This is a genomic window from Anaerolineae bacterium (assembly GCA_016931895.1).
Classification (GTDB): domain Bacteria; phylum Chloroflexota; class Anaerolineae; order 4572-78; family J111; genus JAFGNV01.
In genome coordinates, this window is the sequence record JAFGDY010000065.1 from 1 (window position 1) to 57,671 (window position 57,671).

Here is a 57,671-nt window from a genome sequence, read left to right on the forward strand (position 1 = left end):
TCAAGCCTCCTATGGTCAATTTGAACCATAGGTTATCACAAAATGCTTAGCTTTGGAAGACCCTTTTTTAGCATTGAACAGCCCTGGCATGTCAGGGGGAGTAGACAACTTAGGGGCAACCTATATCGCTGGGGCCGGTCTGGGCGCTTCAACTGCCGCCGGTTTTAGTTTGGTGATGCAGCAAGGGCCACAGCCCGGCCAAATTTTTCCTCTGGTCGGCGGTACCCAAACCATTGGTCGCGCTCCCGACAATCAAATTCACATTGCGGATGTCACCATTTCCAAACAGCACGCCGGTCTAACGGTGCAGCCGAATGGAGTTTTTATCAAAGATATGGGGTCTTCCAACGGCACTTTTGTCAACGGGCAGCAGATTACCAACGTAACACCGCTCAAATCCGGGGATACGCTCCAAATAGGCACAAATGTGACTCTGGGCGTGCAAGGGCCAGGCGGGGCAATGCCGGTTCAATCCGCAGCAGGTGATCGGAGGAGCGGCGGCCTGGGGATGATAGTGGCCGTGGTTATTCTGTTGGCCGCTATCGGCTTTGGGGGAGCGATCTGGTTTATGTGGCCGTTGTCCCAATTTAGCAGTAGCCAGGCAGAGGCAACGATTCCACTTCCCCTTGAAACTACCCTCCCCCCTGCTCCTACGCCTACAGTCACACCTACATCTGTACCCCAGGCCACAATCACATTCAACCTAGATAAAGATACGGTGCAGTTGGGGCAATGCGCCACCTTGCGCTGGAAGGTGACGCATGCCAAAGAAGTTCGTCTGGATGGCGAAAAAGTATCGGCTGAAGGTAGTCATAAAGTTTGCCCTCAAGAAGACACCACCATCTATCGTCTAACTGCCCTCTCACTTGAGGGGGAAACCGAGGAACAAGCTATCACCTTGAATGTGCCGCCCACCCCTTTACCACCACCGGGCGTTGAAATTGAATTTACCGCCCATCAGAGTACGGTTGAATTTGGTGACTGTACCACCTTGCACTGGCAGGTCAAAAACGCCAACGAAGTGCGTCGAGAAACCAAAAAAGTAGGGCTGACCGGTAGCGAACAAGTTTGCCCCCAGGAACCGAACAGTACTTACACTTTGTTGGTACAAACGCTTGAAGGTGAAAATATTGAGCGCGTGGTGACCATCAACGTACCCCCAACCCCTGTGCCCACAGCTCTCCCCACCAGCACGCCTAAACCCCAAAATCCGGTAATTGATAAGTTTATGGCCGATCAGAATGCGCTGAACCAGGGCAGTTGCACCACCTTACGTTGGCAAGTGCGTAACGCCCAAACCGTGCGACTGGACGGCAATGCAGTGGCCAATCAAGGCAGTCAACAGGTGTGCCCTACGGCCTCTGCCAACACCTACAATTTGGTAGCTACCGGGGGTGGAGGCAGCGTACAATCATCTTTAACCCTGGTTATCAATACCCCCACGCCTACGCCGGTTATCGTCTATGTCCAACCAACCCCCGCGCCGCAGCCGGTATCGGTGAGCGCGTGTGTTGTGGTTGATAATGACGGCTGTTACGTTTATCACTGGAATATCCAAGGGGTGCAAACATTACATTTTAACGGGCAGGGAATAACCTCGCCGGGCCAGAGTGGTCAACATTGCACATTTTTCCCGGAGGCCGTTTTACGTATTACGCACCGCGATGGCCGCGTTGAAGAAATTAGAAACTGGTCTCCCTGCTATTAAGAGGAGGAAAACGAATGATTTTACCCGAAGGCGCCATCTTAGAAAACCGTTACCGCATAGACCAGATGTTGGCCCAGGGGGGGATGGGGGCCATTTACCAGGGCTATGATCAGAATCTTAAAATCATGGTAGCCATCAAAGAGAACTTCTTTCAAACCCCCCAATCTCGACGCCAGTTTGAACAAGAAGCCCTGATTTTGGCCCGGTTGAATCATCCTGGTCTGCCGCGGGTGATTGATCATTTCAGCGCGGCCAATTTGCAATACCTGGTGATGGATTTTGTGGCCGGACAAGATTTGTGGCAAATGGTCAAACAGCAGGGACACCCATTCCCCGAAGCGCAAGCTGTCCGCTATATCAGCCAGGTGTGTGAAGCAGTGGCCTATTTGCACCGGCAAAACCCGCCCGTAATTCACCGCGACATCAAACCCCAAAATATCAAAGTGACGCCTAAAGATCAGGCCATACTGGTTGATTTTGGCATTGCCAAAATTGTTGAGGCGGACAGCCGCACTCGTACCGGAGCACGAGGCATTACACCGGGATTTTCGCCGCCGGAACAGTACACCGGTCAAGGCACCACTCACGCTTCCGATATATACGCCCTCGGCGCAACGCTCTACGCCCTGCTTACCGGGAAAAAACCGCCAGATAGCATTGGTCTGATGACCGGCAAAGTTCGGTTTGAATTGCCTAATACAATCAACCCCAATCTAAGCCGGCAAGTATCAGAAGCGATCAGGCATGCTATGCAAATTGAGCAGGCCCAAAGGCCGCAGTCGGTGGTTGCCTGGCAACAGGAGCTGGAATCGCGTTTACCCCCTTCCAATGAACCTATTGCGATTGAGAACATGCCTGTGGCTATGTGGTTGATTGGCCCAAACGGGCAAAATTACCAACTCCAACCGGGCAGCGTCATTTTGGGGCGGAGCAAAGATAACGATATTCCGCTTAGTGACCCGGCGGCCTCGCGCCGGCATGCTATGTTAGAGTTTGATGGACAACATTGCTTTGTTTACGATGAAGGCAGCGCCAACGGCACATTTATTAACGATCGGCGCGTCAACGATGAAGGCCATCCTTTCCATCCGGGTGATAACCTACGTATCGGCCAGACTACGTTTACCCTCAGCACCACCCCTACTGGCCCCGGAGAGCCGGTGGCTGGTCCGCCTCTAATTGTTGATGACCGGGCTGAAACGGCCCACATTGGGGTTAAAGTTGTGGATGCTGATCCTACTACTTCAGCCGCCGGTCGTCAGCCCGTAGCCAAACTCACTAACCAAGCCCAAGCCACAATGGCTCCACCACCGGAGGCTACCTTCGCTCAAACCGGGCCAACGCGCTCCAAACAAGGTATATCGTTGCTGGTCATCGGCCTTATTGTGGTGGGGGTGGTGGTTATCGGTGGTGTTGTTTCCTTTTTGATAACAAGCCGTATGACGGAATCAAAGCAGAAAAATGTGACGATTGCAGAAGAGACCCTCACCAAAATTGAAGCTACGCCTACCTCTCAACCATCCCCCGCCAGTAATATTGAGGCCACCACCACGGCCACCTGGCTGGATGAGGATGATGACCGTGACGGTTTGCTCAACCGCGAAGAAGTGGAATTTGGCACACAGCCCAACGCCAAAGATAGCGACCAAGATGGCCTAAATGATGCCGATGAAATCAGGATTCACCAGACCAACCCCCTTAACCCCGATACCGATGGCGACAGCCTGAAAGATGGGATTGAAGTAAACCAGGGCTTAAATCCTATGGACGGGGATACGGACGGCGACGGCCTCTTTGATGCCAGCGACCCGAACCCGGCGCAAGCGCCTACGGCCACTGTTTTGCCCACCAACACCCCCTCTCCTACGTTACTCCCCTCTGCCACCTTGCCTCCTGCCAATTTGCCCACCGCCACCCCCCAACCGGTAACACAAACCTCTGGCGCCGCACCGCCCGGCATTTTTCAAGATTTTGAGAGTCAAAACACATGGGAACGCGGCGACCAGCCCTACGGCGAATTTTATCGTTCCTCAACTCAAACTCACAGCGGTAATTTTGCCGGGCAATTGGATTACAACTTTCCCTCCTCAACAGATAACGACTTTGTAGTCTTTTCGCAACGTTGGACCTTATCCGGCAATCCCAATGCCATCTCGGCCTGGGTGTATGGCGATGGGGCTGGTCATTTTCTTAATGCCTGGATTAAAGATGCCGCCGGTCAAATTTGGGGGATGAGTTTTGGCCAGGTAAAACACACCGGCTGGCAAGAGATGATTGCCTACCTGGATTCCAATCAGCCCTGGCCCAGCGGTCACATCAGCGGGCCGGATAACGGCGTAATTGATTACCCCATCAGCTTTCAAGCCCTGGTTCTGGATGACGGCGTTGACACCTTTAGCGGTAGCGGTACGCTTTACATAGACAACCTGGCCAGCGTGTCCGATGCCACCGCCCCCACGCCCACTCCAGCCCCGGTCGTATCCGGCGGCGCTCAAGGCTCCGGCCCGGCAATAGTTTCCAACAATGATTATACCCTAAAAATAGGCAACAAAGAGTTCAACTATGTTGAACCCTGGGGATCGCCCGTTAGCGGCGATGTTTGCCACGCCCTCAAGTATAACGAATGGGATGACACCCAAGGAATCTACAGCCGCCTCCAACTGGAACTCATTTTAATTAACAATACCCAGCAAGCAGTAGCCGATGACTGGGGTGGCATTGAATTCATAACCGATTCCGGATATCAAGATTTTTTTTGCCGTTATGAATATGCCGGTTCCGGCCCGCCGCCGGGCGAGTCTCGTTCTATAACCCTTTTTGGGCTGATGCCCATTAACGACCGGGTGCAATATATTCGCCTTAACAATCTACCTGGCCAAGCGATTGAGCTTTGTATTACCCACAACGGAAAAGGCTGTTAAGGCCAGTCAATTTAGAGAAAATCTATCGAGGTCACAAAATGACATTATCCACAGGCGCAACTCTAATCAATCGGTATCGTATCGATCGGCTGCTTTCTCAAGGAGGGATGGGGGCGGTTTACCTGGGTTTTGATACCAAACTCAAAATACCAATAGCCATCAAAGAAAACTTCTTTCAAACTCCCCAGGCTATTCGTCAATTTGAGCAAGAGGCCCTCATCCTGGCCCGCTTGCATCACCCTGGCTTGCCGCGGGTGATACACCATTTTAGCGAAAATAACCAACAATACCTGGTGATGGATTACATTGAAGGGCAAGACCTTTGGCAGATGATCAAAAAGCAAGGTCGCCCTCTCTCCGAAACGCAGGCGGTGGGGTATATTCTGCAAGTTTGCCAGGCGGTCAGCTACCTGCATCACCAGAGTCCACCCATTATCCACCGGGATGTCAAACCCCAAAATATTAAAGTAACGCCTGATGGGCAAGCCATTTTGGTTGATTTTGGGATTGCCAAAATTGCCACAGGTGATGCCCGCACCCAAACCGGAGCGCGGGTGGCCACACAGGGATTCTCGCCACCGGAGCAATTTACAGAATTGGGCACCACCCCTGTTTCCGATATTTATTCTTTGGGGGCTACTCTGTATGCCGCACTCACCGGCCAGGAACCGCCGGATAGCATTAGCCTGTTGGTTAACCGGTCCCAATTTCTTTCCTTGGAAAAGCTCAATGTTAATTTTAGCGCCCCGGTTTCTAGGGCCATTATGCACGCAATGGAGCCAGAACCGGAAAAACGCCCCTCCTCGGTGTTGGTCTGGCAGCAGGAGTTAGAAGCCATTGGCGAAGCCCCCACCACTCTGGCTAAGGCAGACGATGTATCAATTGAGCCAGGTTGGCTGGTTGGCCCCGGCGGGCAAAGTTATCCCCTCAAAACGGGTCGTCTGATTATGGGCCGCGCCAAAAACTGTGACATCCCGGTCAACGACCCGGCAGCCTCACGCCAGCATGCCTCTCTGGAGTTCAACGGTCAACATTGCCTGGTTTACGACAACAATAGCGCCAACGGCACCTACATCAATAACCAGCGCGTTGACAGCCGGGGACACCCTTTTGAACCGGGCGACCGGTTACGTATTGGACAAACCACCTTTACCTTGAATACCACCGAACCAACACCGCCTCCCCCCGGCCAAATTATTGCCCAACCGCTGATAGACGAACAAGCTGAAACCGACTATGTGGCTACCGTACCCGCGCCTGCCCCGGAATCGAATCAACTGGCCCAAACTCAACTATCTCAATCCCCCCCGTCGGTACTCCCCGCGGCTAATGTTGGTAATTTGGTGGGCAAAACCTTGGGCAAATATCGTATTGTGGCCCGGTTAGGCAGCGGAGGTATGGCCGAAGTTTACAAAGCCTACCAACCTGGTCTGGATCGTTATGTGGCCGTTAAAGTGATGCACCAGCATCTCAGTACGGATAAAGACTTTATTGGCCGTTTTCAACGCGAAGCCCTGGCTACGGGCAAATTAACCCACCCAAACATTGTGCAAGCCCTTGATTTTGATCAAGATTCAAACATCTACTTTATGGTGATGCAATTTGTTGACGGCCCCACCCTTAAAGACGAAATCCGGGCGCGTTGGGGGCAAGGACGTGGTTTTTCTATGCCGGAAATTGCCCGTATCTATCTGGCTCTGGGAGATGCCATTGATTACGCCCACAGCAATGGGATGATCCATCGTGATATAAAACCGGCCAATATAATGATCAACTCAGAGGGTCAGGTATTACTGACCGATTTTGGCATTGCCCGGCTGCTGGGCGGCGCTCAATACACAATGACCGGTGCAATGACCGGTACGTCCGCTTATATGTCGCCCGAACAGGGTGAGGGTATGCACGTTGATGAACGCAGCGACATTTATACAATGGGTATTATTTTGTATGAAATGGCGGTAGGTAAAGTTCCTTTTAAGGGAGAAACGCACATTGCCACAATTATGCAGCACATCAAAGGACCCTTGCCACTACCCGGTCAGGTTAATCCAAACATCACTCCGGCTGTAGAGCAGGTCATCATTAAAGCGTTGCATAAAAATCCTGATGATCGCTACCAGACATCCGGCAATTTAGCCCTCGCCCTGCGTGATGCCGTTGGTTTGCCCCCGGATGACTCACTCAGAAAAAACCCTCTACAGCTAACCGCGCCACTTCCCAAAATTGATGATGAACTCGACCCGACAACAGGTACATTCACTCCGGTTTCGGGGCAAGGTGCGGCCTCAACCGACGCAACCCGGGTCAGGATGGACGGAGAAGCAACAACAACTGACACCTCACCGCGCAAAAGCGGCTTAACCCTGGCGCTGGTAGGGGGGATGACGATAGTTATTTTGGCTGCGCTGGGTGGTATCATCGCTTTTTTGAGCCTCAGTGGTTCAGACTCAAATACAGATTCCCCCACCGTAGCAGTCAATCTAACTGCTACGGCCGGCGTTGAAACCACCCAAACTGCCGAGGCTGTGGCTATAGCTCAATTGGATGAAACCAATGCTACGGCTACCGCTTCCTGGTTGATTGATGATGAGGACCGGGATGGGTTGACCAATGCTGAAGAATTAGAATTGAACACCCTGCCCGATAAACGAGATACGGATCAAGATAATATTGACGATCTGGAAGAGATCAACATTTACGATACCAATCCCCTCAAATCCGACACAGATGGCGATGGCTTAAAAGACGGGTTTGAAGTTAGCCAGGGGTTAGACCCAAACAATCAAGATACAGATGGCGATAGTTTACCTGACGCCCAAGACCCCGACCCGGCCCATACCCCCACGCCCACGCCTACCGAAACTCCCGTACCCACCCCCACGCCCCTCCCTACCGATACGCCCACAGCGCCGCCATCTCCTACTGGCGCGCCCTCTCCAACATCAACACCCACAACACCTCCGCCTACCCCTACGCCGCTAAACGAAACGGAGCGTCTGGTAGCTGAACTTATTTCCCAGACACCTCCCTTTGGGGGAGACAAAACCGGCCTCATTGTGGTCAATTGTCATCCTACTGATTCCCTGGACTGGCATGTGGAAGCGCCCAGAAACGAACACCGGTTGGTAGGTAAGGTTCCCGCTTATCACGACGGCCATTGTGGAATCAGCCATGTGGAAGGATTTTACGTTACCCAAAACTATGATTTTGGCTTTAATGCTCATTGGATGGATTCAACCCGGCATTATCTCTTTTCAAATTTTCCACCCTCCCAGATAGGGGTTATTTACTTTGATGAAAAAGGTGAGGCCGAACTGCGAAAGCTTGACGCGCATTTTGAATTTTGCTCATGGTGCGGCTAATGAGAAACCACTACGGGTATATTCCAAATGTATAAACGACATTCAGAAAGTTATGTAACCCTTGTAATGAATGAGCCTAACTTGTTAACATAATTCATCCGATTGCCCTGTTTGTTTGTCAACTTCCCCAAATATTGCCCGCCGCCACATTTGTGGTATAATACGAACATCAGTTCGCTTGAAATTGCTTCCGGCTGAAATAAAAGATGCTCATTTACCCCACCGACCGCATCCTGGTCGCTATAATGAACAACAAAACAGATTGGCAGCAGGTGCTGGACGAAGGCTGGTACCGCATTCCGGTGAAAAACGCGCCGGAAGGAACGCCCCGTTTTGACTGGCTGGCGTTTTATTTCACCAAAACCTTTGCTGCCGATAAATGGGCCATTCACTACTACGCCCGGATCGAGGGCCACGAACTGATGACGCGCCAAGACCTCATCCCTGCCCAACCCAATCACAAACGGGCCAACAACTGGTATTACAAACTCCAGCTTGGCCCGCTGCAACATAAAATACCGCCAATTGTGTCAAGCAACTGGCGGCGGATTACGTTTATTGCCACCACCGGCGACCGCTTTGAGGCCGCCGAGGAGATCAACGATTTATTTGAAAACGAGTCACCTGCCGGATGGTTGTATGTGACCTTGAAAGAAATGGGCATCCACGCCGAGCGGAATTTCCCCCTCAAAGAGGGAGGCGTGAATTATGTGGCCGACCTGGCCGTGCCCGCCGGTAACAAACAATGGCTGCCCGTTATCTTCACTTCACTCAAAGACATAACCCCCGATGCGGATGTGCTTTATCTCCCCCCCGATAACCCCCTTGAAGAAAATCTCAAAATCGTCCGGCAAGCGCGGCTGGCGCTAAAAAAGCCCTCCGGCCAAACTCAGTCGGGTAGTTCAAAATACACCGCGGGATAACCTCCGCCAACTCGTCCGACTGCCCCTCAACGTTGGCCACCTGCACCGTGATCATCAGCATACATTTTCCCTCAAAGGGCGGGGCGTTATTTTCATTTTGCGCCTTAACCAAGGCCCAGGCATCTTTGTTTACAGGCACCACCGAAGTTCGCAGGCCATTCCAGGTGAGATTTTGGGATAGCGGCAAGCCTCCAGAGACATTGCCCCACCACAAGGCCGCCTCGGTAGCTTTAACGAAACTCCCGTTGCCTGCGCCGATACTGCCCCTGCTGTCGCCGTCAAATCCGGCGGGCCAAATCTATAGGCCATGATAGGGCCTAAGGAAAACATCAAACCGGTACACACCAGGGCTGCCCCAATGATGAGGGCAAAGGCTATTTTTTGTTTGTGGTTAGACATCCCACCCTCCTTTCCCATAAGCCAGGCCATAGGCTTGCGCCAGCAGTTCCACCGGATGGATCATTTTAACCCCGGTCGCGTGGGCAATCTGCCAGCGGCACGTCTCGCTATCGCAAATCGCCACGGCCGAACCTGACTGTTTGATCTGGTCAAACAAGGGCCGGCCTACATCCATGGCAATCTGGTATTTCTCCTTTTTGTAGCCATACGTCCCGGCAATGCCGCAGCAATCAGCCTGCACGTGTTTGATAATGACCCCGGGAATCAACTCCATCAGGTCAATGGCGGGCAAACCCATATTGTGCGCCCGAAGCTGGCAGGGAAGGTGATAAGGCAGGCTGACCGGCAACGGCTGAAAATCGGTTTTCAGTTGACCGGCCTCGGCCAGTTCCAGCAGAAATTCGGAAATGTCGTAGGTTTGGTGGGCCACCAGCCGGGCGTCTTCGGTATCAATGTCCAAGATATGGCGGTAGTCTGATTTGAGGCTAAGGGTGCAACTGGTAGAGGCGCCCACAATCTTATACCCTTGCCGGGCGTACTTCACCAGCGATTTGATATTTTTACAGGCATTTTTCCGGGCTGCGTCAAACTCGGCATTGGAGAGCATGGGCAGGCCGCAGCAAACCTGTTTGGGCACAATCACCTCAAAGCCGTTGTGTTCCAGCACGGCCACGGCGGCTTTACCCACATGCGGCTCGTAATAGTTGGCGCTGCAACCGTGAAAAAATACCACTTTTTTATCAGACACCAGTCGCCGGCCCGATTTTTGATGAACGCCCCGGTACCACCCCCGAAACGTTTCCCAAGAAAAAAGCGGCATGGGGGCATGCCGGTGAATGCCCATCACTTGCTCGGTCAGCCAGCGAATGAAGGGATTGGTAAACATGAAGTTGGCCAGGGGGGCAAACGGACTGCCTAACATCCCTAACAATTCCGAACGCCCCAGCAGCCGGTTGCGCCAGGGAATGGATTTGCGCCGATACAGTTTGGCTCGGGCCTTGGCGTTCATCTCCATCACCTTCACCCCGTGCGGGCAAACCATAGTGCAAACGCCGCAGCCGCTACAATAATCCAAACTCTCATCCACCGAAATTTCGTGCGGGCTGCGAAATCGCTGCGCCTGCGGCCCCACAAACTTAGGGCCGGGAAAAAGATCGGTCACGCGATGCACCGGGCAGTGAGAGGTGCAAATATTGCACTTGATACATAAATCGGCGGTATATTGCGCCTGCTCCCAGATAGAGAGGTTGAAATCATCCTGGATATTTTCAATGCTCATAAAGAAGGCTCACTGTAACTCAAAATTTGTTTCACCACGGCGGCTGCCGTAGCCAGGGCCACCCCGCCGCCGGTGCGGCCGGCTATCCAATTTGCGCCGGCCAGCAACGCGCCCGCCACAAATAAATTCTCGGCCAAAGGCGCACCGTCTTCAGCAACCGGATTGAGCCGTCGGTTGGCCCGCACCCCGTAATCAAAAACCGGCTGGCCCTGCGGCGACAGGAACTGCGGCGCAAACCATTGGTGGCGGTCCGGGTTGGCCCGCACCGGCAGGCCAAAAATCGGCTCCCACATCCGGCCTTGATCGTCGGTTTGCAGGCCGCCGCCAAAGATGCCGCCCGTGGCCAACACATAGTTTTCGGCCGCAAGTGGTTTCAAACGGCTGGCCGTTTCCAGCCGGATTTGCCTGACCCGCCCGTTTTCAATTATTCCATCAACCACTTTACCGCCAATGAGCAACCGCCCCCCGGCCTCCAGGAAAACTTTTTGCAAAGCTTCAAATAAACGGCGGCCCGGCGCCGATGGCGGCAAGGTGCTGATTTCAAAAACAGGTTTGCCCAGGCGCTGCTGCAAATCGGCCAGCACATCGGCGTGTTGGGCTAACCCCAAAACCGCCGGAAAACCAATCCGGCCATAACCCCGGCCTTTATTTTTGACAGCCCTGACCACCTGCTGCCGGAACTGGGGCTGCTCAAAAGCGGCGGCCAACTCAAGGGGGGTGACGTTCATTTTGCCCGCCACGGGAGCGGGCGCGTCAAGGGTTAGCGCCGCCGCCTGCACTCCCAATTTTTGCTCGTTCAGGTTTTGAGTCATCAACGCCGGATAAAAATCGCGCAACTCTTTGAAGCCCACAATGAGCATCCGGCCCCTGACATTCAGGTCGCCATTGGCCATCGAGGCCGGAGCCAGGCAGGTGGGATGCACGGCCCCGACCGCGCCGGGCAACAGCCAATTCCGGTCAACAACGCCCCGGTAATCCAGCTTCCCCCGGACCAACTCCAAAAACGCAGTTAGCCCGGCCCGAATATTATCCGGGCCGGCCAGATGGTAAGGGTGTTCCGGCTTTTCGGCCAAAAAGTCGCTCAATTTAGCCAAAGGGTTATCCACCGGCGCCGGCGAATCCGCCGGTTGAAAGCCTAACACGTCCATTGCGCCGGAAGATAACAACAACGCTCCCATGCCCTGGGCCACCAAAAGCACTTTTTTATTGGCCCGGGCCAATTGGCAGGCCGCGGTCAGGCCGGTCAGGCCCGCGCCAATCACAATTGTTTCGTACTTGCTCATATCCTTTGGCCTTTCTGTTAGCAACGAACAACAAAGGGCACACGACGAAACCGCGCCCCGCGTCAGGGCAGTTCAAAATAGCCTTCGGTCTCTATCTCGCCCACGCGACCTTCAGCCCACCGCCTCAAATTTAGGGGCAATTTATCCAAACCCAGCAACCCCTGATAAATGCCCTGGTCTAACTGCGCCTGGCGCAAATTTTGGCCCCACAACACGGGCAACATTCCCTTCCACCGTTCCTGCAAAAAATCAAGCAGGGCCTGGTTGACCTGTTGCGCCGGAAGGTTTTTTTGCTCCTGCAAAATACCCGCCGCCCGGTAAGCGCAGAAACCGCCCTGACACGGGCCCATCCCCACCCGCAAATCGCGGCGCAGGTCATTGATAATGTTTTGCTCATGGCGGGCCAGGCCGGCCTCAATTTGGGGCCGGGTGACCAACTCACATTCGCAAATAAGTTGCTCTTCTATTCCGGCTTTTTCCACCTTTTCCAAACGGCTTCCCAGCCGGTGGAACGCGCGCCTGCCCGGGGGAGAAAGAATGGTGTCGGCGGTGCGGCCGGCACGTTTGGTGTTGAGTTTTTGGCACACCAGGTCAACCGTTTCCGCGGCCATCAAACGATAGGTGGTCCATTTACCGCCGGTAATGGTGACAAAATTATCCACCCCATCGCGGGGGGCATGGTCTAACAGGGCGTGGCCGCGCGTGAGCGAGCGCATATCTTGGCCCACATTTTGTTCCTGGTACAGGGGGCGCACCCCGGCCCAGGCCCGCAGGGGGCGGAACCGTTTGAGAGAGGGGATCAAGGCCGCGCCGTTATCCAGCATCTTCCGCACTTCCCAATCCTCAATGGCGTAACAATCCGGGTTGGGCACGCTCACCGAGGTGGTGCCAATAACGGCCACCGTGCCAACGGGCACCAAAATATCGCCGTCTCCGACGGGCCGGCAGCGATGAATAATGGTGTTCACCAGCCGGTAGTTCATGGCCACCAACGTGCCCTTGCTGGAATGCACCGTCACCCGGCAACCGGCCAGGGCCGCCACCCGGCCGGCCCATGGGCCGGCGGCGTTCACCAGCAGATCGCACGCCACCCTCATTTCTTCGCCGGTAACAGTGTTTTTGACCGTCGCCCCGGTCGCCCGGTCCTGTTCAACCGTAACCCCCACTACTTCGTGGTACAGCAAAATTTCCGCGCCGTATGCCGCCGCCGCCTCAACCAGGGTTTGACAGGTTTCCCAGGTTTCCACGCTGGCATCGGGCGTTAAAAAACTCCGCCTAATTTGAGGATTAAGCAGCGGCTCCCGGCGCAGGGCCTCGGCCACAGAAATTTCCTCGATGGGAATGCCGACTTCCTGGCATGTTTGATAGAGCGCCTCGGCGTAATCCGGCGGGTCTTCCGGCGTGACCACAAAAATATGGCCGCAATCCTCGATACAGTGGGGCAGGATTTTGCGTAAAATAAAATTTTCCCGAATGCACTCCCGGGCCGTTGCGGCGTCTTTGACCGCATACCTGGCCCCACTGTGCAGCAGGCCGTGGAACCGGCCAGAGGTGCCATTAGATAATCCGCCCCGTTCTAACAAAATACACTTGAAGCCCCGTTGAGCCAGGTCAAAGAGAACGCCGCAGCCGGTCACGCCGCCGCCAATAACCAGCACTTCTGTTGATTTTTTCATCAGCAAACCCCAATTCTTTCGCCAAAAAAAGAAAAGCCATTACGGGCCACAGTGGCTCATTTTACACCCAAGGTGAATTTTTTCCTACTTTATCGCTCACCCCCAGGAGACGACAAATTGACGTTAGTAAAACGGCCATCCGGCGCAATCAAAACAACGCCCAATAAGGACGACGCCATAGGTTCAACAGCAGAATCATAGTTGACCCCCACCTGCAAATCGTACAAGCCAGGAGGCAGATTGGCCCTGGCCAGGGGACAACGGCTTTGGACAATGGCTTTGGGTGTGTCCACTTCAGCGACAAAACCAGGAGCCAGAGTACAAGTCAACCACTGCCGTTTTCCGCCAACGGCGGTTGCGCCCGGCGGATAAACGCCCCGGGTAGGCGCCAGGCCCACCAACAATTGAGGCGCTGGCGAGGCCAAATTCTGCCAGAAGAGGGTCAGGTTGCCGCTGAGGCCAGGTTGTAGCCAAAGGTGGTAAAAACGTCGGGCCGGCTGTTGGCCTGGCGGTCAACGCGATGTTCAATGGGGTTACGATAAACCAACACGTAATCCAACCCTTGTAACCTCAGACGATACGCGGGTATTTGGTGCCGGTAAAAATATCGCCACTGCTCCGGCCATTGCAAATTTCGCTGCACCAGGTTGTAATAATAAACAAAATAATCGGCCTGCATAATGCCGCCCACAGAACTATTCAGGCAGAAAACCCGGCTCACCGAAAAAGGGCGGAACATGCTGCAAAATCGCTCCACCACCACCCGCGCCGATCCCGCCTCCGGTTGTTGGTTCAGGTAAGCGGCGGCCTCGTTGAGGCCCTCGCCCCAGCCAATAATGGTCATCAAACGCGCCGCGCCGGGCATGCCGCCAAACAACGGGTTGTAATAGGTGAGGTAGTAGGGGTAGTGGGCCAGCGCCCACCAGCCCTGGACGAGCACAATGAGGCCGCTCAACAGCCAAACATTCCAGGAACGGGCCAAACGTTGGGCAAGCAACGCTCTTAATTGCTCCAGCAGCCGGAGCAGGCCCAGCGCGGCAAACACGTCAAGCATCACAAAACCCGGCAAAAAGTAGCGCACCATTTTTTTGTTGGAGAGGGTCACCAACAACCATAAAAAAGCCACAAACAACAACAAAGCCAGTTCCACCCGGCGCGTTTTCACCAAATAACGCCAAGCGCGCCTTCGCCAAAAGGCGCAGCCAAACACCGCCAGCCCGCCCGCCAGGCCCGCTACTTCAAACGGCGTGGCCCGCAACAGCCATCCCACCGGATAAAATAAAAGGCCGGGGTCTTTGGAAACTGCGCCCAAAAAATAGTGGGTGTGGCCCTCTTCGGCCAGCGTTGTGCTGGCGTCAAAGATAACTTTGACCACCTGGACGGGGATCACCCACATAGCCGGGAAAAAGGCCATAAAGGTTAAACCGGCTCCCAGCCCCCAACAAACCGTTTCAACCGACAGCCGCCGGATGTTCCTGACGGACCCTTTTTGTTCCAACCAACGGTAATACCAGGTAAACCCGGCCAGGATAAGCACGTAAGGCGGCAGCAGCCAACTGACCTGTTTGCTCAGTAAAGCCAATCCCCCCAACCCCGCCGACAGCCCCAACCAGGGCCAGGGCCAATTTTTTAACCAGTAACCCGTGAGCGCAAGCACGGAAAGGGCCATGAACGCCGCCGTCAGGGCATCATGGTGCAGTACGCGGGAAAGAGCGATGTGGAAAGGGTGCAACGCCACCAACAGCGCGGCGACCACGGCAACGCCATCATTGAACAATCGCTGCAAGAATATGTAAAAAAAGAACACAAAGAGCGTCCCGGCCACCGCCAGGGGGAAGCGGATGGAGGGAATGAGGGCCGGGTCTAAGGGATAGGTGGGCAGTTCTTGCAGAAATGCGCTTAAATCCAGCAGTGTGTTCGCCTGCCGGTAATGGAGCAGCAAGCCCAGGCTGCCGGCCCACATGGTGGTGACGCCGGGATAACCAATTTGCAGGGTACAGCCCAGGCCGCTGGTGGCAAATTCGCGGCCCCATTCTACCGCCGGACATTCCTGCCCCGGAAACAATAACCCCAGCAAAAACCAGCGCGAGCGATCAAGCCAGCGGGGTTCGTCAAAAGTGATAAAGCCGTCCAGGGCCGGCAGGCGGGCCGATAAGGCTAAGGCAAAAAGAGTAAGAGAGACGGCCCCCTGTTTTAAAAAAGCAGTTTTTTGGAAATTCATTATCTTGCCAAGAGCCTAAAGGTTTTGAAAATCTTTAGGCTCTGGATAAACTCTTGTCGTCCAAAACACCATCGCCAGGTGAATAATCCAGAGCCAGCATAGATTGGGGCGGTAATAAAAGATAGCAGAGGTCAAAATCAAAATAATGATGGTCAACAAAAATGGCGGGGTTTGCGCCAACCGTTTTTTTTGCCGCCGGGCCAGCAGCGCCATCTCCAGGATAGCCCACGCTGCGCCCAGCACAAGGCCCAGGTAACGGTCGCCGGTGATCAGGCCAAACAGCGCCCAATAAAAAGCCCAATGGAGGGTGCAGTAGACGGTGTCAAGCGCAGAGGTTTGAACCGGCTGCGGCCTGATCCCATAATGAGCCAATGCCCAGGTAAGGCCACCCCAAATAAACAGGGCCATCAGGCCGGCCCCCAACACCGGCCCGCCATCAGCCAGGTTGTCCAGCAGCATCAAGGCAACGGCTTTGGGCAAACCGGCCACCGGCGAGCTTTGGTTGGCCCGCGAGGCAAAATTTTCAAAACCTTGCAAGCCCAACATCCTGGCCGGAAACAGGCCAAAAACCAGGGCCAAATAGGGCAATCCGACAAAATAAAAAAATTCAGCGGTGCGAGCAGGCCACCGCTGCGCCAACTTTGGCCAGGTTTGAGGCTTTGGTTGTTTATTTTTGAGCCACCACCAGCCGGTCGGCAAGGCCAGTGATAGTAAAGCCAAGCCGCCCGCCCACCATTGTTGGGGCATCAACCGGTGCGCTCCGCAGCCTGCTCAAAAGGAATTTGCACTCTAACGGCAGTGCCTCGTCCCGGAGCGGATTCCAGCGAGCAACGTCCCCCCACGGCCTGGGACCGTTCCTCAATGTTGATCAAACCCAAACTGGTGCGTTGATCGTAAGTGGACTTGGTGGCGTCCACGTCAAAGCCAACGCCGTTATCCCTTATCTCCACAAACAAGGAGCCGCGTTGGGCAAACAGATTAATATTGACCTTGGTGGCCTGGGAGTGTTTTTTAGCATTGCCAATCGCTTCTTCAATGATGGCAAAAACAACTCCCTCAGCTTCCGAACCCAATTGCCCGTTATAGCCCTGGTTGGTCAGGGTAACGTCAAAGATTTCGTTGGTGCGCAGTCGCTCCACATATTGCTCCAGCGCGGCCAACAAACCCTGGGTTTCCAAAATAACCGGGCGCATGGTAAAGAGCATGGTTCTGATCTCGTGGGTGGTGCTTTGGGCAATTTCTTCAACTTTAACAATTTCCTCGTAAGCTTTGTCTACATCTTTGTTTTGCAGCACCATTTTAATAAAGTTGAGACGCATGGCCATGGCGGCAATGGACTGGGTAGGGCCGTCGTGCAGGTCCCGGGCCAACTTGCGGCGGGCTTCGGCCTCTTTTTCCAAAATGCGCTGCTGCTCAAGTTGCAGGTCCTCAAAAAGCTGGGCGTTTTGCAGGGCAATAATGGCCTGGCTGCAAAAAGTAGCCAGGAGCGCGGCATGGTCTTCGGTGTAAAAATCGGGTTTGGTGGTGCAAAAAAGGACCACGCCATAAGTGGTAAAACCCGCCCGCAACGGCGCGCAAATGGCCGAGCGGATGCCGGGGGTTGAAGCAAACGAAGTCAACCCTTTATCCTGATTTGCCCGGTGGGTAATCTTGACCTCGGCGGTGTGAATGGCCCGGCCAATCAAACCTTCCTCGCCGCTTACCTTCCGCCCTTCATCCCGGCGGGCGATGTTGTGTCCCGCTACCAGGGTCAACTGATTGCCATCCCCCTCTCCTTCAAAGAGCAGCACCATGCCTACCGTGGTTTCGTCTTCCACCCCTGTTTCGGCCATCGCCGAAAAGGCCAGGTCAATCATGGCCCGCAACACCTGGCGGTAGTTGAGGGTGGAGCTTAAGGTTAAAGCCATCTCGGAAACCAACCGGCCTCGCTCATTGCTAAGACGCAGGCGTTCCAATTCCGCTTCATTACTGCGTTCTATCGCTTCCACCCGCCGCCGGACAAACAGGCCGGGTATAGCGCCGGCCGTAAACAGAACCAGGGCCGCGATACCAATGGTGGATACGGCTTCAATCAATTCTGCCCGTTTAACCTCGCCGCCGGTCAAAATAGGGGCCAGGGTGATGCCATAACTTAACACAATAGGAAAGGCGCTCAAAAGACCGGCCTCGGTATCCCAACGCACCCCGGCCATAATCACGGGGAGCAGCATGAGGGGCAACAAAAGGGGCGCCAGCGCGTGTAACATCACCAACAGGGCAATGGCAATGGCCACGTCTAAAATAGCCGCCCCTATCGCCAGCCAATTTGGATAATAATTGGCCCACAACAGGCCCACGTAAATGCCGTTCAGGGCAAAACCGACGGCAACCAGGATGAGCAATTGCAGAAAATAAGGCGACGGCTCGGCGGTAAACAATGCTTCCACCAGCACAAACGCAGCCACCAAAAACAGCCACAGCCACCTGAGATTAGACACCAACCAATCCAGGGCCAGGGGATTTAACGGTTTGCTTTCAGTTGACTCGACGATGATGGGCCTCCTGTATCTTTGCCATCATTATATTACAAATTGCTTTTCTCTGCAACGAATTTTCCAACAAGTTCACGCTTTTTGTGCTCACCCGGGATTTGTGGCATGATGCTGCCATTATGTTTGCGCCACCACTCTTCCTGGAGGTATGGAATGAAAATTGCTAAAGCCGTTATTACAGCGGCAGGCCCCAAGCAACGCACCCTGCCCCTGCAAACCCTCATTGACCGCGACGGCGCCGAAAAGTCGGTGCTGGGCATTATTATTGAAGAAGCGCTCAGGGCAGGCGTCGAAGAAATCTGTATTGTGGTCCAGCCCGGCGATGAAACATCCTATCTTAAAGTGGCCGGGGACCATGCCGGGCGGCTGTATTTTGTGCCTCAACCGAACCCCCTGGGCTACGGCCACGCCGTTTACTGCGCCAAAGACTTTGTGGGCGCGGACCCTTTTTTGCACCTGGTTGGCGATCACCTGTATGTCAGCCGCGCCAACGAAGGCTGCGCCCAACACCTGGTGAAAGTGGCCGAAGCCGAAACATGCGCCGTATCGGCCGTGCATGCCACCCGAGAGAGTCTCCTGCCCTATTATGGCGCCGTTGGCGGGCGGCGTGTGCCGGGCCGGGCCGACCTTTACCAGGTTGAAACCGTTATCGAAAAAGCCACGCCCACCATCGCCGAGCAGCGCTTGATTGTGCCCGGGCTGCGGGCCGGCCATTACCTGTGCTTTTTTGGCATGCACGTTTTGACCCCCACCATTTTTGATCTCCTGCAAATGCAAATTGGCGCGGCGGGAAAACAAGGCCCGGTTACGCTCTCCGACGCCCTGGCCGAATTACCCCGGCGCGAACAATACCTGGCCCTGGAAAAACACGACTGGCGCTACGACGTGGGCGTAAAATATGGCCTGTTGACCGCCCAATTGGCCCTGGCCTTGAGCGGCCGGGACCGAGACGAAGTGCTGGCCAAGTTACTGGAACTACTGGCCTTGCGCGAACTTGGCGCTGCCAAAGATGAATAAAAATCTCAACGCAAAGGACGCCAAGAAGATGAGGAATTTGCTGAACTTGTCCCTTTTTTTAGCCAAACCGCCAAGTCGAGGATGACTCATGAGTGAACTCATCAACATTATCACGGCCACAGACCCGGAAACCCGCAACCGCTCCCTGGATACCTTTTGCCGGGCCGCCTCCCTGAACGAACTCCTGGACGAATGTGCGGTATTGGAACATTTCCGGTGCGGCAGCGACAACCTTTACCAGCAGGTGCGCGCCCTCTTTTTTCTCTACGCCATCCATCGTTTTCACCTTCCCTTAAAAGCGGGGCTGTCAAGCAAGGGTTTAGTGCCTTTTGATGGCTATACGAATCTTTTGAAACGCCGTTTTGAAGAAGCCATTGAAATATTTTTGGCCACCCAAGCCGCTGACGGGCCAAACGACGGCATCTCCAGCGCCCTGGCCGCCTCTTATCATGGCCTGGGCTTCCAAACCCTGGCCAACCAGGTGCGCCGCAGCGTGCGCTCGGTGTGGGGCAACCAGTGGATGTTCCGCCTGGGCCATCCCGCCGACCAACCCCTACGGGTCCGGCCCGAACTTTTCCAACGCTCTGTCGCTACGCCGTTGTTTCCCCTGCTCAAAGAAACTACCCCCGTGCGCATGGACCTGACCCACAGCGGCTGGAGCGACATCTTCTTTCTGGGCATGGATTTTCCCGAAGGGGCGCGGGTGCTGAATGTGTCTATTGACCTGTGCGTCCGGGATGCTAACGGGACCAACGTCCCGCAGCCACCGGTGGAAGCCTATTTTCGCGTTATTGACCAGCCCATTCTGCGCCTTGTCAGCGTTGACCTGGGAGCCACTGCCGAAATCACCACCCTGGCCGAAGTGTTTGATTTTGCCCGGGATTACCTGGGCCTGCTAAAAGCAGCGGTGATTGCCGCCGGCATTGTACCGCCGGGCATGGAGGGCGCGGAGCAGCCCCTGGCCGATCTGCTGGCCCGGCTGGTCAGGCCCGGCTATGGTCTGGAGCTGGTCAGCCGGGTCAACGATATTCCCAAGGGGTCGCGGCTGGCGGTCTCTACCAGCCTGTTGGCCTGCCTGATTAGCGTTTGCATGCGGGCCACGGGCCAAACCCAATCCCTCACCGGGCCGTTGGCCGAAGCGGAACGTCGCCTGGTGGCGGCGCGGGCCATCCTGGGCGAGTGGCTGGGCGGTTCGGGTGGCGGCTGGCAGGACTCCGGCGGGGTTTGGCCCGGCATGAAACTGATCTACGGCGTAAACGCAGCCGAAGGCGACCCCGAATTTGGCATTAGCCGGGGGCGGCTTTTGCCCGATCATAAAATTTTCACCCTGGACGAAATTTCGGCGGAGACGCGCCAGAAACTGCAAGACAGCCTGGTGTTGGTGCACGGCGGTATGGCCCAGGATGTCGGCCCTATCCTGGAAATGGTCACCGAAAAATATTTGCTGCGCTCGGAAGCGGAGTGGCAGGGCCGCCAGGAAGCCATTCGCATTCTGGATGAGGTGGTGGCGCTGCTACAGCAGGGCCGGGTGCAAAAAATTGGAGCCGCCACCCAGCACAACTTTTTTGGCCCCATCCAAACCATCATCCCCTGGGCCAGCAATTTGTATACCGAAACCCTGGTGGAGCGGGTCAAGGCCGAGTTTGGCGATGATTTTTGGGGATTTTGGATGTTGGGCGGCATGTCCGGCGGGGGAATGGGCTTTATTTTCAACCCCAAAAAGAAGCTGCTGGCCCAAGAACAACTGCCCAACATTATGCATAACACCAAACGCCAGCTTGAAATGGCCGTGCCCTTTGGCATGGCCCCTGTAGTTTACAATTTTGCCATCAATGAGCGCGGCACTTTTGCCCATTTACTGACCAACGAGGCCGCTCTCATGCCGCCGGGTTATTACACGCTGACCGTGCCCGGCCTGTTGCGTCTGGAACCGCGCCAGTTGTCTAATTTCCGGCGGGCCGAGTTAGACCGCTTTGGCCGGGCCTGCCGCACCGAACCCAGCCACGCGGGCATGGTGCAGCACCTCTTCGACCGCCTGCTACCCCACGCCGGTCAAGAGGAAGCCCGCGAGCAGAGCCTGGCGGCGTTGCTGGACAAATACGGTTTTGACCGGGTGCAGCACGAGCAAATCCGGGCCGATTTGCGCAGCGGGCGCATTGGCCTGGCCCAAAACCGGCTGCCCGTGAGCAGCAAAATTGAAGATGCCCGCCCCGAGGATGTGTACGACGCCACCCCGGGTTTGCCCAACTCGTTTCGCAGTATCGGCCTGGACGCCCTGGCCGAAGGCGCGCTGGCCGTGGTCTCCCTGGCCGGCGGCGCGGGCAGCCGCTGGACCAAGGGCGCGGGCGTGGTAAAGGCGCTCAACCCGTTTTGCAAATTGGGGGGGCGGCACCGCACCTTCATCGAAGTTCACCTGGCCAAAAGTCGCCGCGCCGGCCGCCTGTGCGGCGCGCCGCTGCCGCACGTCGTCACGACCAGCTATCTGACGCACGACCCGATTGCGGCCTACCTGCAAGCCGAAAATAATTACGGCTACCCCGGCCCGCTGCTGCTTTCGCCCGGCCGCATCATCGGGCTGCGCCTGGTGCCAATGGCCCGCGACCTGCGCTTTGCCTGGGAAGAGATGCCCCAACAACTGCTGGACGAGCAGGCCCAAAAAGTGCTGGACAGCCTGCATACGGCGCTCATTGGTTGGGCGCAGCAAATGGGCGAAGGCAGCGATTACACCGACAACCTGCCGCTGCAATGCCTGCACCCGGTTGGGCACTGGTACGAGGTGCCCAATCTTTTCCGCAACGGGGTGCTGGCCCGGCTGCTGGATGAACGGCCCCAGTTGAAATACCTGCTGGTACACAATATTGACACCCTGGGCGCAGACGTTGACCCGGCCCTGCTGGGCTATCACATCGAGCAAGGGGCGACCCTGACCACGGAAGTGATCACCCGCCGCATCGAGGACCGGGGCGGGGGGCTGGCTCGACTTGACGGCCATTTGCGCCTGATTGAGGGCCTGGCTCTGCCCCGCGAGGAGATTGAGTTTGAGCTGTCTTACTACAATTCCAGCACCACCTGGGTTGACCTGGACCGGCTGCTGGCGGTATTTGGCTTGGCCAGAACCGACCTGACCCACGCCGACAAGGTGGCCGCAGCTGTGCGTAAACTGGCCGCCCGCATGCCGACCTACATCACCCTGAAGGACGTAAAAAAACGTTGGGGCAAGGGCCAGGAAGACATTTATCCCGTTACCCAATTTGAAAAATTGTGGGGCGATATGACCGCTTTGCCGGAATTGGGCCATCGTTTTGTGGTCGTCCCCCGCCGACGGGGCCAACAACTCAAAGAAGTGGCCCAACTCGACGGCTGGCTGCGAGACGGCTCGGCAGCGTATTTAGAATCATTGTGTGAGTGGGGGTAAAGCGAGATTTCCAACCAACGGATTTAGTAGGTCTTCTGAAAAATCACTTCCCAAGAATAATGCCCGCCGCAGTAATAAGAGTCATTCTCTCGCTTCCAAACACATTCCAACTCATTGGCGCAATATCCGGCCTGGATCATCTGCTCGTTGGGAATGGTGGTCATAAATGAACTAAAAGGAAAGCTAATCTCGCTGGTGTAGATGGCTCCCTGGGTATCACCCTTGACCATCATTTGCATGGTATTTGACCAGAGGTCTATTTCGGCTTTGCCTACTCCTTTGGTTCCCGTCACCGTTTCCACATTATTCCAGGAATCGCCAACAATAATGTTGTTGAGCGGGTTTCCGGCTGCGTCCAACACCGTGATAAAAATGGTGTGCATCCCCTTGGCGCAACCACTATTCAAGGCCAGCGGCCACAGCCGCCACGAAACGATGCGGAAATCAACGGTGGGGCTGGGCGCAACGGTGGGTCCGGGCGTAGCGGTAGGATTGGATGGAGTCGGGCTGGGGGTAGGCGTGGCCGGAAGAGGGGAGGGGGCAACGGTGGGTCCGGGCGTGGCCGTAGCGGTAGGGAAAGGTGTGGAGGTAGGGCTGGGTGTTCCGGTGGTGGGGGTCAGGATGCTGGTAGGGGTATTGGTGAGGGTTGCGGTATGGGTGGGCACCGGACTGGGAGTCTTGGTGGGGGTGGGGATCAAAGTGGGGGTGGGCGTGGCCAAAAACAAGGCTATTTGGTTACAGCCTGCCAGCAGGCTGCTGAGAATCAGGAGGATGAGCCAGTGCTTAAAGGATTTCATCTCCTGCGCTCTGCTTAGAAAATTTTACTGTTTCAGGGGCTGAAGCAGTGATAGGGTCTGCCCAATTTTTGACATGATTTTTTTGGACCACTACATAGGCCAGCGTGCATAAAACCCCAACCAGGGGAGTCAAAACCAACGACAAAAGTCCGGTGGTGAGAGAAAATTGATCGGCCAGAAAACCCGTCACCGAAGCGCCAATGCCGCCGGTGGCCCAACCCAGTCCCATCACCAGAGCCGTAGCCATTCCTACCCGGCTGGGCCAGGCATCTTGGGCCATGACCAACCCCACTGGAAAACTTGCCCCCAGCAATACGCCCATCACGCCGGCCAGGGCCATTTGCCCGGCCCCCGTGGTCGACAAAAATAACCAGTGGACCGGGGCCAGCAGCAGCAGGCTCAAAGCCAGCACCTGCCAGCGGCCAATGCGGTCGGACAGGGTGCCGCCGGTCAAACTGCCAACGCCAATGAACACGAGCATCACGGATAACATCTGTCCGCCGTAGGCCAATGTATGACCCTCACTCCTGAGCCACTCGGGCAGGTAGGTGACCAGGGTTATTTGAAACCAGGTGCGCGACATAACGGCCATCACCACCAAAATCAGGCCAAGCAAAGCGCCGTTCTCTATCTTCTGGGGCCGGTTGGGTTGGCTTTGCGCCGGCCAGGGAGACGGTTGGGCCTGGGCCGAGGAAGTTTTGGGGATTAATTGGCGATACAAGAATAGGCTAAACAGCAAAGCCACCGGAATCAAAATCACGGTGCCCTGTATCCCCAACCAGGTCAGGCCCAGGGTAATCCACAGCGGACTCAAAGCGGTGCCCAGGTTGCCGCCCACCGAAAAAACAGAGACAGAGGTGCCGCGCTTTTCTCTTTTGCCGTCGGTCAGGGCGATGGTGGCCCCCGCCGGGTGGAAAGCAGCTGACCCCAGGGCGCCCAGCGCCGCCAGCAGAACCAGGGAGGGGTAATTCCAGGCAAAACCCACCAGGCCCATGGTCAAACCAATCCAGGCCAGGCTAAAAACGGTCAATTGGCGCGAACCCCACCGGTCGCTGAGATACCCAAAAAAGGGCTGGGTGAGGGTGCCGCACGTCCCTGCCACCAGGGTCACGATGCCCACCTGGGTATAGGTGAGGCCTATGGTGGTGATAAATAGCGGAAAGACAACCGGCAGAAAGTTGTTGCACAACTCGATGACCAGATGCGCCCCAACAATGAGCCAGGCCAAGCGCGTTAGGTGCGAAAACATATCAGCGGCCTATTTGCCCAATATCGCCCTGGTGATTGACCACGTAAAGTTCGCCTGCTTCATCCTGGCCAAAAGAACTGATATTAAAGCTGCCCGGCGGAAACAGGGGGGCCTGCGCCCAATTGCCGTCAGCTTCCTGGCGCAGCCCCCATATAATGCCGCTACAGTAATCGCCATAAAAATAAATGCCAGATAAGGCGGGAAATTGAGAGCCGCGATAAACATAACCACCCGTCACCGAACAGCCTTGCCCGTGATCATACTCAACCAGGGGCAGTACGACCTCCAGGCTGGCCGGATTGCACGCGGCAGGCTTGAAGCAGTGCAAACCCTCCATCAAACGCCAACCGTAATTTTGTCCACCCGGCGTGCCGGCCACTTCCACATTTACTTCTTCATAATTGTTTTGACCCACATCGGCAATGTACATGTCGCCCGTGGCCCGGTCAAAGGAAAAGCGCCACGGATTGCGCCAGCCCAAGGACCAAATTTCGGGCCGGGCCTCATCGCGGTCCACAAAGGGGTTGTCCGCAGGCACGCCGTAGGGGGCAGCGTGGTCAACATCAAGGCGTAAGATTTTGCCCAGCAAAGTGTTTAGATTTTGGCCGTTGTCGTGAGGGTCATTGGCCGCGCCGCCATCGCCCATGCCCACGTAAAGATAACCAGCGGGGCCAAAGGCAAGCTGCCCGCCGTTGTGGTTGCCGTAAGGTTGGGCAATGGTCAACAGGATTTCAGCGCTGCCTGGGTCGGCGACGTCGAGATTAGCCGAGACGCGATAACGGGCCAGGGTAGTATCGCCTGTTTTATTGGTGTAGTTGACAAAAAAGAGGCCATTGCTGGCATAATTGGGGTGAAAAGCCACACTGAGCAGCCCCTGCTCATTGGCATCAGAACCAACGATGGAAACGATGTCCAAAAAAGGCGTTGGCTTGACCTGCCCATCCTCGATGATCAAAATCCGGCCTGCCTGCTCAACCACAAAAAGCCGTCCGCGACCATCCCCGGCGTTAGTCAAAAACGTGGGCCTGGTGAATCCGTCGGCAATAGGAATGATCCGAATAGCCAGCGAGTCCAGGGGTGGCGCGGGCGGCTGGGGTGGAGTTTCTGAAGCTAGAGGCTCTGTGGTTTCTGGTACAGGCGTGGGTTGGATTTCCAGGGTGTCGTTGGCCGACGCTGGAGTGGGTGAGGGTAGGGGGGGCAGGGTTGGAGGGGATGGCGCGGTGAGGGTAGGGGGGACGATCGTTGGGGGTGGTGTTGGGGCGTCTGCCTGGAAAAATTGACAGGCAGATAACAAGGCCAGGCTGATTAAAATCAAAAAGACTCGCATCTGTTTTTCACTCCTCATTGAAGACACATAGGGGTAATTGTATCACGCTTACCTCATTGTGACAATGAACTGAGCGAAGACGGGAGTGTCCCCATTTTCAGGCCAGCGGATAGGGATAGAACAATTAATTATTCGGCTTCATCGTTTTGGGCAAAGTAATGGCTCACATAACGCCGCCCCCAGACCTCAATCCGCCGGGCCTGGCTGAAACCAATAATCACTATCAGCACCACCCCGGCGATGACTAAAGCCAACCATTGCAGGGGCAACTCAACGGCGCTGTGGCCGGTCCAAACAATGAACACGGTAAACAGGCCACGACTGGTAAGAATGGCCAGGGCAAAAAGGCTTAGCCGTAATTTGCTCAAGCCGGCAATAAAATAAGGCACATCGCCAAAGGGAATGAGCAAAATAATCCACCACGTCCAAAAGGAGTTGATATGAGCAACCCGGGTCCAATAATCCAACTCCTCCGCGCCAATGCGTTTTTCCAACCAGGGCCGGCCCAAACGACGGCCCAACCAGGCCGCCAGCGTGCCGCCGGCCACCATGCCCCCCACTGTAATAATTGAGCCAGGGATAAAGCCAAACAATACACCCCCCAACACCTGCACCGGATAACCGGGGATTGGCGCCACCACAATCTGGACAACATTGAGCACAAAAAAGACCAGGGGGGCTAAAGGTCCCATTTGCTCAATCCACACCCGGAGAGTCTCTGAATTTGCACCTACCCGGGACAGCGGTTTCCACAAAGCCACCAGCACAATAATCACGGCCAAACCGCCCAGCCAGGGCAGCCATTTTTTATTGAGGATTTTGGGTTTCAGACTTTTGATGGGGTATCCTTTCACTAAATCAACAGACTTTATAGCGCTCGTTCTACCAACCAGCGCCGCACCAGGGGCACCTCAACGCTATAGCCATCTCTAGTGTGGGTCAAAATCCGGCGGCGGACAAGCCGGGCCAGGGCCGGGTGAGCGGGCAGGGTCAGCGGCTCGCCAGCGTGGGCGACCTGGCGCAGCAGCGGTTGGCCGTCTGGGCCGGCCATTTCGTGCCAGATGTTGCGGAAGTAAGGTTCGCCCTGGTCCAACGCCCGCAGCAGCGCCGTTTCAAACAGAGATAGATCAACGTGAAGGGTAGCGCGGGCATTACTTTCTTCCACCACCGCCGAGCAGACCAGTTGTAGCAGATAGGGGTGGCAATGGGTTTGGCGCATCATTTCGCTGACCACGTTATCGGCGTAGGCCAATTTGAAATCAGCCTGCAAATCAGGCCGGCGGATAAGTTCTTCGGCCTCATCGGGATAGAGGTAGCCAATGGACAGAGGTTTGACATTGATAAAATATGACGACCAGGCCGGGCCTAATTCATCCAGGGTTTGCACCCCGGCAAAAAGCAGGGCCAGCCGGGTTTGGTGCTGGATCAGGTAGCGCAACTCGTCAAAAACCTGCTCGTTTAGCCGCCCGCCTTCAACGGCCTCGCCTAACTTTTCAAATTCGTCAAAGGTCAGCAGCAGGTTAAAATCTTGCAAAGCGGGCAGGGCCGCATCTTCCAGCCATTCGGCAAAAGTTTCAAAAGGGGAGTCATCAAAGGCGGCCCGCTGGGGCAGGCCGACCATCAGCCGGTAAGGTCGGGCATCCCGGCTGATGGCGCGGGCGATACTGTAAAGAAAGGCCGCCGTATTTTGGGTGGCGGTGGGGCGTTGCAGGTCAAGAAAAACCGGCAGCGTATTGCCGGGCAGCAGGGCCGGGAGTTGCAACAAAAAGGAGGTTTTGCCCATGCGCCGGGGGCCATGCAAAACCAGGGTAGGGCGGTGACGCTCCAGCAGGGCATTGATCACGGCCTCGCGTAATTCGCGACGGCCTTTAAAAAGTTCCTGGCGCGACAATTGCAGGGGCGTGCCGGGTTGATAGGGATTTTCAATGGTGGCGGCCCCGGCATTGGCCGAAACAGCTTCTAACTCGTTGAGCAACACCTGCTGCCACCGGTCAATCACCGGCTGCCAGCGCTGACCGGCCTGCGGCCCCAGTGAGGGCAACCGGCGGCGCAATGTGTCCAGGCCGTCCAGGGCCTCGCGATACCCCAAACGACGACTGTAAAGATTGTCTGCCCCCAGCGTGGCCCGCACGCCGCCGGCAATGGCCAGCAAACGGGGGACGATTTCATGAGCGCCTTGCGCCAGGGCCAGCATCACTTCATCGGCCAACCAGTCTAACTCGTGGGGGGCATCTGCAATCATGGCCGGCGTGGCGCAGTTGGTGAGTGTTTCTACGGCGTAAGTCAAGCGGGACTGGGTGGCGGCCCAATCCTGCCGAAAAGAGCGGGCAATGAATTTGGCCTCTTGCAACCCCGCCTGCCGGTTGGCCCGCAAAGCCAGCAGTAAAAGCTGGTCTAACATGGGCAGGGGGTAAAAAATGAGATCATCCCAATAAATGGGCGTGCGGCGCAATTTGGCTAAAGCCTGGCCCGGACTACGCAAAGCCTGGCGATACGCCCACCAACTCAAAAACGCTTCCACCGGGTAAATGAGCAAGCGCACGTAACCATAAAACCCAATGAGCAGGGCAATGACAACCAGCAGCAGGCTATTCGCACCTAATGGTTCACTCAGCGAAGCGGAAAACAGCCAGGCCAAACCACCCATCGCCAAGATTGCCGACAGGCCATTGCCCACCCGCATAGACATTACTCCGCCCGCGGCGGCCAGTACGGCCCAAAAAACGATGAGGGTGACGGTATTGATTACCGTCGTCACCCCCACGGTCACCCCTCCGGCCACGCCGCCCAGCAAACCCAGTAGTAGGCTGTCAAAAATAACCCACTTGAGCGAACCGGGGCTGAGACGGCGCTCTTCAATCAGCATTTCCAGGCCAAAGGCCAAACTCAGGGCCAGGCCGCCAAGCAGACCGATGGCAGCGCCAATGGTCACTTTACTCTCAAGGCTAAGGCTGGTACTGCCGGTGAGACCAACAATCAGGGTGAGGACGACGAGCGCGACCACGATAACCACGGTAAAAATAACGCCCACCACCGCCCGCCCCCAATAGTTGATGGTCCACAAGTCCATGGTGCGCTGCCGGAGATGATCAAACAAAGAGCTGACCATTCCTACCGCAATGCCGCTGGTGATCACAAAAGCCAGGCTAAAAACAACCCCACCCAGGGCCGCCACCAGCGCTACACCCATGGTCAGGCCCAGTAAAATCCCGCCCACTACACTGAGCACCACGCCAAAGGTGGCATCGCCTACCATGCTGCCGGCCAGGCCCAGCGTTAAACCGGCAGACATACCTAACGCCAGCCCAAAGGCCATGTCTACCCAGGTAGGGCCGGCCGGTAAATTGGGAATGGCCCTGATGACAATGAGCAAAGCACTCCCCCCCACGCCCGCCAAAAACCACAGGGAGATTTGCAGCCCCAAAAAACGACGCGCTTGAGCATTGCGGACAGCCAGCCAGAGTTGTCGGGTGAAGCCGGCGTGGTAAGCCAGGCCAGGTTGAAGCGTTTGCACATACCTCTCCACTTTGGCCGGTTGGAAGAGACTCCAACGCACCAATTGCAGCATATCCTGGAAAAAACGTTTGAGGGGAGTCAGGTCAATCATTTTCAACCAAATACCCACCCCCAATCATTTCGGCAAACAACTCGCTGAAGGGCTGCCCCTGGCGCACCACCCCCCGGCGTTCCAGGGCTGCCAGCCGCATCGGGTCCAGATTGGACGCCCCTGACGTGGCTGTTTGCTGCAAAATGGCTTGCTCGTCCGGGGTTAATTTGCGCCAGAGGTGCTGAAAATGAGGTTGGCATTGCAGCCACAACTCCTGACGCAGTTGGGCATAATCAACCCGGTCTTTGGCTTGGGCTTCCCAAAGATGGCTGGCAACCATTTGGGTAAAAAAAGGATGCCCCCCGGCCATTCGTTCAATAAACTCCAGGTCTTCTGCGCTGGCCGTCATATTCTCCGTGATTAACACCTGCCAGGTTTCCGGAGCCAACAAACCCAGCCAATGTTGGGCAAAGATGTTGTAAAAGGGAGAGGTCAGGCCGCCCGTAGCGCACAAGTCGGCCAGGGGCTGCGCCGACGCCGTAATCATAGCCATCTGGCCCATCGAACCGCAGGCCCGCCAATCTTCCAGCACATCGTTGAATTCGTCGGCGCGCTGGGTCAGGTTTTCTACTTCATCCAGGCACAGCAACAAACGGATGCCCTCCGCCTGCAACTCCTCCAGGGCAAAGTCAAACGCCATCAGGTCGCCATCCTCGCTGGCGGGCCAGGGTTCGCGCCACACCTGGGTTAGTTCGCGGCGGAGCACGCGCATCAGGCCGGCCCAGGTATGGCCGTAGGCTTTCATTAAATCCAAATAAATAATGATGAATTTGAGACCGGCCGGCAGGAGGTGGCCGGCATACGTTTTGAAATAGTTCAAGAGCGATGATTTGCCCATCCGCCGCTCAGCCACAATGGAAATGGATTGCGCCGTACGGCCCCCCACGCGATTAACCATGGCCTTCAGTTCCCCCTGGCGCCCATAAAACAGATTAGCAGACACCGCGCCGCCGTAGAAAAAGGGATTCTGAATCCGGGCCGGGCCGGCAGATTTGGCCAACGTAGCTTTGGCCAACCGGGGCGTTTGCACCGAGGCAATGTAGGTTTTGGTGGCCGGTTGGCTGCTCAGGCGGGCCAGGGCTTCGGCCAGAGCGGCCCCGGTTTGAAAACGTGCGGAGGTCTCTTTGGCCAGGGCTTGCAGGATTATTTTTTCCAGGGCGGGAGACACCTGGGCCAAGGTGGATGGCGACGGCGGCGTTTGGTAAACGTGAGCGTGCAAAATTTGCGGCGTATTTCCCTGAAAGGGCGGCTGCCCGGCAACCATGTGGTAAAGCACCACGCCCAGGCTGTACAGATCGGCTCGCCCGTCAATTCTTTCCGCCCCCGCAGCCTGTTCGGGCGACATATAGAGGGGCGTGCCCACCGTGTGCCCGGCCTGGGTCAAGGCCGGGGCGTCCAGAGCCAAGGCCACGCCAAAATCGGTCAACAGGGCCTGGTTGTCGCCGGTCAATAGAATATTTGACGGCTTGACATCCCGGTGGATCACGCCCTGCTGATGGGCATAGTGCAGGGCGTCGGCCATTTGCCAGGCAATGTCGGCGGCGGTGGTCTCGTCTAAACGCTCCACCTGGGCCAGCCGGTCGGCCAGGGATTGACCTTCCACCAGGGGCATGGCCAGGTAAGCATAGCCGCCGGCCCGGCCCACATCCAACACCCGCACAATGGCCGGGTGATTGAGCCGGGCGGCAGTGCGGGCTTCGCGCTCAAAACGGGCCAGCATTTCTTTATTCGTTTGGGGCGATGGCATCAGCACTTTGAGGGCGACCACTTCATTTTGAAGATTACGGGCGCGATAGACAGTGGCAATACCCCCGCTGCCAAGCATATCTTCAATTTGGTAGGGGCCAAGTTTTTGGCCTGATAGAACTGCCGTGCTCACTGTTATTTCTCCGCGTTTCTCAATGCAATAACAATCCATATCCCCCATCCACCGTAATCGTCTGGCCAACAATCATTCCGGCGGCATCGGAGCAGAGGAAAGCGACAACCTGGGCAATTTCCTCCGGCGTTACCAGGCGGCGGGTGGGGGAATGGCCGGCGGCATAACTAAACACTTCTTGCAGGTCTACCGGGAAAGCGGCCACAGCCCCGGTTTCAACCAAACCCGGCGATACTGCATTGACGACAATGCCCTTGGGGGCCAGGTCAACGGCCAGGTAGCGGGTCAAAGCATCTACCACGGCTTTGGATAGGCCAATGGCGCCGTAATGGGGCAATACGCGCACCCCGCCGGGACTGGTGATATTGATAATGCGGCCCCAACCGGCCTTTTCCATGTGCGGCACCAAACGTCGCGCCAGACGCAAGATGGAACGGGCGTTAACGTCCATGGTCCAATCCCAATGTTTGTCGTTAACTTCCAAAATGTCGCGGGGGGTGCCGCTGGCGGCGTTGCCCACAAAAATATCGCACCCGCCAAAGGCGGCCTCGCTCTCAGTAACCAGAAAATCAATCTGGTCGGCTACGGCCAGGTTGGCTTTAACGGCAATGGCTCGCCGCGCCATGGCCCTAATGGCCGCCGCCACTTCCTCGGCGGCGCTCCTTTTGCGCAAGTAGTGAACCACAATATCCGCGCCGCGTCCGGCCAATTCCAGAGCAATGGCCCGGCCAATGCCGCGCGAAGAGCCGGTGACCAGGGCTACTTTGCCGGTCAAAAAATTTTCCGTCAACTTTTTACTCCACTTCAGGGATTGGCCGATAAATCGCAGCCGGTCACGCCCCGGCCCGGCCACTCGCCAAAACTGCCGGTCCAAACGATGTCGCCGCTGGCAAAATATTGCATCGCCTGTGCAAAGGGCAAAGACTCTGTCCCATTTTCAAATCTGGCCACGGGATTCTCGTAAATCAGTTGAAACGAACCGCCGGTATATTTGAACAAAACGTTATCGCCCCGGAACACAAAATCGCCGGAGTGGGGGCCGATCACGTTACCTTCAACCACCTCTGGTAGCAGGTTATTCAAACCGGCGTGGGAGGCGCAGGTATTTGCGTTGGCGTGATGGACCACCAGCGGAATTTGGGTTAAAACTTCATTGACTTTGGGCTGACCGGCATCGTAAGCCAACGGGGGCGCTTCAACCACGGACAAAGCCGACCCGTCGCCGTTTATCTTGACCGCCTCCGGATTGGCCGCCAGCCAGGCCAGGTCGCCGGATTCGGTTTCTACCTGCAACCAGGAACCGTCTTCGTTGCGGCCAACGGCCGTAACCTCAGATCCAGCCGGTAAAGTGCCCACCACCGGATAGCTGGTTCCCGGCCCTTCGTGTAAATTGACCGGTGCCAACGTCTGTACGGTCCGGCTTGTTCTATTACCAATACTTAAAAATAGGGCCAGAACCAGGGCAATGACCACTAAAATAGCCACCACAATCAGAATGTTGCGGTTGGTATTGCTGCGGCGCTTGGCCTGACGCCTGGTAGATTTTTTTTGTTTAGCCATGATTTCCCTCCGGTAAATTTTTATTCTTCTATTTGCACTGCAAAAATGTGAACCTGGTGCGTGTCAACGTCGGTCACATAGAGTCGCCCGGGGTCGGGGTCAAAATAAAGGCCCACCGGCGCGGCCAGTTGAATCGGGCCGATAGTTTGCCACTGATCCAACAGCTCGCCGTTGGGGGCGTAACGTAGCAGGGCATGGCTCTGGGACTCGGTCATAAAAATGGAGCCATCGGGGCCAAAGGCCAGGTGCGGGCCGTTGTAGGCATAAGCCGGGGGGATAGCCCATTGGCCCCAAAAATTGCCCACCGCGTCCACGCGCTGAATACGATTATTCATGGCCTCGGTGACAAAGTAAGTGCCCTGGGGATCGCGCAGCACGTCAACGGGTTCGTTGAATTGGCCGGGGCCGTCACCCCACTGGCCCATCGTGCCGGTCACAGTCCCATCGGGGGCAAAAAAGGTCAGGCGGGCACTGCCGGTATCGGCTACGGCCAGGGTATCATCGGCAAAAACCGTCATTCCGCGCGGGTGGAAGAAATAGGCGGACGGCCCGCCAAAGCGTTCCATGAAATTACCCGCCGCGTCGTAACGATAAATCCACTGCAAGGTCGAGTCCAGCACCAAGATTTCATCCCGGCTGTTGACCCCCACGGCCAAAGGTTCTTCAAAAGGAAATTCGTCGCCAGTGAGGGCCTGGATAAAGGTTCCCTGCGGGTTTAGAATCTGCACCCACCGATTGGCCGTATCGGCGACCACCAGGTGGCCGTTGGCCAAAACGGCCACGTCGCGCGGTTCAAAAAATAGGGCAAGTTCTTCGGCGTCGCCCAAGGTGTCCAGCCAATGTAGGCTCAAGGGCGCTGTTTCCACCTCCACCACCGACACCAATCTTTCCGGCTCGCGGCCCAAGGGCGGCCAGAGGTACCGGCCAGGGATGGCGCTAAAATCGCCGTTGGGCAATCCCCAGTAGAGGTGAATCCGGGAGCGGTCCTCATTATCTTTGTAGCGCACCAAAATGTCGTGCAAGCCCTGTTCCAGGGTGATGGCCGCCTCAGCGTATTGATTGGGAGCAGGCGTGTCCACCAACAATTGGCCATCAAGAAATAACTGGGCTTCCGACACCGCCCGCAAACCCAACCGGTAGAGGCCGCTCTGGGGCACGTCCAACCAGCCAACCCACTCGACCGTGTAGGGCCGGCTAAGGGGGATAAAATGGAAATAGGTATCCAGGAAGGGGTCAATCCGCTGCAAAGCCGGTTGACCTTCCCAACGGTCGTTGGCGTAAAATGATCCCAGCAGGCCATGATTGCCAATAGCCGGAACGTAAAGCGCCCATTGCGGAATCAGGGTTTCTTCCTTGGCCGGGGGCTGCCAGTAGAGGGCCACTTGTCCCGGCGCGCCTACCACCCGCAGGCTAAAGGTATGGTTACCCTGGGGCAGCACCAGACCGGCCATTTGTTCAGCCTGGCCTTCCAGCACCAGGTAATCATCAATTTCCAGCCGGGCCGGGCCGGGCGTGGTTAACCGGAAATTATAAAGGCCGTAATACGGCGCGTAGAGGATGCCGCGCCACTCGGCCCCAAAACTATCCGCCGGCGGGCTATCGGCGGGCCAGTTGGCCTTAACAGACAAAGCGCGGCCGGACTGGAGTGGCGTGAGGCCAGGCCCCGGCCCATCAACCAGGAATGACGCGGCGGGAGCGGGCCAATAATTCAATTCCAGTCCCTGGATGGCGGCCAGGTCGGCCGGTTGCAGTTCGCCAATGTAAACGACCGGCGGGCCGGTATCCTGTTCGTCCCGCCCCATGGCGGCATAAAATTTGCCGTGGGGATAGAGTTCCTGGGCCTGGTTAAAAATCCACACGTCATCAGGATGGATGAAGAGCGTCACCGGGCGGTTGGGGCTGAAGCGAAGGGGCAAGGCATCGGGCAGGGCCAAAGCGCGCCGGTCCGTGGCTTCAGGCGCCAGGAATTCCAGGGCCGGGTGATTGGCCAGGAAAGGGGACATTAAATAGGTCTGGTTTGGCCCCAACTCGGTCATTTTTTGCCCCACGATTGTTTCGGGGCTGGAAAAGGCGTTCCACGAGGCGAAGTTGTGGGCCTGGCGCGCAAAGTAGGTATAGGCGTTGGCCAGCAGAATGAAGCCAAACAAAATTGCCGCCGGGCCAAACAGCCAGATTTTGGGCAGCGGCCGCAGCGATTCTTCCGCTTCCCGGCCCAGAACGGCCAGGGACAGCCCGCTAAAGTAGATTACGGCCGGCAGCACGGCGATGGAGCGCAACGATTGCGGCGCTTCAAAATCCACACTAAAAATACCGCCGGACAAAGCAAGAGGGATCAGCAGAAGAAAAAAAATGTTAGCCGGGTAACGAGGCCGGGCCAGGACCAGGCCAAACCCCAAAACAAAAAATACGGCCATGGCCGGATCGAGCATGGGCGCGCCGGGCAGGTTGTGGCGGCCGTTTTTATCGCCCTGATAGTTGAACATGAAGAGATGTTGGGCGGCGCTGTGCTCCAATGCCTGCCCCAGATTGGCCTGGTCGCGTTTTTTGAAAATAGAAATTTGGCGGGTGCGATACCAAAAAGAGTCGGGTTGATCCAGGGCAAATTTTGCTACCGGCATGACCACCAGCCAGGCCGCCACCAGCACCAGTAAAAGACGGGTCAACTGGGGCAACCAACCACCATTTTGCAGCGTGCTCACCAACCAACGCCACCACAGTAGTATGCCCAACACGGCCCACACCACTAAAGTCGCCACATAGAGACGGAAAGCCGTGTAAAAGACCATGCCCAACCCAAGCGTCAACCCGGCCCACAAGGCATCGCGTAACCGGCCGCGCTGGAGCAGGCGGATCAAAAAGAAGAGGCTCAAAAATTCAAAAAAGGGGGTATCAATGCCCGTCATCGCGATCCGGCTGAAGTTGACGTGCCAGCGGGCCACGGCCAGCAAAAAGGCCAGCAGCAGGCCAAAACGCGGCCCCCACAATTGGCGGCCAAAAAGATAGGCGGCCAGAACTCCCCCCAGGCCAAACAGCACGCTCACCAGCCGCATGGCGTAAATGGTATCGCCCACCCAGTGGAGCGCCGCTGCATAAAGCATCAATAAATGACCGGTAATGTTAATAGGCGCATAAAGAACAGGGCGATAACTTGGCTCTTGCAGCATCCGGCGAGCTTGCAGCCCCGCTTCAGCTTCGTCAAACCAGATACCAAAAGGCTGGCTACCAAAATTATACAGCCGCAGCACCAGGGCCAGGAGCACAACCAAAAGCAGCCCCAAGGCTATGGCCCGCCGGGGAAATAAATAATGCAGTTCAACACGCCAGGAATCCCCCCGCGTGAGCAGGAGCACCCCGCCGATGAGCAAAACCAGGCTGCCCAGGTAAAGCCACCACGCCGGCAAAAGGCCGTCGTCGTTGCCAAAAAAGTTAAAGGCAATAAAAGAAACCCCTACTGCCAGCACAATGAGCCAACTGCCAACATACCACCGCCAGCCCGCGCGGAGATTCAGCAGGGAGGCGCCACTATGCTCCGTCTCCGGTTCTGGCGTCTGGAACGTGGGCAGGCGATAGACCAAAGCCCGGATAACCAGGATAACGGCGATGCCGTAAAGCAGCACCCCGTCCCACAATGAATCTTGGCTGAAGAAATACTGCCCGATGGCTCCCGCCGCCACTCCCAACAAAGCCAAAGCCAAACGGCCAATGGTGCGGCGCGCCCGTAGGCGGGGCTGTCCTGCCGCCTGGGTTGGTTCAGTTGCGGCAAATGTTGATGGATTAAGCATAAGCCCTATTATACCGAAGCCTGGAACTTTCCCCAAGTATTACGGTCAATAAATTGAATCCGCAAACTTGCCCCGGAATTGTCGCGTCTCTGTCACACCCCTGTCATAAAAGTTGGTTACACTCAAGGGTGAAAATCTGTAGGGACAGGATATATGAAGATTAAATCATTATGTCGGTAATCGTAGGGACAGCGCCTTGTGCCTGTCCCCTGGGACGACCACAAGGGTACGCCCCTACAGAGGTCATTTATAGAGGAGCGTTATATGATGAAGACAAAAATTGCAGGTATTTTAATAGCGGTGTTGGCGGCAACTTTCTTTTTGACCGCCTGGACGGAAAAGCAGGCCAATCCCACCGAACCGCGTGTGATCACCGTTACCGGCGAGGCCGAGGTGCGGGTTGTGCCTGATGAGGTGGTGCTGACCCTGGGCGTCGAAACCTGGGACAAAAACCTGCACACGGCCAAACAGCAAAATGATGAACGGGTGAAGGCGGTCTTGGCCCTGGCGCAACAGTACGGGATCGAGTCAAAATACATTCAAACAGAACACCTCAGCCTTGAACCACGTTACGACGATTATTACGAACGAAAAAAATTGATTGGCTATTTTGTGCGTAAAACCATTGTCATCACCCTCAAGGACCTCTCCAAATTTGAAGACCTGTTGACCGGCGCCCTGGAGGCTGGAGTTAATTACGTGCATGGGGTTCAATTTCAAACTACAGAACTGCGAAAACATCGGGATGAAGCCCGCAGCCTGGCCATCAAGGCGGCCCAGGAGAAAGCGATAGCCTTAGCCGGGGATTTGGGGCAGCGCGTGGGCCAACCCCGCACCATTCATGAGGAACAAGCCGGCTGGTGGTCGTGGTACAACGCCTGGTGGGGGTCTTCCCGAAGTGACACTCTAACCCAGAATGTGATTCAAGACGCCGGTGGCGGCGTTTATACCAATTACGATAGCCTGGCTCCCGGTCAGATTACGGTTAAGGCCAGGGTATCGGTTACTTTTGAACTTGCATAGGAGGGCAATATGACCAAGATTTCCTTTGGCCGTTTACTCATCAGCGGGGTATTGTTGGTTATCCTCATCGGCCTGCTTATAACTTACTTTGCCGTGGTCAACACCCTGCCCACTCAAATCTATACCGACGCGCAACAAGAATATCTTAACTACAATTACAGCCGGAGCGTGTCACAAAAAGCGCCAGTGTTGAACATTGTCCAGCAGGGCGACCAAGCAGCAGCGATGCTCCCCATCCAAGACAGCCGGGTGCGAGCCACCCTGGCCGCCCGCTACGAAGAGCAGGAAGGGGTCAGCGTGACCGTTTACGACCTTGACTTTCAGGGAGAATACCACCTGGTTCATACCGGCTCCGCCACCAACACCATTGAGCTATTCTTTCCTTTTCCCAACAACCTTGAAACGTTGCACGAGGTCCGTTTTTTGGTGGACGATGAAGAACCAGCCAACGCCAGCTATACCACGCGCGGCATCAGTTGGCAGGTCACTTTGCCGCCAGGCGAGGAACACCAGGTTATCATCAGCTATCAGGCCGATGGGGCCAACCGTTTCAGCTACGGCCTGCCGCAGGACCAGCGGGTCAACGTGGATATTGTGGTCACCGTTCTGGGCCTGCCGGGCAGCGAAGTGCCGCGCGCCTTCCTCCCCACCACCAGCAGCAAAGTAACCAACGAGGGTGAGATTTTCAACTGGCAATACCCCGGCCTGATTGCCGACCGCGACATACAACTAATCCTGCCCACCCGTCTGAGTTTTACCCAGCGCGTGGCCCAGTTGCAGGACGATTTCTCTATTCTGGCCGGATTGGCTCCATTTCTGGTTGGCATTTTCCTGGTCACCCTGTTTGGCGTCCTCCGCCAGAGCCGGGTTCAGTTGCGGTCAGAGGGGTATCTTTTGATAGGCTGCGGGTTGGCCCTTTTTTATCCTCTACTGACCTTTTTGAGCGGTCTGGTGGGCGCAACCCTGGCGGCTATCCTGGCCTTGCTGCTCGTCAGCAGCCTGCTGCTGTTCTTCTTGGGCCTGGCCGTTGGTTGGCGTAAAATCTGGTGGCGGGTGAGCTTGCTGTTGTTCATCTTCCTGGGTATTTTTTCGCTGGGGATGTTGACTCCCTGGCGGGGATTGTTGTTGACTATGGGGGGGCTGTTGTTGGTAGGTATTTTTATGTTGCTCTACGCCCGCCGCCCGCCCCCCGCAGAAGATATAGAATTGGCCCTACCGTCTGAAAAGGAGGCATTAATAAAACCTGAATCTCCCTTACCCTTGACCAAACCAGAACCAGTCTCACCCCCGGCTAAAGAACCACCCACCCGCCATTGCCCTTACTGCGCCCGCGCCCTGGCCGATGACTACCACTTTTGCCCCGGCTGCGGCCACGAGACCGCGTCCCTGCGCCGCTGCCCCCACTGCGCGCAGGCGCAGTTTGTCCCGCCGGAACTGGAACAGGTTTATTGCCTGCACTGCGGGCAAAAAATCAATTAAGGGAATTGGCTCAGGGGTGAAACGAGTGCGGACCGGCCAAGATGGGGGTCAGCCAATCACGCCCAATTCGCGCCCAACGCGAGTAAAAATGTCCAGGCCCTGGTCCAAATCTTCCTGGCTATGCCCGGCAGAGATCATCACCCGGATGCGGGCCTGGCCCATGGGCACGGTGGGGTAAGCAATAGCCGTGGCAAACACGCCTTCTTCAAAGAGGCGACGGCTGAATGTTTGGGTCAGTTCTTCCGCTTTAAGCATCACGGGCGTGATGGGCGTAACGCTCCGGCCAAGGTCAAAACCCAGGGCTTGCATTTTTTCTTTGAAGTAGCGGGTATTCTGCCATAGGCGGTCTACCAGGGCGGTGCTTTCTTCCAGAATGTTGACCGCGGCCAGGCAGGCCGCCGTATCCGGCACGGTCATAGCCGAGGAGAAGAGGAAAGGGCGACCGCGCTGGCGCAGCCATTCCACAATAACGGCTTTTCCGGCCACGTAGCCACCCACCACGCCAAAGGCTTTAGACATAGTGCCCACTTCCACGTCTACCCGGCCTTGCAGGTTGAAATGATGCACAATGCCCCGCCCGCCGCGACCCATAACGCCCTCGCCGTGCGCGTCGTCAACCATGATCATGCAATTGAATTCGTCGGCCAAGTCGGCCAGGGCCGGCAGGGGGGCAAGGTCGCCGTCCATGCTGAACACACCATCGCTAATGATGATGGCCCGGTTGTATTGGCCGCGTTTCTCCGCCAGTAAGTCCCGCAGAGCGGCGGCGTTGTTGTGCGGGTAGCGGACGATGTCCGCCCGGCTCAGGCGGCAGCCGTCAATGATGCTGGCATGGTTGAGCTCGTCGGAAAAAATGGCGTCGCCCCGGCCCACCAGGGCGGCAATGACGGCCAGATTGGCCGAAAAACCGGATTGCAGGGCAATGGCCGCTTCCGCTTCTTTGAACTCGGCCAAGCGTTTTTCCAGTTCAAGGTGCAAGCTCAAGGTCCCGGCGATGCTGCGCACAGCCCCCGGCCCCACCCCCAGATCATCAATGGCCGCTTTGGCGGCCCGGGCCAGCCGGGAATCGTTGGCCAGGCCCAGGTAATTGTTGGAGCAAAAGTTCAGGGTTTGGCGGCCGTCCACCGTCAGCCAGGCGCCCTGGGGCGAGGCAATAGTGCGGATGGTATTGTACAGCTTTTTCTCGCGCAGTTCGCGCAAAGCATTGTCCAGCCAGGCTAATTTATCGGTCATAAGGAATCTCCTGAAAATATTACTTGCTAATCATAATCGGAAAAGGGTCGGACCCCGTAATCAAACGCGCCCCACGTTTGCGAGTGAAATAACTCCAGGCCCATTGAAATAGGACCAATAGCTTATTGTCAAACTCAATCAGATACCAAATGTGGACAAAAATCCAGGCCAGCCAGGCCACAAATCCAGAAAATCTGAACATTCCCAACTCGGCTACCGCTGCATTCCGGCCAATAACGGCCAGGTTGCCTTTGTTAACATACCGAAAATCAGGCAAACGTTTACCTTCAAGCCTGGCCCTAATCAAATTAGCTACATATCGCCCCTGTTGCATTGCCACTGGCGCAACTCCAGGCAAGGGCTGGCCATTTTGATGCGCAAAGTGGGCCAAGTCGCCAACCACAAAAATATCAGGCTGGCCGACGATGGACAAATTGGGTTCAACCAGCACCCGCCCGGAACGGTCCAATTCAACGCCGATGCGTTGGGCCAACACTTGCCCCAACGCTGAAGCCCGCATGCCCGCCGCCCACACAATAGTATGAGCTTGAATTTGTTCTTCCTGGTCATTGTGACGCAGGATAACGGTATTATCCCTAATATCGGTCACCAGGGTATTGCAACGCACGGTCACCCCCAGGCGGTTGAGGGCTGCTTCAGCTTTGGCCGACAAATCTGCCGGATAGGTGGGCAATACTCGCTCCATTCCCTCTATCACCAAAATATCAGCTTGGGCCGGGTTGATATGTCGAAAGTCTTCTTTTAAAGTCATATGAGCCAACTCACCCAATGCTCCGGCCAATTCCAGTCCCGTTGGCCCGCCCCCAACTACCACAAATCGCATCCACGCCTGGCGTTGTTGCTGGGCTGGTTCTCGCTCTGCGGCTTCAAAGGCTAACAGAATACGCCGTCGAATATTCAGGGCATCTTCAATACTTTTTAGGCCCGGTGCAATTTCGGCCCACTCCTCATGCCCAAAGTAGTGATGGCTAACACCTGTGGCTACAATCAGAGTATCGTAATGCAATTTTCCATCTCGTAAAATTACCTGGCGGTATTGGGCATCAATGTCAATCACTTCGGCATTTAACACGGTGATATTTTTTTGACGACGCAGCACCGCGCGGAGTGGCGAACAAATATCTCCCGGGGATAATCCGCCCGTGGCTACTTGATACAAGAGCGGCTGGAAGAGATGGAAATTACGTTTATCTATTAGGGTCACTTTTACTGGCGTATGACGCAAACTTTGAGCCGCATACAACCCGCCAAACCCTCCACCAATGATGACCACATGGCGCAGTGAATCTTGGTTATCCATAAGTTTTCCCCAAAAGCATGTGGCGAAAGCCAATAATATCACCCCTAATTCCACTGAACATGTTTCTATTTTGAATGAAGACGGGCCAGATGTCAAGAGTGGCAGGCAAGGTTATTAAACAGATTGAAAAGTCGGGATAGATATGCTAGAATGAGCGAGCTGCCAAACAAAAAGATGATTGGTGATGATCCCAATTTCCTTACGTTATACGGCTGCCCGCAATAGGCTGTCTAAAAGGAGAACAAATATGGTCAATCTATCAGTTTGTATTGAGATGTTCTGGCTCAATCAACCGCCGGAAGAACGCATCCGGCGGGTCAAGGCGGTGGGGTACCAGGCCTTTGAGTTTTGGAGCTGGCAAAACAAAGACCTGGCCAAAATTCGCGCGGCTAAAGAGGAAACGGGCCTGCGCCTGGCCGCATGCTGCTTTGAACCAAACTTCTGTTTGGTCAATCGGGAGGATGACCAGGTTTTTGTTGACGGCGTGGTTGAATCGGCGGCGGTGGCCCGCTCATTGGACTGCCACACCCTGATTGTGACCACGGGCAACGTGCTGGCCGATGAAACCTTTGCCATCACGCGCCGCCGGGTGGTCCGAAAGTTAAAAAAAATGGCTAAAACGGCGGAAGATCAGGGAGTAGTTTTGGTGCTTGAACCGCTCAATCCGCTGGTAGACCATCCCGGCTATTGGCTATCCAAAATGTCGCAAGCCATGGACCTGATTCAAGAAGTGGATTCCCCGGCGTTAAAGATTTTGGACGACCTGTATCACCAACAAGTGACCGAGGGCAATTTGATTGCCAATCTTACCCTTTATGCCCCCTGGATCGGCCATTTTCACGCGGCAGGAGTGCCCGGTCGCCACGAGTTGGTTGGCGGCGAGCTTGATTACCGCCATATCTTTGCCGCCATCAAGCAAACCGGCTACAGCGGCTACGTTGGTTTGGAGTTTTCGCCGGTGGCTGGCGACGAAGCCGTCCTAAAACAGGCCCTGGCCTTGAACGTTTAGCGGCTTGATGACAGTCACCATTTTCATTTAACCAGCGCCGCGACGCTGTTCCCGGCGCTGGTGCTGGGTGTGGATCTCTTCCACATGGGCCGCTTTTTCAGCAATGGCAGCTTTTAGCCAATACTCACCCTTCTCCGCCGTGCCCAGGCTGCCTGCGCCATACGCGCCGGTTTGGGTGTCGTCGTCCCAGGGCGGATTGGCTATCAACGCACCGCCTTCCACCCAATCCATATAATAGGAGGGCGTGGTCACAAAATCCGTTTCATCCACCGCCCGCTCCAGGCGCACCAAATCTGGGCGCAAGTGTAACATAAGCGATGTTTCCAGCTCTCCGGCATGCCCCATCCCCCCCAGGGCAGATTGGCGATGCTGCGCCAGCGCCGCTACCCCCTCTGGCCCCGACAGGTAAAGCCAGGCCGTGGCGCAGAAGATGCGCCGGTGCCGCTCCCCGGCATACTTGACCACGTTGACCAGGAACGAACAATTCCCTCCGTGGCCGCTTAACAGGTAAAAACGGTTAAAACCGCGCCGGGCCAGCGTCTCAATGACGCCCAGCCAGAAATCCTCAAAGGCCCGTCCCCCGGCGTTCAGCGTGCCCGCAAAGGTGGCCCGGTGCGTGCTGACGCCATAAGGCATCACCGGCAGCGTTACGGCCCGGGTAGGCGCAGCCGCCGCAGTTTGGCGGGCAATGGCCTGGATGATGAGCGTATCGGTGGAGAGGGGCAGGTGATACCCATGCTGTTCGGTGTGGCCAATAGGGATAATGACCACTTTGTCGCGTTCGGCGTCGGCAGGCAGGAGGGGCTGAGGCTGCCGTTGACCGGGATGAGGCAGGACCAACCGGCTGGGGCCTAAACCCAGGTCAACCCCCGGCGGGGTTAAGGCATAAACCCGGCTAAAGCCATCGTCGCGCAGGCTGTCTAACAAGTTGGCCAGGTAACGGCCCAGCAGCTCATCCGCCACGGGCAAACCACTGCTTGCCCAGCCAAAAGGAAACGCGGGCAAAAGCCCAACCTGGCCAGGCTGCCCCAACGCCTCGGCCAAACGATCCAGGTCATAGCCAGGCCCCAACGGCAAAATAAGGGGAATATCGCGGGGCAAGTGGGCCACTTCCGGCCAGGTCAATTCATCATAAGTTAAAAATTTGGTCATGGCAGTAGATACCAGTCTAAAAAGCGTTCAATCCGGGTGTAGGCATCCAGTTGATTGGCGCGGCGCAATAAGCCATGGGCCTCGTTGGCGTAAGTTTTGTATTCAAAAGTTTTGCCGTAACGCTTGAGCGCCTCCACCCATTCTTCTGAAGCCTCCGGCGCAACCACCTTGTCCAATAAGCCGTGCAGAATGAACATCGGCTTTTTGACGTTTTGCACATCGTACAGGGGCGACCCCTCAAGGTAGACCTGGCGATTTTGGGCTGGATGGCCCAGAAAGGTTTCAATATACAGCCGCAACTCCCGCTTGCATTGCGCCCACGAGCTGATGAGATTGGCGTCGCCGTATTTGGCAATGCCGCAGGCAAACAGGTATTCCGGGTCGCGGGAGAGGCAGCAGATGGTCAGATAACCACCATAGCTCGGCCCCATAATGGCCAGCCGGGCGGGGTCAAGGCCGGGCAGGCTGCGCAGGTATTTGGCCCCGTAAAGACAGTCCTGCATATCGCCCTGGCCCCAATCGTTGTAATTGGCCCGCTCAAAGTCTACGCCGTAGCCGGTGGAGCCGCGATAGTTGGGGGCCAGAAAAGTGTAACCTTTGGCCACCAGGTATTGGGCCAGGATGTCCCATTCAAGCAGGTATTGGGCCGACGGCCCGCCATGCGGGTATAAAATGGCCGCGCCGTTGGGCTGAGGAGGGTGGTAGAGAAACGCGGGAATTTCCAGGCCATCGTTACTCTGATACGCCACCCTTTTGGGCAGCACCAGTTCATTGCCGGCCAGCGTTGGTGATTGGGAGAAGGTCAGGGGCTTGACCTGGCCGGCCGCCAGGTCAAGCCGGTAAATATCGGGCGGTTGGAGAGGGCTTTCATACTCAAAAGTAAGAAATGAACCATCCGGCGACCAGCGCGGGTACGAATGGACGCCCGGCCCGCTGCGTAAATCGGTCACCCGGCCTGTGTTCACTTCAACCAGGGCCAGATCAATGGCCCCGCCGCGATTGACGGTGCAGGCAATGTGTTTCCCGTCCGGCGACCAGGCCGGGTCCGATATATCGTAACCAAGTTTGGTCAATTGGCGCAGCCCTTCTTCGTTGGGCCGGATCAGCCACAGATCGTCATAACCGGCCTGTTGCGAGATAAAGGCCAGCCATTGCCCATCCGGCGACCAGCGCGGCAGCCACATCCGCACTTTGGGCCGGCCATGCAGCAGGCGAATCTGGTCATTGGCCAGGTCAATCAGGCGCAGGTCAAGCCGGTTCAGGTCGTCAAAGGGCTGAAAAATAAAGGCAACCATGGTCCCATCGGGCGAAGGCTGGGCGTGCCAATGATTACCGTCGCCAGAATTGGTGAGGGCGCGTGGCCAACCTCCGGCCCGGTCGGTCAGCACCAGTTGGTCGGCCTCGTACCGTTCCACCGACACGATCAGGCCGTAACTATCCGGCATCCATTTGGGCGCGCTCGCGCCGGTAGCAAAATCGGTGATTTTCTGCGGCAGTCCGCCGGCGGCCGGGGCCAGGTAGACATGGTTGTCTTTGGTGAAAGCCAGCCAGCGGCCATCCGGCGACCACTGCGGCACATCACCTTCCCAATAGGCCACCAGAGCGCGGTCGGTAGAAATCCGCTGCGGCCAGCCGCCGGATACGGCCAGGGTGTAAACATCAGAAAGCGTTTCACCGTCTTTGATAAAAGCGATGGTCTGGCCATCCGGCGAAAGAGCGTGGTGGCGGATGCGCTCAATAGAGGTAATGAGCGATAGGCTCCAACCGGGGGGCGGTTTCATATCCGGGCGCGCCAGTGAGGGCCAGCCGCGATGTTCATATTTTTCGGTGAGCTTAGCCGGTTTGTCCATTTTGTTTTCCTTGCCGCAGAAAGCGCAGGGCTGTTTCGGTTAGAATGGCCACGCCAACGGGCAAAGCGCCTTCGTCAATGTCAAACCGGGGGTTGTGACTATAACGCATATCGCCCTCAATAAGCGCGCCCAAATCAAACATTGCGCCGGGGATTGCTTTGGAAAAACAGCTAAAATCCTCCGCGCCCAGTTCTTTGGCCATGGGCAAAACATGTTCCGGGCCAAGCAGATCGGCGGCCACGCTCTTGATCAGGGCAACTACCTGGGGATGATTCAACATGGGCGGCACGCCTATCTCAAATTCCAGTTCATAATTACCGCCCAACGAGTGGGACAGCTCAAAGGCGCGTTTGATTTCGGCATGAATTTGTTTTTGTATTTTCACATCGGTGTAACGTAAGGTGCCGGTAATATCCACCCGGGTGGGGATGACATTTTCGGTGGACCCGCCGTGCAAGGAGCCAATGCTGACCACCGCCGGATTGAACGGAGCCAGGCGGCGGGAGACAATGCCGTTGAGCGCCAGAATAATGTGAGCCGAAATATAAAAGGGGTCAATCACTTCGTGGGGATAGGCCCCGTGCCCCCCCTTGCCGATGATCCAGCCAAACCAGGAATCCACTCCCCCGGAAGCCGGGCCGGCGTCAACCCGAATACTGCCCACCGGAGTGGTAGGATCAACGTGCAAGGCAATCACTGCATCCATCCCTTCTAAGACCCCCTCCTGGATCATCCGCATCGCCCCGCTGAAACCTTCCTCGTCGGCCACTTCTTCGGAGGGCTGGAACAAAAACCGGACCATGCCCGGAAACTGCTCGGTTGACAGTAAAGCCGCCACGCCAAGCGCCATGGCTGTGTGCGCGTCGTGACCGCAGGCGTGCATGACTCCCGAATTTTGGGAAGCGTAAGCTACTTCATTGGCCTCTTGAATAGGCAGGGCATCCATATCGGCGCGGATAGCAATCGCCGGCTGGCCAAAACCACTATCGGCCACCACCCCGGTCCGGCCTACCCCCCGCCGGACCCGGTACCCCATCTTATCCAATTCTTCGGCCACCCGGGTTGAGGTGCGAATCTCCTCAAAACCCAGTTCCGGGTGGGCATGAAAGTCACGTCGCCAATCAGTTAACTGCGCCTGCATGGCCTTAGCTTTAGTAAACATAGGAATCTCCTGAAAGTGAATTTGGTAATTTAAACTTTATCCGTATTCACTCAGGATAATCCAGAAAAGGGTTCTGGTCAAGAGGATATGGGCAAAGTGGAGACACTCCAGAAGTGTGGCGGCCCCTACTTGACCAATTCTTTTTCAGCCGCGGCCAGCAGCATGGCCAATTCTTTTTCCTGCGCTTCAGCCAATGGCGGCACGTGATGTTCACGCAAGAGGCGTTCGGCTTCGGCCTGGGCGCGTTCGGCCATGCCCTGCCGGCCGCCCTGCTCCCAGGTATTCCACGAGTCGCGCTCGGCCAGGCGGGTCAGCAGCATTTCCCCGGCTCGCAGGTATTTAACAGTGTGCAGTTGGGCCATGAAGTTGCGGGTAGAGCGCATGACTTCGGCAATTTCGTCCACGGCCAGGGCTTCGGCAGTGACGCTAAAACCACGACGCAGGCGCAAAATACCGGCCGCAAATTCGTTGTCCAGCACCATCTGGGCATAAGACCCCATCACGCCGGCCTCCATCTCGCCAATGCCTGAAAGTTCGTCGGCGCCGGCCAGGGCCGGAATCACCGCGCCTATCGCCCGCTCAAAACCGTTTTGCACATCGCAGGTGTGCGCATTGGTAGAAAAACCGTACACGTTCACCGGCAGCCCATAATGGTGGCCAAGTTGCACCGTGCCCGCCGAGAGCAGGCCCAGCTCAACCCCTCCCCACACGGCCAGGGCTGTGCGCGGTTCCATCATGGCCAGCCGGCCGCAGTAAATCATCGGCAGGCCGGGGCGGACGAGTTGGGCCAACACCAGGGCAAAAAGTATCTCGGCATTTTGTTGGGCAATGGCCCCGGCTATTGAGAACGGCGCGGTCATTCCGGCAGTGGGGCAGGGTAGAGGACCAAAGGTAATGCCCATCCGGGCGATCTCAATGATTGCTTCGGCTTCGTGGTCAGGGATGGTCAGCGGGCTGACCGGCGACAGGGATAGGGTCAACACCTGGGCCGGGTGGCCAATGACCTCGGCCATTTTAACCGCATAACGCACTTCGGCGGCATATTGGATGCCCGGCCCTTGCAACGGTTTGACGGTATGGGGGAGGGCGTGGCGATACATTGAGAGCGACATCACCGGGCCGGGCACGTCGCAGGGGGTAAAAAAGGGGGTGATGGTATGGCAGTTGTCCAGCGCATCCAGCAGGCGGGTGGCGTTTTGCACATCCTGGATGGTGGCCGGGCGGCGAGTGCTGCCGGCGGCGTCGTACACCTCCCGCGCGCCGCCCAGGTTGTGGAAAGACAGCGCGCCGTCGCCTAACGTTCTGCTGATTCCGTTACGGCCTAATAAAGTGGGTCTTTTACCGGCCTGAACAATACATTTTTCCACCAGGTCGGGGGGTAGGAGGACGCGCTGATCCTGCACGGCGGCCCCGGCCCCGGTGAGAATTTCGCGGCTCTGAGGCTCGGTTAAAATTACGCCGGTTTCGCCCAAAATACGCAATGTGGCCTGATGGATGGCTTCAATATCTTGAAGTGACAAAAGGTTAAGGTTCATGGGTTCTCCGTAGAAAATGCAAATGGATAAACGCAAATCACAAATGAATGGCCAATAAGAGACACACGCTGCGTTAGGGATTTTCCAACGCAGCAGCCAAAAATGAGACGCGGCGGAGTTCTGAGTCCAGCAGATTCTCAAGTTTAAGGAAAACGTGCCCTTCGTCGGGGTAGCATAACAACTCTACTTTACGACCCAGGGCTTGCAATTTTTGGGCGGCGGCCACCGCTTCGCTTGGCGGGCAGCGGGGATCATGCTCGCCGCAAATTAATTGCACCGGCGCTTTGATCTGCTCCAGGAAAAAGAAGGGCGAATGTTGGTGCCACCGCTCGTAATTTTCCCGGGGATCGCCCATGTTTTCCAGGTCCCAATATTGCAGATCGGGGCGAGAATTTTGATGGGCGGTGAACCAATTAAGAAACGGCGCCACCGCCGATCCCGCCGCCCATAGCTCAGGAAATTGGGTCAGGCAGGTCATGGTCAGGTAGCCGCCGTGGCTGCGGCCGGTCACGGCAATGCGGGCCGGGTCGGCCAGACCCTCGCGGGCCAGGTAAAGGGCGGCGGCGGCGCAATCCTGCGTGTCAATGCCGCCCAGGTCAAAACGGTTGGCCGTTTGCCAGGCTCGGCCGTAGCCGGTGGAGCCGCGATAATTGGGGGCCAGCACCACCCAGCCCCGGCCGGCCAGGTGGGCCATCAAGGGAAACCACATCACCGAAACATGCCAGTTTGGCCCGCCGTGAATAACCACCACCGCCGGGCTGAAGGCATTAGAGTTTTCAGGCCGGTAAAGCAACGCCGGAATCCGGGCGCCATCAAGGCCGGGATAATAAATCTCTTCAGGGATAATAAAGGATTCGCCGGGCAGGGTAGCGGGCCAGGAGCGGGTTAACGGGCAAAACCGATTGTCGGCCAGGGTAAAACGCCACAAATCGTTGGGCCAACGCGGACTGTTGAAGGTCAGGACAATCTGGCGGCCGTCCGGCGTAAAGGTGGGGCGGGCATGAACACCCTCCCCTAATTGATGATAAACTATTTTTTCGCCCGGCTGCCGCACAGCCAGCCGGGTCAGCGCGCCGTGGCGATGCAGGTAAGCCAACCCGCCAGCGGCAGACCATGCCGGAGAAATATCGTCGCCGCTGCCGCCACTGGCCCATTCCACCACGCCGCCGGCCAGGTGATAAAATCCAAGGTCGTACCAGCCATGCGGGTCGGCGCAGAAGGCCAGGCGTTGGCTGTCGGGCGACCAGGCCGGGTGCATGGCGTTGAGCAACACGCCGTCTTCAACCAGTTGAGTGGTTGTACCGTCAACCATTGAGACAAGGAAGATGGTATGGTCCTGGCCGCGCCAGTCCACTTCCACGGCCAGCCAGCGCCCATTTGGCGACCAGCGCACGTCCCAGGCCGGACGGCCCGCATCCAACACCAACTGCATGTCGCCGCCGTCAGCCGGGAGGGTGTAAACGCTGAAATGGCCGGGCCGGTCGGCGAGCAGGGCAATGCGGGCGCCATCCGGCGACCAGGCAAAGTGGGGCAAGAGGGCGCAGCCAATATTCGGCGTGAGATCGGCCTGCCGCTTTTGGGTCAGGTTAAAGATAAAGAGGTGGAAATTTTCACCGCCGTCAAAATCGGCGGCGTAAGCCAGACGAGTGCCGTTGGGGGAGTAGCGGGGCGCAAATTTTGCGCCCGGCCCGTTTGAAATCTGGCGCGGCGCAACGGTTCCGTCAATTGGCGCTTCGTAAATTTCCCAACGGCCGGTTGGGTTCCAGGCAAAAGCAACTTTAGTTCCATCCGGCGATAAGTCAAAGCCGTAGTCGGGGTCTACGCCCGGAGTGCATAACAATTGTTTGAGAGGGAGCATTGTTGTTTTTAGATGGCAATACTTTGTTTACGCAGCCAGTCTGCCAGTATTTCGGTTAGTTTGATTTTAGTGGAAACAAAAACACAGTCTCAGCTTATCATAAAAACGGTCATCCCGCAAAGGACTGCCAGGGATGATGGGCGCAGTGATGCCTAATCAACTACAACGCTATAATTCTTGACACTTTCTTGATATTCCCCCTTATTTTCTTGACACATCATTTATATGTTTTTTGGTATGGTATAAGAAACAAGGGAAAGAAGACCCCTTGTAAATCTTATCCATGGGGGTTATACACCTGATGTATCTCTCACAAGTTAAGCGCCTGCTCATTGGCGACCCTATCCCTAACAGCCACGAGCTGCACGAGCGGCTGGACAAAGTGCGGGCGCTGGCCGTTTTTGCTTCAGATCCCATCAGCAGTAACGCCTACGCTACCGAAGCCATCATGAGCATTCTGATTTTGTTGGGCAGCGGCGCGTTGGCTATGACCTTGCCGCTGGCCATGGGCATTGCCGCCCTGGTTTTGACCGTTATCTTCAGTTATATTCAAACCATTATCCACTACCCGGAAGGAGGCGGGGCTTACACCGTGGCCAAAGATAATCTGGGCACCATGCCTTCTCTAATTGCCGCTGCCGCCCTGCTCACCGACTACGTTCTTACTGTCTCGGTATCAGTTTCAGCCGGGGTGCGGGCTTTCACCTCGGCTTTTCCCCAGTATTATGATTATCGCCTGCTACTGACTTTATTAATCATCCTGGTGATCACCTGGGTCAACCTGCGGGGGGTGCGAGAAAGCGGTACCATTTTTGCTCTGCCTACTTACGCCTTTGTCATCGGCGTGCTGGTGGTGATAGTGATTGGGCTGGCGCGCTACTTTGAATTGTTTGGGGCTGCGCCCATAAACATAGTCACCACCACCGTGCCGCCGGTCAGCGACTTCATCGGATTTGCGTATGCTTGGTTGCTGCTACGAGCCTTTGCCGCCGGCACAACCGCCCTGACCGGCATCGAAGCCATCAGTAACGGGGTGCAGGCTTTTAAGCCCCCAGAGTCGAAAAATGGGGCCCAGACCATGGTGGCCATGGGCATCATGGCGATGTCGCTCTTCATCGGCATTTCATTCCTGGCAACCCATTTACACCTGATTCCCCGTGAAACAGAGAGTATCCTGTCACAACTGGCTCGCGCAGTTACCGGCGGCGGTTTTCTATATTATTGGGTGCAATTATTTACCATGCTCATCCTGGTGCTGGCCGCCAATACCGCGTATCAGGATTTTCCCCGCTTGAGCGCGTTTCTGTCTCGGGACGGTTTTATGCCCCGCTGGATGCAAAACCGGGGCGACCGGCTGGTTTACAGCGCCGGGATTGTTGTGTTGGCCTCGCTGGCCGCCATCATCGCCATTGCCTTTGACGCCGACGAAATTCGGATGCTGCCCCTGTATGCCCTGGGCGTAATGACCAGTTTTACCCTATCCCAGGCCGGGATGTTCCGCTTGATGGGGAAAGTGGCCAAAGTTCCGCCGGGCGAGCAGGTTCACACCGGCAGTACCACCATCCATTACGAAGGCGGCTGGTGGTGGAAACGCGGCCTCAACGCGATTGGTTCGGTAGTAACCTTTGTGGTGTTAATCATTCTGATTGTCACCAAATTTATTGAAGGGGCCTGGATTGTGGTGCTGGCTATACCGCTCATTATCTGGTTGTTCATTTCCATCAAACATCACTACGACGGCGTGGCCGAAGCCCTGAGCACTCGTAATTTTTCCCTCAAGGATATGCATGAGGTGGCCGATATGGTCATTATCCCGATTGGGGACGTCCACCTGGGCACCCTGCGCGCCCTGCGTTATGCCAAACGTTTTTCAAATAACGTATACGCGGTCAGCATTGTCACCAGCCCGCAAAACAAAGAATACCTGAAACGTCGTTGGCAGCGCTTCCCGGAGATTACGGATGGGATTAACCTGGTGCAGATCACCTATGATTTCCGCGACGTGCTGACGCCCCTGGTAAATTACATCGGGCAGGCTGTGGCCGAACATCCCCAACAACTTATCACCGTCGTTGTGCCGGAGTTTATTCCCACCACGGCGATTGCCCGGCTATTACACAACCAGACCGCCAATATGCTCCGCTTGCGCCTGCGTGGTTATCCGGGTGTGGTGATTATTGACGTCCCCTATCATATTTAATGAATGAGGAGCTGGTTTGATGACCCACCATTACAATGCGCTTGAGGTTTTGGAGCTGATTTTAGTCGTATGGATAATCGGTCCGGTAGTCGTGCTTATCTGGTTAGCCAGCCGGACCCTGGTTGATTTTTTAAAGCGGTTACTGCGATCCGATGAGTATGGACAGGATACCCAGAAATCGGAAAACAACACCCAATAAAGATGTTTAGATTAGGGGTCAACTATGAAGCGAATGTTCTATATTACCTTAACGATTTTCGTGTTTGTGGGGCTTTTGGCCTGGGTCAGAACGTTGTCGCCAGACCCAGCCTATCCAGAAGAGGCATTAACTTCAGATATTTGCACTTTCATTGACCATAGAATCACCAACTCTGCCAGCGCCAATCTGGGGACCATCAAAAATGTTGTTGTAGACATGAAAGACGGCCATCCGATTTATGTTGTTGTTTCTTTTGACGACCCGGCGTTTAAGGGTAAAACGGCAATGATACCCCATAAGAATAAGATTGTGCCCATTCCCTGGGAGAAATTGACCTTTGGGCCGGCACAGGGGGCAATATTGCTGGAGGCCGATGAGACAATGCTGGCTAACTCGCCCCAGCTTGATAACCCCTCGCAGGGGATCGGCCCGAATTTAGATGCCGAAATTCAGCAATATTGGGTTAAGGCAGAAGAGGGGGAACCATGCTGTCCTTGCCGGTGGTGCCCTGTCTGGTGGAATTAACCTGATAGGAATTGATTGATGATTGATTTAATCTATCTCAGCATCACCTTACTTTTCTTCCTGATTAGTATTGGCTTTGTGCTGGGCGCTCAACACCTGATGGAGGAATAACGTGGCAATTTTATATGGCATTGCAGGGTTTATTGCCATTGCCCTGTTGGTTTACCTGCTGGTGATGTTGGTGAGGGGAGAAAAATTCTAATGACCAGTAGTGGCTGGCTGCAAATTGGTTTTTATCTACTCATGCTTCTGCTGATGGTGAAACCGTTGGGCACGTATATGGCCTGCGTGTATAGCGGTGATTGTACCCCCTTGGACCGGCTGCTTGGGCCGGTTGAACGATTACTTTACCGGCTGGCCGGGGTGAATCCTCAACAAGAGATGGATTGGAAAATTTACGCCCTGGCGATGCTGCTGCTCAATGGGCTGGGTTTTCTGGCGCTCTATCTGATTTTACGCCTGCAAAACCTGCTGCCGTTAAACCCGCAACACCTGGGGCCGGTAGAGGCCCACACCGCCCTGAACATTGCCATCAGTTTTGCCACCAACACCAACTGGCAAAATTACGGCGGCGAAACCACACTGGGCTACCTACCCCAAATGCTGGGGCTAACCGTGCAAAACTTTGTATCGGCGGCCACCGGAATGGCTGTGCTGGTCGCCTTGATTCGAGGGTTATCGCGACAATCTGCCCAAGCTATCGGGAATTTCTGGGTGGATCTGACTCGCACTATCCTCTACATCCTGCTACCCCTGTCACTGGCCCTATCCCTGCTATTGGTTTCGCAGGGCGTCGTACAAACCTTCCAGGCCGCCCAGACTGTCCCGTTACTGCAACCCACCACCGATACCGGCGGCAATCTTGTCACCGAGCAGGTATTGGCCGTTGGCCTGGCAGCCTCGCAAATTGCCATCAAACAGTTAGGCACCAACGGCGGCGGCTTCTTTAACACCAACTCGGCTCATCCGTTTGAAAACCCCACCCTGCTCTCCAACTTTTTTGAAATGCTGGCCATTTTGCTCATTCCGGCGGCATTATGTTACACCTTTGGTCAGATGGTGGGTGATACCCGCCAGGGCTGGGCGATTTTGATTTTTATGAACCTTTTCTTTATTCCCTTATTGGCTCTCAACGTTAGCGCCGAGTACGGCGGCAATCCCATTTTAACCACCCTGGGCATTGACCAAGCAGCCACCGACCTGCAACCCGGCGGTAATATGGAAGGCAAAGAGGTGCGTTTTGGCGTGGCCAACTCGGCCCTGTGGGCTACGGCGACCACCGCCGCCTCCAATGGCTCGGTCAACTCAATGCACGATTCCTACACCCCCCTGGGCGGGCTGGTTGAACTATTCTTGATGCAACTGGGCGAAGTTATCTATGGCGGAGTTGGCTCCGGCCTGTATGGTTTGCTGGTTTTTGCCATTGTGGCTGTATTTGTGGCCGGGCTAATGGTGGGCCGCACCCCGGAATATTTGGGTAAAAAAATTGAAGTGTTTGAAATGAAAATGGCCGCTATTGCCATCCTTATCCCGCCAATGATGGTCCTGCTGGGCACCGCCGCTGCCTTGACGACCGGCTACGGGTCAAGCGGTATTCAAAACAGCGGGCCGCATGGTTTTAGCGAAATTTTGTACGCTTACAGTTCGCAGGGCAACAACAACGGCAGCGCTTTTGCCGGCTACGGAGCTAACACCCCCTTCGTCAACATCACTGGTGGGCTGGCCATGCTCTTTGCTCGCTACTGGGTGGCCCTGCCTGCCCTGGCCATTGCCGGGTCGCTGGCACGCAAAAAGAAAGTGCCACCCAGTTCCGGCACGCTGCCTACCCACACCCCCCTGTTCATTGGTTGGCTGGCAGCAGTGGTGTTGATTGTTGGCGCACTCAGTTTTCTCCCGGCGCTGGCCCTGGGGCCAATTGTAGAGCAGTTGTTGCTCTATCAGGGAGTCGTTTTTTAGGACAAGCGAACTTGATGATACCAAAGGATTCAATTATTCGGGCCGTTAGTCTCATGCTCTTGGGCTTTGGTTTGTTTCAAATCATCGCTTCGCTCATCGCAGTTATTTTTTTAGTGCTAACCGGACACTGGAGCAATCATGTCTCCCAGATTGCGGCGATTGCTTTCTGGCTAACCCTGCCTATCACGTATCTGGTCTGGAAAAAATACTTTGGGGAGAAGTTCTCGTCCTGAAAGGAGTCCAGAGCTTGCTCTGGCATTTCAAAGCAAACTTTGGACTCCAAACGCTATTTTTAGAAGGAGCAGGAGTCCAGAGCTTGCTCTGGCATTTCCAAAGCAAGCTTTGGACTCCAAACGCTCCAAACGCCTATTTTCACGGGGGTTTAACCATGTCATCAACTCAAAAACAAACTAACCTAAAACGCCAACTTTACCAACGGGCGCTGCTTGGCTCTTTCATCAAGCTCGACCCGCGCCAACAAATCCGCAACCCGGTCATGTTCATCGTCGAGGTCGGCAGTGTTTTGCTGACCGCTCTCTTTGGCTGGACGCTCATCAACGGCCCTATCGAGAGTGACTCCACTGCCTTTATGGGCGCAGTGGCGCTCTGGCTCTGCTTTACGGCGCTGTTTGCCAACTTTGCCGAGGCGCTGGCCGAAGGGCGGGGCAAAGCCCAGGCCCAGGCGCTGCGCCAGACCCGGCAGAAAACCAGAGCCAAAAGACTCGCCAAAGCAGACAGAAATGCGCCCCAGGAACCAACCACCTCCACAGAATTACGCCAGGGCGACCTGGTGCTGGTAGAAGCCAGGGACATCATCCCCGCCGACGGCGAGGTTATCGAAGGCGTGGCCCTGGTTGATGAAAGCGCCGTCACGGGCGAGAGCGCGCCGGTCATCCGCGAGTCCGGCGGCGACCGCAGCGCCGTGACCGGCGGCACCCGCGTTACCTCCGACTGGATTATCGTCAAAATCACCGCCAATCCCGGCGAGGGCTTTCTGGACCGGATGATTGGCCTGGTAGAAGGGGCCAGGCGCCAGAAACGCCCAACGAGATTGCCCTCAACATTCTGCTGGCCGGCTTTACGATTATTTTTCTGGTGGTGGTAGCCACGCTGCTGCCCTTCTCCATTTACAGCGTCAGGGCCGTGGGACAGGGCCAACCGATTACCATCACCGTGCTGGTGGCCCTGCTGGTCTGCCTAATTCCGACCACCATCGGCGGTTTGTTGAGCGCCATCGGCATTGCCGGGATGGACCGGCTGATTCGACGCAACATCATCGCCCTGTCGGGCCGGGCGGTGGAGGCTGCCGGCGACGTGGACGTGTTGTTGCTGGACAAGACCGGCACCATCACTCTGGGCAATCGTCAGGCGGTTGAGTTTATTTCGCTGAATGGTACTGACGTCCGAGAGGTAGCCGAACTTTCGCAACTGGCCTCGCTGGCCGATGAAACGCCTGAAGGTCGCAGCATTGTGGTGCTGGCCAAACAGGAATATGGCCTGCGTGGGCAAAAGGCCGGTCGGAATGAAGTCGCCTACGGGGCACGCTTTGTGCCCTTTAGCGCCCAAAGCCGCATGAGCGGCGTAGACCTGAACGGAACCAGCATCCGTAAAGGCGCTGCTGACGCCATTGCCGCCTACGCTCTTGAAAATAACTACACTCCACCCCCGGAAATGAAAGCCATAGTTGAACGCATTGCCCACGACGGCGGTACGCCGTTGGTAGTGGCCCGCAACGGTGAGGTGGTTGGTATAATTCATTTAAAGGATGTACTGAAAGGCGGCATCAAAGAACGCTTCAGCCATCTGCGGAAAATGGGCATTCAAACAGTGATGATCACCGGGGACAACCCGCTCACTGCCGCCGCTATTGCCGCTGAGGCGGGGGTAGATAACTTTCTGGCCGAAGCCACGCCTGAGGCCAAACTGAAGCTTATTAGAGAATACCAGGCCGGAGGCCGACTGATCGCCATGACCGGCGATGGCACCAATGACGCCCCGGCCCTGGCTCAGGCCGACGTGGCCGTGGCCATGAACACCGGCACCCAACCGGCCCGTGAAGCGGCTAATATGATCGATCTGGATAGCAACCCGACCAAGCTCATCGAGATTGTGGAAATCGGTAAGCAGTTGTTGATGACCCGCGGCGCGTTGACCACTTTTAGCATTGCCAATGACATAGCCAAATATTTTGCCATCATTCCGGCAGCTTTTGCGGCTACCTATCCCATTTTGG

The 57,671-nt window shown here is 56.1% G+C and carries 39 protein-coding genes and 1 pseudogene (1 of these 40 running past the window's edge); 16 read left to right on the plus strand and 24 right to left on the minus strand.

The genetic code is table 11. The features are described from left to right. Positions 1–88 precede the first annotated feature (88 nt). The 4 genes from JW953_05095 (at position 89) to JW953_05110 (ending at position 8,914) form a co-directional block, all read left to right on the plus strand. Positions 89–1,708: an FHA domain-containing protein gene (locus JW953_05095; GenBank protein ID MBN1992058.1), complete on the plus strand. Its 1,620-nt coding sequence runs from the start codon at positions 89–91 to the stop codon at positions 1,706–1,708. 14 nt (positions 1,709–1,722) lie between these two features. Next, entirely contained in the window at positions 1,723–4,629 is a 2,907-nt protein-coding gene (locus JW953_05100; GenBank protein MBN1992059.1) for a protein kinase, read from the plus strand. 38 nt (positions 4,630–4,667) lie between these two features. Beyond that, a complete protein-coding gene (locus JW953_05105) occupies positions 4,668–7,991 on the plus strand; it encodes a protein kinase (GenBank protein MBN1992060.1) in 3,324 nt (1,107 codons plus the stop codon). A gap of 206 nt (positions 7,992–8,197) precedes the next feature. Continuing rightward, positions 8,198–8,914, plus strand: a complete 717-nt coding sequence (locus tag JW953_05110; protein ID MBN1992061.1) for a hypothetical protein — start codon at positions 8,198–8,200, stop codon at positions 8,912–8,914. Positions 8,915–9,043: 129 nt separating this feature from the next. On the opposite strand, the gene JW953_05115 is transcribed toward JW953_05110, so the two are convergent. The 8 genes from JW953_05115 to JW953_05150 form a co-directional block, all read right to left on the minus strand. Further along, complete coding sequence (locus tag JW953_05115; protein MBN1992062.1) at positions 9,044–9,313, minus strand: hypothetical protein; 270 nt, start codon at positions 9,311–9,313, stop codon at positions 9,044–9,046. Then, positions 9,306–10,592 carry an anaerobic glycerol-3-phosphate dehydrogenase subunit C gene (locus JW953_05120; GenBank protein MBN1992063.1) on the minus strand — a complete coding sequence of 429 codons (1,287 nt, stop codon included), beginning with the start codon at positions 10,590–10,592 and terminating at the stop codon, positions 9,306–9,308. Before JW953_05120 ends, JW953_05115 begins: the two co-directional genes overlap by 8 nt. Beyond that, positions 10,589–11,875: a glycerol-3-phosphate dehydrogenase subunit GlpB gene (gene glpB / locus JW953_05125; GenBank protein MBN1992064.1), complete on the minus strand. Its 1,287-nt coding sequence runs from the start codon at positions 11,873–11,875 to the stop codon at positions 10,589–10,591. Before glpB ends, JW953_05120 begins: the two co-directional genes overlap by 4 nt. 62 nt (positions 11,876–11,937) lie before the next feature. Further along, positions 11,938–13,554 (minus strand): anaerobic glycerol-3-phosphate dehydrogenase subunit A, encoded by a 1,617-nt coding sequence (gene glpA, locus JW953_05130; protein ID MBN1992065.1) that lies wholly within the window; start codon positions 13,552–13,554, stop codon positions 11,938–11,940. 86 nt (positions 13,555–13,640) lie between these two features. Beyond that, positions 13,641–13,976 (minus strand): hypothetical protein, encoded by a 336-nt coding sequence (locus JW953_05135; protein MBN1992066.1) that lies wholly within the window; start codon positions 13,974–13,976, stop codon positions 13,641–13,643. A gap of 17 nt (positions 13,977–13,993) precedes the next feature. Then, positions 13,994–15,772: a glycosyltransferase family 39 protein gene (locus JW953_05140; protein ID MBN1992067.1), complete on the minus strand. Its 1,779-nt coding sequence runs from the start codon at positions 15,770–15,772 to the stop codon at positions 13,994–13,996. Between the two features lie 15 nt (positions 15,773–15,787). Beyond that, the gene (locus tag JW953_05145) at positions 15,788–16,519 is read right to left on the minus strand and encodes a hypothetical protein (protein ID MBN1992068.1); all 732 of its coding nucleotides are present in this window, start codon (positions 16,517–16,519) and stop codon (positions 15,788–15,790) included. Next, positions 16,519–18,249, minus strand: coding sequence for a GAF domain-containing sensor histidine kinase (locus JW953_05150; protein MBN1992069.1), 1,731 nt, complete (start codon positions 18,247–18,249; stop codon positions 16,519–16,521). Before JW953_05150 ends, JW953_05145 begins: the two co-directional genes overlap by 1 nt. 207 nt (positions 18,250–18,456) lie before the next feature. On the opposite strand from JW953_05150, the gene JW953_05155 reads away from it, so the two are divergent. Together JW953_05155 and JW953_05160 are read left to right on the plus strand one after the other, a co-directional pair. Further along, positions 18,457–19,320 (plus strand): UTP--glucose-1-phosphate uridylyltransferase, encoded by an 864-nt coding sequence (locus JW953_05155; GenBank protein MBN1992070.1) that lies wholly within the window; start codon positions 18,457–18,459, stop codon positions 19,318–19,320. An 88-nt stretch (positions 19,321–19,408) separates the two neighbouring features. Continuing rightward, positions 19,409–22,735 (plus strand): UTP--glucose-1-phosphate uridylyltransferase, encoded by a 3,327-nt coding sequence (locus JW953_05160; protein MBN1992071.1) that lies wholly within the window; start codon positions 19,409–19,411, stop codon positions 22,733–22,735. 23 nt (positions 22,736–22,758) lie between these two features. Here the strand turns inward: JW953_05160 and JW953_05165 are convergent, their stop codons facing one another. The 9 genes from JW953_05165 to JW953_05205 all read right to left on the minus strand — a co-directional run bounded on the left by JW953_05165 (position 22,759) and on the right by JW953_05205 (position 36,936). Next, entirely contained in the window at positions 22,759–23,532 is a 774-nt protein-coding gene (locus JW953_05165; GenBank protein MBN1992072.1) for a hypothetical protein, read from the minus strand. Then, the gene (locus JW953_05170) at positions 23,519–24,781 is read right to left on the minus strand and encodes an MFS transporter (GenBank protein ID MBN1992073.1); all 1,263 of its coding nucleotides are present in this window, start codon (positions 24,779–24,781) and stop codon (positions 23,519–23,521) included. The genes JW953_05165 and JW953_05170 overlap by 14 nt, the downstream gene beginning before the upstream one ends. Position 24,782: 1 nt before the next feature. Then, positions 24,783–26,108, minus strand: a complete 1,326-nt coding sequence (locus JW953_05175; protein ID MBN1992074.1) for a PQQ-dependent sugar dehydrogenase — start codon at positions 26,106–26,108, stop codon at positions 24,783–24,785. 128 nt (positions 26,109–26,236) lie between these two features. After that, entirely contained in the window at positions 26,237–26,962 is a 726-nt protein-coding gene (locus JW953_05180; GenBank protein MBN1992075.1) for a TVP38/TMEM64 family protein, read from the minus strand. 14 nt (positions 26,963–26,976) lie between these two features. Then, positions 26,977–29,721 (minus strand): hypothetical protein, encoded by a 2,745-nt coding sequence (locus JW953_05185; protein MBN1992076.1) that lies wholly within the window; start codon positions 29,719–29,721, stop codon positions 26,977–26,979. After that, a complete protein-coding gene (locus JW953_05190; GenBank protein MBN1992077.1) occupies positions 29,708–31,594 on the minus strand; it encodes a protein kinase in 1,887 nt (628 codons plus the stop codon). Before JW953_05190 ends, JW953_05185 begins: the two co-directional genes overlap by 14 nt. A 19-nt stretch (positions 31,595–31,613) precedes the next feature. Then, on the minus strand, positions 31,614–32,369 hold the full coding sequence (locus JW953_05195; protein ID MBN1992078.1) for an SDR family oxidoreductase: 756 nt from the start codon (positions 32,367–32,369) through the stop codon (positions 31,614–31,616). A 29-nt stretch (positions 32,370–32,398) separates the two neighbouring features. Then, a complete protein-coding gene (locus tag JW953_05200; protein ID MBN1992079.1) occupies positions 32,399–33,154 on the minus strand; it encodes an SH3 domain-containing protein in 756 nt (251 codons plus the stop codon). Between the two features lie 20 nt (positions 33,155–33,174). Further along, positions 33,175–36,936, minus strand: coding sequence for a glycosyltransferase family 39 protein (locus JW953_05205; GenBank protein MBN1992080.1), 3,762 nt, complete (start codon positions 36,934–36,936; stop codon positions 33,175–33,177). A 264-nt stretch (positions 36,937–37,200) separates the two neighbouring features. Between JW953_05205 and JW953_05210 the strand changes: the two genes are divergently transcribed. Beyond that, positions 37,201–37,959, plus strand: a complete 759-nt coding sequence (locus tag JW953_05210) for an SIMPL domain-containing protein (GenBank protein MBN1992081.1) — start codon at positions 37,201–37,203, stop codon at positions 37,957–37,959. Between the two features lie 9 nt (positions 37,960–37,968). Continuing rightward, positions 37,969–39,438, plus strand: coding sequence for a zinc ribbon domain-containing protein (locus JW953_05215; protein ID MBN1992082.1), 1,470 nt, complete (start codon positions 37,969–37,971; stop codon positions 39,436–39,438). A 48-nt stretch (positions 39,439–39,486) separates the two neighbouring features. On the opposite strand, the gene JW953_05220 is transcribed toward JW953_05215, so the two are convergent. Both JW953_05220 and JW953_05225 read right to left on the minus strand, forming a co-directional pair. Further along, entirely contained in the window at positions 39,487–40,671 is a 1,185-nt protein-coding gene (locus JW953_05220) for a glycine C-acetyltransferase (protein MBN1992083.1), read from the minus strand. A gap of 19 nt (positions 40,672–40,690) precedes the next feature. Beyond that, a complete protein-coding gene (locus JW953_05225; GenBank protein MBN1992084.1) occupies positions 40,691–41,992 on the minus strand; it encodes an NAD(P)/FAD-dependent oxidoreductase in 1,302 nt (433 codons plus the stop codon). A gap of 247 nt (positions 41,993–42,239) precedes the next feature. Here JW953_05225 and JW953_05230 point away from each other — a divergent pair, with 247 nt between their 5' ends. Next, positions 42,240–43,001, plus strand: a complete 762-nt coding sequence (locus JW953_05230; protein MBN1992085.1) for a TIM barrel protein — start codon at positions 42,240–42,242, stop codon at positions 42,999–43,001. 27 nt (positions 43,002–43,028) lie between these two features. On the opposite strand, the gene JW953_05235 is transcribed toward JW953_05230, so the two are convergent. The 5 genes from JW953_05235 to JW953_05255 all read right to left on the minus strand — a co-directional run bounded on the left by JW953_05235 (position 43,029) and on the right by JW953_05255 (position 50,558). Continuing rightward, on the minus strand, positions 43,029–44,153 hold the full coding sequence (locus JW953_05235; GenBank protein MBN1992086.1) for a creatininase family protein: 1,125 nt from the start codon (positions 44,151–44,153) through the stop codon (positions 43,029–43,031). Next, on the minus strand, positions 44,150–46,003 hold the full coding sequence (locus JW953_05240) for a S9 family peptidase (GenBank protein ID MBN1992087.1): 1,854 nt from the start codon (positions 46,001–46,003) through the stop codon (positions 44,150–44,152). The genes JW953_05235 and JW953_05240 overlap by 4 nt, the downstream gene beginning before the upstream one ends. Next, positions 45,987–47,165 (minus strand): amidohydrolase, encoded by a 1,179-nt coding sequence (locus JW953_05245; protein ID MBN1992088.1) that lies wholly within the window; start codon positions 47,163–47,165, stop codon positions 45,987–45,989. Before JW953_05245 ends, JW953_05240 begins: the two co-directional genes overlap by 17 nt. Before the next feature lie 125 nt (positions 47,166–47,290). Then, on the minus strand, positions 47,291–48,700 hold the full coding sequence (locus tag JW953_05250) for a trimethylamine methyltransferase family protein (GenBank protein ID MBN1992089.1): 1,410 nt from the start codon (positions 48,698–48,700) through the stop codon (positions 47,291–47,293). A 73-nt stretch (positions 48,701–48,773) separates the two neighbouring features. Further along, positions 48,774–50,558: a S9 family peptidase gene (locus JW953_05255; GenBank protein ID MBN1992090.1), complete on the minus strand. Its 1,785-nt coding sequence runs from the start codon at positions 50,556–50,558 to the stop codon at positions 48,774–48,776. Positions 50,559–50,859: 301 nt separating this feature from the next. On the opposite strand from JW953_05255, the gene JW953_05260 reads away from it, so the two are divergent. The 7 genes and pseudogenes from JW953_05260 to kdpB form a co-directional block, all read left to right on the plus strand. After that, the gene (locus JW953_05260; GenBank protein ID MBN1992091.1) at positions 50,860–52,758 is read left to right on the plus strand and encodes an amino acid permease; all 1,899 of its coding nucleotides are present in this window, start codon (positions 50,860–50,862) and stop codon (positions 52,756–52,758) included. A 19-nt stretch (positions 52,759–52,777) separates the two neighbouring features. Continuing rightward, the gene (locus JW953_05265) at positions 52,778–52,957 is read left to right on the plus strand and encodes a hypothetical protein (GenBank protein ID MBN1992092.1); all 180 of its coding nucleotides are present in this window, start codon (positions 52,778–52,780) and stop codon (positions 52,955–52,957) included. Between the two features lie 24 nt (positions 52,958–52,981). Then, a complete protein-coding gene (locus JW953_05270) occupies positions 52,982–53,482 on the plus strand; it encodes a PRC-barrel domain-containing protein (protein MBN1992093.1) in 501 nt (166 codons plus the stop codon). Between the two features lie 112 nt (positions 53,483–53,594). Further along, entirely contained in the window at positions 53,595–53,684 is a 90-nt protein-coding gene (locus JW953_05275; GenBank protein MBN1992094.1) for a potassium-transporting ATPase subunit F, read from the plus strand. Next, entirely contained in the window at positions 53,684–55,438 is a 1,755-nt protein-coding gene (gene kdpA / locus JW953_05280; GenBank protein ID MBN1992095.1) for a potassium-transporting ATPase subunit KdpA, read from the plus strand. The genes JW953_05275 and kdpA overlap by 1 nt, the downstream gene beginning before the upstream one ends. A 14-nt stretch (positions 55,439–55,452) precedes the next feature. Then, positions 55,453–55,671: a hypothetical protein gene (locus JW953_05285; GenBank protein MBN1992096.1), complete on the plus strand. Its 219-nt coding sequence runs from the start codon at positions 55,453–55,455 to the stop codon at positions 55,669–55,671. 155 nt (positions 55,672–55,826) lie between these two features. After that, positions 55,827–57,671 (plus strand): annotated as a pseudogene (gene kdpB / locus JW953_05290) (potassium-transporting ATPase subunit KdpB); it runs 242 nt beyond the window's last position.

Coding starts and splice junctions, on each gene's coding strand:
- JW953_05095 (MBN1992058.1), top strand. CDS start 89: ATGTCAGGGGGAGTAGACAACTTAGGGGCAACCTATATCGCTGGGGCC.
- JW953_05100 (MBN1992059.1), top strand. CDS start 1,723: ATGATTTTACCCGAAGGCGCCATCTTAGAAAACCGTTACCGCATAGAC.
- JW953_05105 (MBN1992060.1), top strand. CDS start 4,668: ATGACATTATCCACAGGCGCAACTCTAATCAATCGGTATCGTATCGAT.
- JW953_05110 (MBN1992061.1), top strand. CDS start 8,198: ATGCTCATTTACCCCACCGACCGCATCCTGGTCGCTATAATGAACAAC.
- JW953_05115 (MBN1992062.1), bottom strand. CDS start 9,313: ATGTCTAACCACAAACAAAAAATAGCCTTTGCCCTCATCATTGGGGCA.
- JW953_05120 (MBN1992063.1), bottom strand. CDS start 10,592: ATGAGCATTGAAAATATCCAGGATGATTTCAACCTCTCTATCTGGGAG.
- glpB (MBN1992064.1), bottom strand. CDS start 11,875: ATGAGCAAGTACGAAACAATTGTGATTGGCGCGGGCCTGACCGGCCTG.
- JW953_05140 (MBN1992067.1), bottom strand. CDS start 15,772: ATGAATTTCCAAAAAACTGCTTTTTTAAAACAGGGGGCCGTCTCTCTT.
- JW953_05145 (MBN1992068.1), bottom strand. CDS start 16,519: ATGCCCCAACAATGGTGGGCGGGCGGCTTGGCTTTACTATCACTGGCC.
- JW953_05155 (MBN1992070.1), top strand. CDS start 18,457: ATGAAAATTGCTAAAGCCGTTATTACAGCGGCAGGCCCCAAGCAACGC.
- JW953_05160 (MBN1992071.1), top strand. CDS start 19,409: ATGAGTGAACTCATCAACATTATCACGGCCACAGACCCGGAAACCCGC.
- JW953_05165 (MBN1992072.1), bottom strand. CDS start 23,532: ATGAAATCCTTTAAGCACTGGCTCATCCTCCTGATTCTCAGCAGCCTG.
- JW953_05170 (MBN1992073.1), bottom strand. CDS start 24,781: ATGTTTTCGCACCTAACGCGCTTGGCCTGGCTCATTGTTGGGGCGCAT.
- JW953_05175 (MBN1992074.1), bottom strand. CDS start 26,108: ATGCGAGTCTTTTTGATTTTAATCAGCCTGGCCTTGTTATCTGCCTGT.
- JW953_05200 (MBN1992079.1), bottom strand. CDS start 33,154: ATGGCTAAACAAAAAAAATCTACCAGGCGTCAGGCCAAGCGCCGCAGC.
- JW953_05205 (MBN1992080.1), bottom strand. CDS start 36,936: ATGCTTAATCCATCAACATTTGCCGCAACTGAACCAACCCAGGCGGCA.
- JW953_05210 (MBN1992081.1), top strand. CDS start 37,201: ATGATGAAGACAAAAATTGCAGGTATTTTAATAGCGGTGTTGGCGGCA.
- JW953_05215 (MBN1992082.1), top strand. CDS start 37,969: ATGACCAAGATTTCCTTTGGCCGTTTACTCATCAGCGGGGTATTGTTG.
- JW953_05220 (MBN1992083.1), bottom strand. CDS start 40,671: ATGACCGATAAATTAGCCTGGCTGGACAATGCTTTGCGCGAACTGCGC.
- JW953_05225 (MBN1992084.1), bottom strand. CDS start 41,992: ATGGATAACCAAGATTCACTGCGCCATGTGGTCATCATTGGTGGAGGG.
- JW953_05230 (MBN1992085.1), top strand. CDS start 42,240: ATGGTCAATCTATCAGTTTGTATTGAGATGTTCTGGCTCAATCAACCG.
- JW953_05235 (MBN1992086.1), bottom strand. CDS start 44,153: ATGACCAAATTTTTAACTTATGATGAATTGACCTGGCCGGAAGTGGCC.
- JW953_05240 (MBN1992087.1), bottom strand. CDS start 46,003: ATGGACAAACCGGCTAAGCTCACCGAAAAATATGAACATCGCGGCTGG.
- JW953_05245 (MBN1992088.1), bottom strand. CDS start 47,165: ATGTTTACTAAAGCTAAGGCCATGCAGGCGCAGTTAACTGATTGGCGA.
- JW953_05250 (MBN1992089.1), bottom strand. CDS start 48,700: ATGAACCTTAACCTTTTGTCACTTCAAGATATTGAAGCCATCCATCAG.
- JW953_05255 (MBN1992090.1), bottom strand. CDS start 50,558: ATGCTCCCTCTCAAACAATTGTTATGCACTCCGGGCGTAGACCCCGAC.
- JW953_05260 (MBN1992091.1), top strand. CDS start 50,860: ATGTATCTCTCACAAGTTAAGCGCCTGCTCATTGGCGACCCTATCCCT.
- JW953_05265 (MBN1992092.1), top strand. CDS start 52,778: ATGACCCACCATTACAATGCGCTTGAGGTTTTGGAGCTGATTTTAGTC.
- JW953_05270 (MBN1992093.1), top strand. CDS start 52,982: ATGAAGCGAATGTTCTATATTACCTTAACGATTTTCGTGTTTGTGGGG.
- kdpA (MBN1992095.1), top strand. CDS start 53,684: ATGACCAGTAGTGGCTGGCTGCAAATTGGTTTTTATCTACTCATGCTT.
- JW953_05285 (MBN1992096.1), top strand. CDS start 55,453: ATGATACCAAAGGATTCAATTATTCGGGCCGTTAGTCTCATGCTCTTG.